General features: G+C 70.9%; 50 protein-coding genes and 1 riboswitch (1 of these 51 running past the window's edge). Of the genes, 29 read left to right on the top strand and 21 right to left on the bottom strand.

Going from position 1 to position 54,028, the window contains the following annotated elements:
* Positions 1-315 precede the first annotated feature (315 nt).
* Together F0415_RS10030 and F0415_RS10025 are read left to right on the top strand one after the other, a co-directional pair.
* Positions 316-762 (top strand): DUF192 domain-containing protein, encoded by a 447-nt coding sequence (locus tag F0415_RS10030; RefSeq protein ID WP_149861083.1) that lies wholly within the window; start codon positions 316-318, stop codon positions 760-762.
* Between the two features lie 43 nt (positions 763-805).
* Positions 806-1,651, top strand: a complete 846-nt coding sequence (locus tag F0415_RS10025) for a SirB1 family protein (RefSeq protein ID WP_149861082.1) — start codon at positions 806-808, stop codon at positions 1,649-1,651.
* 16 nt (positions 1,652-1,667) lie between these two features.
* On the opposite strand, the gene F0415_RS10020 is transcribed toward F0415_RS10025, so the two are convergent.
* Positions 1,668-1,862 (bottom strand): rubredoxin, encoded by a 195-nt coding sequence (locus F0415_RS10020; protein WP_149861081.1) that lies wholly within the window; start codon positions 1,860-1,862, stop codon positions 1,668-1,670.
* Between the two features lie 58 nt (positions 1,863-1,920).
* On the opposite strand from F0415_RS10020, the gene thiE reads away from it, so the two are divergent.
* From thiE to F0415_RS09995, 5 genes are read left to right on the top strand one after another with little or no spacing between them, the layout of a single operon-like run.
* Positions 1,921-2,574, top strand: a complete 654-nt coding sequence (thiE, locus tag F0415_RS10015; protein WP_149861080.1) for a thiamine phosphate synthase — start codon at positions 1,921-1,923, stop codon at positions 2,572-2,574.
* Positions 2,571-3,863, top strand: coding sequence for a glutamate-1-semialdehyde 2,1-aminomutase (hemL, locus tag F0415_RS10010; RefSeq protein WP_149861079.1), 1,293 nt, complete (start codon positions 2,571-2,573; stop codon positions 3,861-3,863). The genes thiE and hemL overlap by 4 nt, the downstream gene beginning before the upstream one ends.
* The gene (locus F0415_RS10005) at positions 3,860-4,483 is read left to right on the top strand and encodes an HAD-IA family hydrolase (RefSeq protein WP_149861078.1); all 624 of its coding nucleotides are present in this window, start codon (positions 3,860-3,862) and stop codon (positions 4,481-4,483) included. The genes hemL and F0415_RS10005 overlap by 4 nt, the downstream gene beginning before the upstream one ends.
* On the top strand, positions 4,480-5,607 hold the full coding sequence (locus F0415_RS10000) for a trans-sulfuration enzyme family protein (protein ID WP_149861077.1): 1,128 nt from the start codon (positions 4,480-4,482) through the stop codon (positions 5,605-5,607). Before F0415_RS10005 ends, F0415_RS10000 begins: the two co-directional genes overlap by 4 nt.
* Entirely contained in the window at positions 5,604-6,458 is an 855-nt protein-coding gene (locus F0415_RS09995) for an ion transporter (RefSeq protein WP_149861076.1), read from the top strand. Before F0415_RS10000 ends, F0415_RS09995 begins: the two co-directional genes overlap by 4 nt.
* 4 nt (positions 6,459-6,462) lie before the next feature.
* Here the strand turns inward: F0415_RS09995 and F0415_RS09990 are convergent, their stop codons facing one another.
* A complete protein-coding gene (locus tag F0415_RS09990; RefSeq protein ID WP_149861075.1) occupies positions 6,463-6,882 on the bottom strand; it encodes a VOC family protein in 420 nt (139 codons plus the stop codon).
* Entirely contained in the window at positions 6,879-7,727 is an 849-nt protein-coding gene (locus tag F0415_RS09985; protein ID WP_149861074.1) for an SDR family oxidoreductase, read from the bottom strand. Before F0415_RS09985 ends, F0415_RS09990 begins: the two co-directional genes overlap by 4 nt.
* Positions 7,728-7,800: 73 nt before the next feature.
* Here F0415_RS09985 and F0415_RS09980 point away from each other — a divergent pair, with 73 nt between their 5' ends.
* A complete protein-coding gene (locus F0415_RS09980; protein ID WP_188310357.1) occupies positions 7,801-9,801 on the top strand; it encodes a bifunctional DedA family/phosphatase PAP2 family protein in 2,001 nt (666 codons plus the stop codon).
* A gap of 3 nt (positions 9,802-9,804) precedes the next feature.
* Here the strand turns inward: F0415_RS09980 and F0415_RS09975 are convergent, their stop codons facing one another.
* Genes F0415_RS09975 through F0415_RS09965 form a run of 3 tightly spaced genes read right to left on the bottom strand, consistent with a single transcriptional unit; the run spans position 9,805 to position 12,392 of the window.
* Positions 9,805-10,398 (bottom strand): LON peptidase substrate-binding domain-containing protein, encoded by a 594-nt coding sequence (locus tag F0415_RS09975; RefSeq protein ID WP_149861072.1) that lies wholly within the window; start codon positions 10,396-10,398, stop codon positions 9,805-9,807.
* A gap of 5 nt (positions 10,399-10,403) precedes the next feature.
* Positions 10,404-11,762: a UDP-N-acetylmuramate:L-alanyl-gamma-D-glutamyl-meso-diaminopimelate ligase gene (gene mpl / locus F0415_RS09970; RefSeq protein ID WP_149861071.1), complete on the bottom strand. Its 1,359-nt coding sequence runs from the start codon at positions 11,760-11,762 to the stop codon at positions 10,404-10,406.
* A gap of 57 nt (positions 11,763-11,819) precedes the next feature.
* Positions 11,820-12,392 (bottom strand): adenylate kinase, encoded by a 573-nt coding sequence (locus F0415_RS09965; RefSeq protein WP_149861070.1) that lies wholly within the window; start codon positions 12,390-12,392, stop codon positions 11,820-11,822.
* Between the two features lie 139 nt (positions 12,393-12,531).
* Between F0415_RS09965 and F0415_RS09960 the strand changes: the two genes are divergently transcribed.
* The 3 genes from F0415_RS09960 (at position 12,532) to F0415_RS09950 (ending at position 16,649) form a co-directional block, all read left to right on the top strand.
* Positions 12,532-13,788 carry a 6-phosphofructokinase gene (locus F0415_RS09960; RefSeq protein WP_149861069.1) on the top strand — a complete coding sequence of 419 codons (1,257 nt, stop codon included), beginning with the start codon at positions 12,532-12,534 and terminating at the stop codon, positions 13,786-13,788.
* Between the two features lie 98 nt (positions 13,789-13,886).
* Complete coding sequence (locus tag F0415_RS09955; RefSeq protein ID WP_149861068.1) at positions 13,887-14,426, top strand: DUF2846 domain-containing protein; 540 nt, start codon at positions 13,887-13,889, stop codon at positions 14,424-14,426.
* A 177-nt stretch (positions 14,427-14,603) separates the two neighbouring features.
* The gene (locus F0415_RS09950; RefSeq protein ID WP_149861067.1) at positions 14,604-16,649 is read left to right on the top strand and encodes a sodium-translocating pyrophosphatase; all 2,046 of its coding nucleotides are present in this window, start codon (positions 14,604-14,606) and stop codon (positions 16,647-16,649) included.
* A 169-nt stretch (positions 16,650-16,818) separates the two neighbouring features.
* On the opposite strand, the gene ppa is transcribed toward F0415_RS09950, so the two are convergent.
* Positions 16,819-17,367 (bottom strand): inorganic diphosphatase, encoded by a 549-nt coding sequence (ppa, locus tag F0415_RS09945; RefSeq protein WP_149861066.1) that lies wholly within the window; start codon positions 17,365-17,367, stop codon positions 16,819-16,821.
* Between the two features lie 166 nt (positions 17,368-17,533).
* Between ppa and F0415_RS12615 the strand changes: the two genes are divergently transcribed.
* Complete coding sequence (locus F0415_RS12615) at positions 17,534-17,893, top strand: Hpt domain-containing protein (RefSeq protein ID WP_188310356.1); 360 nt, start codon at positions 17,534-17,536, stop codon at positions 17,891-17,893.
* An 82-nt stretch (positions 17,894-17,975) separates the two neighbouring features.
* Here F0415_RS12615 and F0415_RS09935 read toward each other — a convergent pair whose 3' ends face one another.
* The 4 genes from F0415_RS09935 to F0415_RS09920 form a co-directional block, all read right to left on the bottom strand.
* Positions 17,976-18,536 (bottom strand): DUF4136 domain-containing protein, encoded by a 561-nt coding sequence (locus F0415_RS09935; RefSeq protein ID WP_149861064.1) that lies wholly within the window; start codon positions 18,534-18,536, stop codon positions 17,976-17,978.
* Positions 18,537-18,621: 85 nt separating this feature from the next.
* Positions 18,622-20,505, bottom strand: coding sequence for a phosphomethylpyrimidine synthase ThiC (gene thiC, locus F0415_RS09930; RefSeq protein ID WP_149861063.1), 1,884 nt, complete (start codon positions 20,503-20,505; stop codon positions 18,622-18,624).
* A gap of 63 nt (positions 20,506-20,568) precedes the next feature.
* A riboswitch (TPP riboswitch) is annotated at positions 20,569-20,667 on the bottom strand.
* Positions 20,668-20,724: 57 nt separating this feature from the next.
* Positions 20,725-23,775, bottom strand: coding sequence for an efflux RND transporter permease subunit (locus F0415_RS09925; protein WP_149861062.1), 3,051 nt, complete (start codon positions 23,773-23,775; stop codon positions 20,725-20,727).
* 9 nt (positions 23,776-23,784) lie between these two features.
* Positions 23,785-24,906 (bottom strand): efflux RND transporter periplasmic adaptor subunit, encoded by a 1,122-nt coding sequence (locus tag F0415_RS09920; RefSeq protein ID WP_149861061.1) that lies wholly within the window; start codon positions 24,904-24,906, stop codon positions 23,785-23,787.
* A 77-nt stretch (positions 24,907-24,983) separates the two neighbouring features.
* Between F0415_RS09920 and F0415_RS09915 the strand changes: the two genes are divergently transcribed.
* The 3 genes from F0415_RS09915 to F0415_RS09905 all read left to right on the top strand — a co-directional run bounded on the left by F0415_RS09915 (position 24,984) and on the right by F0415_RS09905 (position 27,941).
* The gene (locus F0415_RS09915) at positions 24,984-25,640 is read left to right on the top strand and encodes a TetR/AcrR family transcriptional regulator (protein WP_342780504.1); all 657 of its coding nucleotides are present in this window, start codon (positions 24,984-24,986) and stop codon (positions 25,638-25,640) included.
* Between the two features lie 210 nt (positions 25,641-25,850).
* The gene (locus tag F0415_RS09910; RefSeq protein WP_149861059.1) at positions 25,851-26,504 is read left to right on the top strand and encodes a protein-L-isoaspartate O-methyltransferase family protein; all 654 of its coding nucleotides are present in this window, start codon (positions 25,851-25,853) and stop codon (positions 26,502-26,504) included.
* Positions 26,505-26,525: 21 nt separating this feature from the next.
* On the top strand, positions 26,526-27,941 hold the full coding sequence (locus F0415_RS09905; protein ID WP_246149937.1) for a TolC family outer membrane protein: 1,416 nt from the start codon (positions 26,526-26,528) through the stop codon (positions 27,939-27,941).
* Between the two features lie 19 nt (positions 27,942-27,960).
* Here the strand turns inward: F0415_RS09905 and waaA are convergent, their stop codons facing one another.
* Complete coding sequence (gene waaA, locus F0415_RS09900) at positions 27,961-29,265, bottom strand: lipid IV(A) 3-deoxy-D-manno-octulosonic acid transferase (RefSeq protein WP_149861058.1); 1,305 nt, start codon at positions 29,263-29,265, stop codon at positions 27,961-27,963.
* 54 nt (positions 29,266-29,319) lie between these two features.
* Here waaA and lpxL point away from each other — a divergent pair, with 54 nt between their 5' ends.
* A complete protein-coding gene (lpxL, locus tag F0415_RS09895; protein ID WP_149861057.1) occupies positions 29,320-30,228 on the top strand; it encodes an LpxL/LpxP family Kdo(2)-lipid IV(A) lauroyl/palmitoleoyl acyltransferase in 909 nt (302 codons plus the stop codon).
* 826 nt (positions 30,229-31,054) lie between these two features.
* Here the strand turns inward: lpxL and F0415_RS09890 are convergent.
* From F0415_RS09890 to F0415_RS09870, 5 genes are read right to left on the bottom strand one after another with little or no spacing between them, the layout of a single operon-like run.
* On the bottom strand, positions 31,055-32,131 hold the full coding sequence (locus tag F0415_RS09890; protein ID WP_149861056.1) for an ERCC4 domain-containing protein: 1,077 nt from the start codon (positions 32,129-32,131) through the stop codon (positions 31,055-31,057).
* Entirely contained in the window at positions 32,131-33,009 is an 879-nt protein-coding gene (locus F0415_RS09885; protein WP_149861055.1) for a lysophospholipid acyltransferase family protein, read from the bottom strand. The genes F0415_RS09890 and F0415_RS09885 overlap by 1 nt, the downstream gene beginning before the upstream one ends.
* 4 nt (positions 33,010-33,013) lie before the next feature.
* Complete coding sequence (locus F0415_RS09880) at positions 33,014-34,285, bottom strand: O-antigen ligase family protein (RefSeq protein ID WP_149861054.1); 1,272 nt, start codon at positions 34,283-34,285, stop codon at positions 33,014-33,016.
* On the bottom strand, positions 34,263-35,369 hold the full coding sequence (locus F0415_RS09875) for a glycosyltransferase (RefSeq protein WP_149861053.1): 1,107 nt from the start codon (positions 35,367-35,369) through the stop codon (positions 34,263-34,265). Before F0415_RS09875 ends, F0415_RS09880 begins: the two co-directional genes overlap by 23 nt.
* Positions 35,370-35,381: 12 nt before the next feature.
* On the bottom strand, positions 35,382-35,585 hold the full coding sequence (locus F0415_RS09870; protein ID WP_149861052.1) for a zinc-finger domain-containing protein: 204 nt from the start codon (positions 35,583-35,585) through the stop codon (positions 35,382-35,384).
* A gap of 259 nt (positions 35,586-35,844) precedes the next feature.
* Between F0415_RS09870 and F0415_RS09865 the strand changes: the two genes are divergently transcribed.
* Both F0415_RS09865 and F0415_RS09860 read left to right on the top strand, forming a co-directional pair.
* Complete coding sequence (locus F0415_RS09865) at positions 35,845-36,546, top strand: hypothetical protein (RefSeq protein WP_149861051.1); 702 nt, start codon at positions 35,845-35,847, stop codon at positions 36,544-36,546.
* A gap of 62 nt (positions 36,547-36,608) precedes the next feature.
* Positions 36,609-37,559 (top strand): mitochondrial fission ELM1 family protein, encoded by a 951-nt coding sequence (locus tag F0415_RS09860; protein ID WP_149861050.1) that lies wholly within the window; start codon positions 36,609-36,611, stop codon positions 37,557-37,559.
* Here the strand turns inward: F0415_RS09860 and glnE are convergent.
* The 4 genes from glnE to groES all read right to left on the bottom strand — a co-directional run bounded on the left by glnE (position 37,554) and on the right by groES (position 44,152).
* Positions 37,554-40,364: a bifunctional [glutamate--ammonia ligase]-adenylyl-L-tyrosine phosphorylase/[glutamate--ammonia-ligase] adenylyltransferase gene (glnE, locus tag F0415_RS09855; RefSeq protein WP_149861049.1), complete on the bottom strand. Its 2,811-nt coding sequence runs from the start codon at positions 40,362-40,364 to the stop codon at positions 37,554-37,556. The two genes, F0415_RS09860 and glnE, sit on opposite strands and share 6 nt — an antisense overlap.
* Positions 40,365-40,653: 289 nt before the next feature.
* Positions 40,654-41,868: a magnesium transporter gene (locus F0415_RS09850; protein ID WP_246149936.1), complete on the bottom strand. Its 1,215-nt coding sequence runs from the start codon at positions 41,866-41,868 to the stop codon at positions 40,654-40,656.
* 292 nt (positions 41,869-42,160) lie between these two features.
* Positions 42,161-43,798 (bottom strand): chaperonin GroEL, encoded by a 1,638-nt coding sequence (gene groL, locus F0415_RS09845; protein WP_149861048.1) that lies wholly within the window; start codon positions 43,796-43,798, stop codon positions 42,161-42,163.
* Between the two features lie 66 nt (positions 43,799-43,864).
* A complete protein-coding gene (groES, locus tag F0415_RS09840; RefSeq protein ID WP_149861047.1) occupies positions 43,865-44,152 on the bottom strand; it encodes a co-chaperone GroES in 288 nt (95 codons plus the stop codon).
* 557 nt (positions 44,153-44,709) lie between these two features.
* On the opposite strand from groES, the gene F0415_RS09835 reads away from it, so the two are divergent.
* The 11 genes from F0415_RS09835 to purH form a co-directional block, all read left to right on the top strand.
* The gene (locus F0415_RS09835; protein WP_149861046.1) at positions 44,710-45,081 is read left to right on the top strand and encodes a helix-turn-helix domain-containing protein; all 372 of its coding nucleotides are present in this window, start codon (positions 44,710-44,712) and stop codon (positions 45,079-45,081) included.
* A gap of 94 nt (positions 45,082-45,175) precedes the next feature.
* Positions 45,176-47,380 carry a protein-disulfide reductase DsbD family protein gene (locus F0415_RS09830; protein ID WP_149861045.1) on the top strand — a complete coding sequence of 735 codons (2,205 nt, stop codon included), beginning with the start codon at positions 45,176-45,178 and terminating at the stop codon, positions 47,378-47,380.
* Positions 47,377-47,931: a TlpA disulfide reductase family protein gene (locus F0415_RS09825; protein ID WP_246149935.1), complete on the top strand. Its 555-nt coding sequence runs from the start codon at positions 47,377-47,379 to the stop codon at positions 47,929-47,931. Before F0415_RS09830 ends, F0415_RS09825 begins: the two co-directional genes overlap by 4 nt.
* 111 nt (positions 47,932-48,042) lie before the next feature.
* Positions 48,043-48,510 (top strand): type II 3-dehydroquinate dehydratase, encoded by a 468-nt coding sequence (gene aroQ, locus F0415_RS09820; protein WP_149861044.1) that lies wholly within the window; start codon positions 48,043-48,045, stop codon positions 48,508-48,510.
* Between the two features lie 36 nt (positions 48,511-48,546).
* The gene (accB, locus tag F0415_RS09815) at positions 48,547-49,059 is read left to right on the top strand and encodes an acetyl-CoA carboxylase biotin carboxyl carrier protein (protein ID WP_149861043.1); all 513 of its coding nucleotides are present in this window, start codon (positions 48,547-48,549) and stop codon (positions 49,057-49,059) included.
* Between the two features lie 10 nt (positions 49,060-49,069).
* A complete protein-coding gene (gene accC, locus F0415_RS09810; protein WP_149861042.1) occupies positions 49,070-50,437 on the top strand; it encodes an acetyl-CoA carboxylase biotin carboxylase subunit in 1,368 nt (455 codons plus the stop codon).
* Between the two features lie 19 nt (positions 50,438-50,456).
* Positions 50,457-50,798 (top strand): hypothetical protein, encoded by a 342-nt coding sequence (locus F0415_RS09805; RefSeq protein WP_149861041.1) that lies wholly within the window; start codon positions 50,457-50,459, stop codon positions 50,796-50,798.
* A complete protein-coding gene (gene prmA / locus F0415_RS09800) occupies positions 50,780-51,679 on the top strand; it encodes a 50S ribosomal protein L11 methyltransferase (protein ID WP_149861040.1) in 900 nt (299 codons plus the stop codon). The genes F0415_RS09805 and prmA overlap by 19 nt, the downstream gene beginning before the upstream one ends.
* 31 nt (positions 51,680-51,710) lie before the next feature.
* Entirely contained in the window at positions 51,711-52,226 is a 516-nt protein-coding gene (locus tag F0415_RS09795) for a DUF3426 domain-containing protein (RefSeq protein WP_149861039.1), read from the top strand.
* Between the two features lie 113 nt (positions 52,227-52,339).
* Positions 52,340-52,618 (top strand): DNA-binding transcriptional regulator Fis, encoded by a 279-nt coding sequence (gene fis / locus F0415_RS09790; RefSeq protein ID WP_149861038.1) that lies wholly within the window; start codon positions 52,340-52,342, stop codon positions 52,616-52,618.
* A 72-nt stretch (positions 52,619-52,690) separates the two neighbouring features.
* Positions 52,691-54,028, top strand: the 5' portion of a protein-coding gene (gene purH / locus F0415_RS09785) for a bifunctional phosphoribosylaminoimidazolecarboxamide formyltransferase/IMP cyclohydrolase (protein ID WP_149861037.1). Its footprint extends 231 nt past the window's final position; the window shows 1,338 of its 1,569 coding nt (coding positions 1-1,338); the start codon lies at positions 52,691-52,693; the stop codon falls past the right edge of the window.

The raw sequence follows: 54,028 nt of genomic DNA, 5'->3' as shown, positions 1-54,028 counted from the left end.
CAGGCGCCCGCACAAATTTCCTGCGCACACTGTCAAAGATCCAACCCGCCAGGCCTTCGCCCACGGCCCGGGCATTTCGCCCGAGGGAGCCGCACATTATACGGCGCTTTCCAGAACCGTCAACACCCTTCTCGAGCGCCCCGGTTCCACCGATCACCCCGGCGGGGCCTCCCGGCAGCGGGGCTGCCGGCTCGGCCGGCGCCCCGAAGGGCCGCGCAGGATAACGGCGGTTTGCGGAAATTGGAAGCCTTCCGCCTTGACATGTCGCCCGCGCATCCCGGAACGTCGCCGGATCCGACGCGCCACACCGACGCCATGCGCCTCTTCCTCCTGCTCGCCCTGTCCCTGCTTTCGGCCGGCTGCGCCTCCCGCGGCCAAGCCTGGGTCGAGCTCGGCGGCGAGCGCTTCAGCGTCGAAATCGCCGACGAGCCCGATGAGCGCGCCCGCGGCCTGATGTTCCGCGACCGGCTGGCGGCCGATGCCGGTATGTTGTTCGTGCACGCGGAGGAGCAACCGCTGGCCTACTGGATGAAGAACACCCGCATCCCGCTGGACATCCTCTATTTCGACGCCCGGCGACGCCTGGTGTCGGTGAGCCGGGCCTCGCCGTGCTCGCTGGGCGATCGCTGCCCGCCCTATCCCAGCGCCGGACCGGCGCTGTACGTGCTGGAGCTCAATGCCGGCACGGCCGGACGCCTGGGCGTCGAGCGCGGCGACGAGATCCGCTTCTCTCCGGACATCCCGGAACGCGGCGCCCCCTGAGCCCGTGCTTGATTCCCGGGCCCATGGCCGCCACATTGGCGGCATGGCCAGCCATCGCCCCCTGCCCGACTGGAACGCGCTGGCGCGGCTCGGCGACGACGAACTGCCTTTGCTCGACATCGCCCTGCTGATCGCCCGCGACGAATACCCCGGTCTCGACGCCGCCGCCTATGCCGCCCAGCTCGCGGCCTGGGCCGAGACGCTGCGCCTGCGGGTGGACGCCGCCGCCGACCTGCCGACCCGCCTGACCGAGGTCAACCGGTACCTGTTCGAAGAGCTGGGCTTCGCCGGCAATACCAACGATTACGACGACCCGCGCAACAGCTACCTCAACGAGGTCGTGGACCGGAAACTCGGCATTCCCATCTCCCTGGCCCTGGTGCAGATGGAGGTGACCCGCCGGCTCGGCCTGCCGCTGCAGGGCGTGTCCTTCCCCGGCCATTTCCTGGTCAGGCTGCCGGTTGACGACGGCATCCTGGTGCTCGACCCGTTCAACAAGGGCCGCCCGGTCAGCGCCGAGGAGCTGCGGGTGCGGGCCGTGCCGCACCTGGGCGGGCAGGCCCCGGACGATGGCATGCTGCTGAAGATCCTCGCCCCGGCCTCGAACCGGGTGATGCTGGTGCGCATGTTGCGCAACCTGAAGGGACTGTACCGGGACCGTGGCGACTGGGAGCGGGTGGCGCGCTGCGCCGACCGCCTGCTCAAGCTCGCCCCGGACCTGGCCGAAGCCTGGCGCGACCGCGGCCTGGCCTACCTGGAGCTGGGACACGTCCGCGGTGCCCGCGAGGACCTGGGCCGCTACCTGCAGCTGCTGCCCGAAGCGGAAGACGCCGACGCGGTGCGCGAGGCTCTGGTGATGCTGGCCGGCCAGCCGGCCCGCCTGAACTGAGTGCGGCGGCGCCGGCTCAGGCCACCGGCACCATTTCGAAATCTTCCTTGGTGACGCCGCAATCCGGGCACACCCAGTCGTCCGGGATGTCTTCCCAGCGCGTGCCCGGAGCGATGCCCTCTTCCGGCAGGCCAGCCGCCTCGTCGTAGGTGAACCCGCAAACCACGCACATCCAGGTGCGGTAGGCGGTGGCGGTGTCGGTACTGCTCATTGCGGCCTCGATCATGCGATCAGGGCTAACATTCTCGCATCTTGCCGGCGGCTCCGTGATGAACACCCGCTTCTGGCCGCGCCGCGGCCTCTACCTGCTGACCCCTGACGAGCCGGATACCGGCCGCCTCCTGTCCCGGCTGACACCGGTGCTGGCGGCCGGTCCCGCCCTGGTCCAGTACCGGAACAAGCGGGTCTCGTCCGACCGCTATCGCGAACAGGCCGAAGCGGTGCTGGCGGCCTGCCGGGCCGCCGGCATCCCCATGCTGGTGAACGACGACTGGCGGCTGGCCGGCGAGATCGGCGCCGACGGGGCCCACCTGGGCGAACACGACGGCGCCCTGGCCGAGGCCCGCGCCGCGCTCGGCCCGGCCGCCATCCTCGGCGCCTCCTGCTACGACAGCCTGGCCCGGGCCGAGGCCGCCGCCGCGGCCGGCGCCAGCTACCTCGCCTTCGGCGCCTTCTTCCCCTCCGGCACCAAACCGCAGGCCCGTCGCGCCACGCCGGCCTTGCTGCGCGACAGCGCCCGCTTCGGGCTGCCGCGGGTGGCGATCGGCGGGCTCACGCCCGACAATGCCGCGGCAATCGTCGCCGCCGGCGCCGACCTGCTGGCGGTGATCGGTGCCGTCTTCGATGCCCCCGAACCGGCCGCCGCCACCCGCGCCTTCCGCCGCCTCTTCGAACCAAACCCGCACGAGCAAGCGACACGATGAACACCGACCGCAGCCACGCCCTCTTCACCCGCGCCCAGGAGCTGATGCCGGGAGGCGTGAACTCGCCGGTGCGCGCCTTCCGTTCGGTCGGTGGCGAGCCCTTCTTCGCCGCCCGCGCCGAGGGCGCGTACATCGAGGACGTGGACGGCAATCGCTACCTGGACTACGTCGGCAGCTGGGGGCCGATGATCGCCGGCCACGCTCATCCGGCCGTGCTGGAGGCGGTGGCGAAGGTGATGCGCGATGGCCTGAGTTTCGGCGTGCCCAACGCGCTCGAGGTCGAGATGGCCGAGGAAGTACGGCGCCTGGTGCCCTCGATGGAAATGCTGCGAATGGTGAACTCGGGCACCGAGGCCACGCTGTCGGCCATCCGTCTGGCGCGCGGCGCCACCGGCCGCAGCCGCATCGTCAAGTTCGAGGGCTGTTACCACGGCCACGGCGACAGCTTCCTGGTAAAGGCCGGCTCTGGCGCGCTCACCTTCGGCGTGCCCAACTCGCCTGGCGTGCCCAAGGCCCTGGCCGATCTCACCCTCACCCTGCCCTACAACGACTTCGAAGCGGCGACACGACTGTTCCAGGAGCAAGGCGCCGACATCGCCGGCGTCATCGTCGAGCCGATCGTCGGCAACGCCAACTGCATCCTGCCGCGCGAGGGCTACCTGCAGCATCTGCGGGCCCTGTGCACGAAACACGGCAGCGTGCTGATCTTCGACGAGGTGATGACCGGCTTCCGGGTCGCGCTCGGTGGCGCCCAGGCGCGTTACGGCGTCACGCCCGACCTGAGCACCTTCGGCAAGATCATCGGCGGCGGCATGCCGGTCGGCGCCTACGGCGGCAAGGCCGAACTGATGCGCCAGGTCGCGCCCAGCGGTCCGATCTACCAGGCCGGCACCCTGAGCGGAAACCCGGTGGCCATGGCCGCCGGCCTGGCCACGCTGAAGCTGATCCAGGAGCCCGGCTTCCACGAGACGCTGGAGACGCGCACGCACCGGCTCTGCGACGGCCTGGAAGCCGCCGCCGCCGAAGCCGGCGTGGCGGTCACCACGAACCGCAGCTGCGCCATGTTCGGCCTGTTCTTCAGCCGCGAGAAGGTCGAAACCTTCGCCCAGGCCGTGGCCTGCGACACCGCCGCCTACGGCCGCTTCTTCCATGGCCTGCTCCGGCGCGGGGTCTACTTCGCGCCCTCCGCCTTCGAGGCCGGCTTCCTGTCCAGCGCACACGGCGACGCCGAGATCGACCGGACGCTCGAAGCCGCGCGCGCGGCCTTCCGCGAGGTCCGGGCCGGATGAACCGCCCGGCGCTGGTTCTGTTCGACCTGGATGAGGTGCTGGCCGAATACCGGCACGCGTCCCGGGTCGCCCGCCTGGCCCGCGACACCGGCACCACGCCCGAGGCGGTGCACGCCGCCCTGTTCGACTCCGGCCTGGAAGCCGCCGCCGACCGCGGCGAGCTGGACGGGCCACAAACCCTGGCGGAACTTTCGCGCCGCCTCGGCGCCGAGGTGCGGCTGGAGCACTGGATCGCCGCCCGGCGCGCCGCCATGGCTGCGCACGAACCGGCCCTGGCCCTGGCCCGGGCGGCTGCCCGCCGGGCCCGCGTCGCCATCCTGAGCAACAACGGCCTGCTGCTGCGCGAGCATCTGCCGGCGATGTGCCCGCCGTTGTTTCCGCTGTTCGAGAACGCGGTATTCGTCTCGGCGCAGTTCCGCCGCGGCAAGCCCGATCCGCAGGTCTATCTCGACTGCCTGGCCGAACTCGGGGTGGCACCGAACGAAGCACTGTTCGTGGACGACAAGGCCGCCAATGCCGACGGCGCCCGCGCCGCCGGCCTGCACGCCCACCATTTCACCGGCGCGGACGGCCTGGCGGCCGCGCTGAGCGCGCATCATCTTCTGGAGCCTTCACCATGAAGCACCTGGAAACCCTGGCCGTGCACGCCGGCGGCGAGCCGGACGCCGAAACCGGTGCCATTGCCCCGCCCATCCACCTCAGCACGACCTTCGAACACGGCCCGGCCTGCGAACGCCGCGCCGGCTTCGAATACCAGCGCGAAACCAATCCCACCCAGGTCAGGCTGGAGGCCGCGCTGGCGGCGCTCGAGGGCGGCGAAGCAGCCCTGGCCTACGCATCGGGCATGGCGGCCATGCATGGCCTGCTGGACACGTTGCCGCCGGGCTCGCACTTCCTCTACCCGCGCGACTGCTACACCGGCCTGCGCAGCCTGGCCCAGGAGTTCCTGCCCGAACGCGGCGTTTCCGGCACCGCGCTGGACCTCGCCGACCTGGCCGCCGTGCGCGCGGCGCTGCGGCCGGAAACGCGGCTGATCTGGGTGGAAACGCCTTCCAATCCGCTGCTGGAGATCGCCGACATCGCCGCCCTGGCGGAGATCGCACACGACCACGGCGCCCGCCTGGCCTGTGACAACACCTTCGCCACGCCACTGCTGCAACGGCCGCTGTCGCTGGGCGCCGACCTGGTGATGCATTCCAGCAGCAAGTACATGGGCGGGCACAGCGACACGCTCGGCGGCGCCCTGGTCTTCGCCCGCCGCGACGAGTGGTTCGAACGCGCGGCGCACCGCCGCCACGTCACCGGCCCGGTGGCTTCGCCCTTTGCTTCCTGGCTGGTGCTGCGCGGTCTGCGTTCGTTGCCGGCGCGGATGGCCTGGCATTGCCGGAACGCGCGCGCACTGGCAGAACGGCTGGCCACGCACCCGGCCGTGGCCTCGGTGGCCTGGCCGGGCCTGGCCGCGCATCCAGGCCATGAGATCGCCGCCAGACAGATGCGCGACTTCGGCGCCATGCTCAGCTTCCGCCTGCGTGGCGGCCGCGATGCCGCCCTGAAGGTGGCCGGCGCGCTGCGGCTGGCGCGCAACGCCACATCCCTTGGCGGCCCGGAAACCCTGGTCGAACACCGCGCCTCGGTCGAGGGCAGCATGCGCCAAAGCCCCGAGGACCTTCTGCGGGTTTCGGTCGGCCTGGAGCATCCGGACGACCTGCTCGCCGATTTCGAGCAGGCGCTGGCGCGGGCATGAGCGCCTCCGGCGACCTGCTCGACCTCGGCCCGGCCCGGTCCGAAGGCTGGCGCGCGCGCTGGTTCCGCATCATCTTCCGGCACGACCCGGGCGCGCCCCGTCGCTTCGACCTGCTGCTGATCGCAGCCATCATCGCCAGCGTGGCGGTGGTGATCCTGGACAGCGAAACGGCGCTGCACGCGCGTTACGGCCGCTGGTTCTATGCCCTGGAATGGGGTTTCACCCTGCTGTTCACCGCCGAATACCTGGCGCGTCTGCTGGTGGTGGACCGACCCTGGCGGTATGCGCGCAGCTTCTTCGGCATCATCGACCTGCTGTCGGTGCTGCCCACCTATCTGTCCTTGCTGCTGCCGGGCAGCCAGGCCCTGCTGGTGGTGCGGGTGCTGCGCATCCTGCGGGTGTTCCGCGTGCTGAAACTGGTGGAGTACACCGCGGCGGGCGGGGTGCTGGTCGGCGCACTGTACCGGTCACGACGCAAGATCCTGGTATTCCTGGCCGGCGTGTTGACGGTAGTGGTGATTTTCGCCGCAGCCATGTACGTGATCGAGGGCCCGCGACATGGCTTCACCAGCATCCCGGTGGCGATGTACTGGGCCATCGTCACCATGGCCACGGTCGGCTTCGGCGACATCACGCCGGCGACGCCGCTGGGCCAGTTCGTCACCTCGATATTGATCCTTATCGGTTACGGCGTGATCGCGGTGCCGACCGGCATCTACACCGCCGAACTGGCGCAGGGCCTGCGCGGTGCCCGCCGGCAGGCGACCTGTCCCGGCTGCGGCCTGGCCGACCACGAGGCCGACGCCCGGCATTGCCGGCGTTGCGGCGTCGCGCTGCCGCCGGCGGAGTGAGCCTTTACCAGCTCCCGGTGTTCGGCATCGAGACCCAGGGCTCGCGCGGCGGCAGCGGTTCGCCCTTCTGCAGCAACTCGACGGATATGTGGTCGGGCGAACGCACGAAGGCCATGCGGCCGTCGCGCGGCGGCCGGTTGATCGTCACGCCGAAGGACTGCAGCCGCTCGCAGGTGGCATAGATGTCATCCACGGCGAAAGCCAGGTGGCCGAAGTTGCGGGCGCCGCCATAGTCCTCGTCGTCGTAGTTCCAGGTCAGCTCGACCTCGACCTCCGGGTTCTCCGGCGCAGCCAGGTAGACGAGAGTGAAACGGCCTTCCGGGTAGTCCTTGCGCCGCGTCTCCACCAGGCCCAGGGCGTCGCGGTAGAAGCGCAGCGAGGCATCCAGATCGCGGACGCGCAGCATGGCGTGCAGGTATTTCATCGGCTCCAGCCTCCGCCCAGTTCGGGATCGTCGAGGAACAGGTCGGGCAGCAGCCGCTTGCCCGGGTCCACCGCGTAGTGGCTGAAATCGTCAACGCCGCGCTCGCGCAAAACCGCCTCGTCGATGAGGAAGCGGCCGGTGAGTTCGCGCGCCGGCGTGGTCAGCACCGCGTGCGCGGCCTCGGCCATGATCTCCGGCCGGCGGCAGCGGGCCGGGTCAACGCCGGGAATCATGTTCAGCGCATCGGTGGCGATCACCGTGCGCGGCCACAGCGCGTTCACCGCCACCCCGCGCGGGCCGAACTCCGCCGCCAGGCCCAGGGTCACGAAGCTCATGCCCATCTTGGCCAGGGTGTAGCCCAGGTGCGGGCCCCACCATCTCGGATCGAGGCTGGGCGGCGGCGCCAAGGTCAGGATGTGCGGGTTGTCCGACTTCAACAGGTGCGGCAAGGCCTGCTGCGCGCACAGGAAGCTGCCACGGGCATTGACCTGCTGCATCAGGTCGAAGCGCTTGATCGGCGTGTCGAGGGTGCCGCGCAGCCAGATCGCGCTGGCGTTGTTGACCAGGATGTCCAGGCCGCCGAAACGCTCCACCGTCGCCGCCACCGCCGCCTGTACCTGTTCTTCTTCGCGGATGTCGCAGCGGATGGCCAAGGCCTGACCGCCGGCCGCCTGCACGGCCTCGGCCGCCGAGTGGATGGTGCCCGGCAGCTTCGGATTCGGCACCGCCGATTTGGCGGCAATGGCCACGTTGGCGCCGTCGCGGGCGGCACGCAGGGCGATCGCCAGGCCGATGCCGCGCGAGGCGCCGGTGATCAGCAGGGTCTTGCCGCCCAGGTTCGCCATGACCGTTTCCTTTGCGGAACCGCCGCGGATTCTACCCCGGAGCGGCGGCCTCCCCGCCTATAATCCCGGCCCTATGGATTCGGCCCGCCTCGACGCCCTTGTCAGCTGGATCGGCCAACACCCGATCGCGGCGGGCCTGGTCATCTTCCTGATCGCCTTCGGCGACGCCCTCGTGATCGTGGGCGTGGCCATCCCGGCGGTGCCGCTGCTGTTTGCGGTCGGCACCCTGGTGGGGCTGGGCCACGTGGAAGGCGCCTACGCCCTGGCCTGCGCCAGCCTGGGCGCCTTCGCCGGCGACGGCGTCAGCTATTGGGTCGGCCGGCGCTACGGCCATCAGCTGCGCCAGCGCTGGCCCTTCACCCGACACCCGGAATGGCTGGAGCGTGGTGAACTGACTTTCCGTCGGCACGGCATGAAGTCCATCGTCATGGCCCGCTACATCGGTGCCATCCGACCGTTCGTGCCGGCGATCGCCGGCATGCTCGGCATGCGCCTGCGCCAGTACGTGCCGGCCAGCCTGGTCGCCGCGGCGCTGTGGTCGGCGACCTTCCTGGCACCGGGCTGGTTGTTTGGCGCCTCGCTGGAACTGGTCTCCGCGGTGGCCGGGCCGCTGGCCATCGTCCTGACCGTGGTGCTGATGCTGGTGGCCGGCATCTGGGCGCTGGTGGTCTACGCCTGGCGCTGGCTGGGCGGCCACGCCACCGGCCTGCTCGAACGCGCCCTCGCCTGGTCGCACCGGCATCCGGTGCTGGGTCGCTACACCGAGGCGCTCATCGATCCGACCCGGCCGGAATCGGCCTCCCTGCTGGTGCTGGGCCTGGTGATCGTGTTCGCCGGCTGGGCCTTCTTCACCGTGCTGGGTTCCGTGGGCGGCGGCAGTGCCCCGTCGGCACTCGACCTGATGGTGCACCACGCCATGTTCGGGCTGCGCAATCCGCTGGCGGACACGCCCATGGCTTTCCTGGCCACGCTCGGCGATGCCGTGGTGCTGGCGCCGGCCGTGCTGCTGGTGTTCGCCTGGCTGTGGTGGCGCAAACGCTACGCTGCCGCCTGGCACTGGCTGGCGGCGCCGGCCTTCGCCCTGGTACTGACGACCGTACTGGGCTATTCGCTGGACATGCCCAAACCGCCGGCGGCCACGGCGGTGGCCGGCTTCGGCTTTCCCTCGGTGACCGTAACGCTGGCGACGGTGGTGTACGGCTTCTTCGCCGTGCTGATCGCCCGCGAACTGCCCGGGCGGCAGCGGGTCTGGCCCTACGTGGTGGCGGCCCTGGTGGTGGGCCTGCTGGCGTTCTCGCGCCTGTACCTGGGTGCGCACTGGCTGAGCGACGTGCTGGCCGGCGTCTGCCTGGGCCTGCTGTGGATCGCCGCCCTGGGCATTGCCTATCGCCGCCGCGTGGACCGCTCGTTCTGGGTGCGGCCCCTGGCCACCGTATTTTTCGTCAGCGTGGCCGTGGCGGCCGGCTGGCACGGCAGCCGCACCGCCGAAGCCACCCGCGAACGCTTCGATCCGCCCCTGGCCCACCTGCCGCTGGACGCGGATTCCTGGTGGACCCAGGACTGGCGCCATGCCCTGCCGGCCCGTCGCAACGACATGCACGGCGGCAACGCCTGGCCCCTGAACCTGCAGATAGCCGGCCCGCTGGACGGCATCCGCGCCCGGCTGCTGCTGGCCGGCTGGGAAGAGCTGGAAACCGGCGGCTGGCACGGCCTGCTGCAGACCCTCGACAAGGACATCGGCCCCGACCGGCTAGCGGTGCTGCCGGCCACCCACCAGGGCCGGGCGGAGGCGCTGGTGATGGTCCGCCGCACCGGCCGTGCCGGCGAGCTGCGGGTGCTGCGCCTGTGGGAAGCGCCCTGGCATCTGCAACCGGGCGACCAGCCGCTGTGGATGGGCACGGTGCACACGCTGCGCTTCACCCGGCGCCTCGACTTCTTCAGCTACTGGCAGGCGCAGGCGGACGGCGATGTCCTGCTCGAAGGCTTGCGCGCGGACCTGCATGGCATGGAGTCCGGGCTGGAAGAGCGGGAACCGGGCATCAGGGTGCTGCGCCTGCGCCCACCGGGTGCCTGAGGATCACTCGGTCTGGAAGTCTGGCAGCCGCTCGACCAGCCGCTGCAGGCGCGCATGCGGATCGTCTTCCTGCAGCAGGTGCTGGCGTTCGGCCTGGCTCAGCGGCAACCATTCCGCCAGTCGCCAGCCAACCCACTCGGCCTCGGCCAGCCGGCCCTTGCCCACGCCCTCGTGCTCGATGCCGGCCTTGTCCAGGATGCGCGCCAGCAGCACCGACAACAGCGCGTGCTCGTCGCGCAGGCGTTCGCCCGACCCGAGGGCGGGCAACCAGGCCACGTCGCCCAGTACCAGGCCGTCGTCGCGCACCCGGGTGCGGATCACCCGGAACCGGCGCCGCCCCTCGACCGTGATGCCCAGCAGCCCGTCCTCGGTCTGATTGAAATCGACGATCATGGCCTCGGTGCCCAGCGCCGCCGGCAAGGCCGGCTCGCCGACCTCGCGCCCGGCCAGGATCAGGCAGACGCCGAAGCGTTCGCCGTTGCGGCCGCAGCGTTTCACCAGGTCGAGATAACGCGGCTCGAAGATCCGCAGCGCCAGGCTGCCGCCCGGAAACAGCACCGAGGACAGCGGGAACAGGGGCAGCTCGACCGTGGCCATCTCACTCAACCCGCCAGCACCGCCAGACTGCGGCGCGGCGCATCCTCGAAGCCGCCATTGGACATGAAGACCAGGTGGTCGCCCGGCCGGGCCAGCTCGCGCAGCCGCCCGAGCATGGCATCCACCGTGGGCACCGCCTCGCCCTGCCCGCGCAGGGCCGCGATCACCTTGCCCGCGTCCCAGGGCAGCTCCGGCCGCTGCAGGAAGACCACCGCGTCTGCCAGGTCCAGCGCCGGGGCGATCTGCTCGGCATGTGCGCCCAGGCGCATCGAGTTGCTGCGCGGTTCCATCGCCACCAGGATGCGGGCGGCACCGACCCGGGCGCGCAAGCCCTCCAGGGTGGTACGGATCGCAGTCGGATGGTGCGCGAAGTCGTCGTAGACGGTGACGCCGCCGGCCTCCCCCAGCCTCTCCAGCCGGCGCTTGACGCTGACGAAGTCGGCCAGCGCCGGAATCGCCCTCGCCAGGTCGGCTCCCACCGCATGCGCCGCGGCGATGGCGGCCAGGCCGTTCATCACGTTGTGCCGGCCGACCAGCGGCCAGCGCACCGTGCCCACCATCGCCCCCTTGTGCAGCACGTCGAAGTGGCTGCCGTCGGCGGCATGCAGCCGGGCGCTCCAATCGAAGTCGCCGTCCAGGCCGAAGCGTTCCACCGGCGTCCAGCACCCCATGGCCAACACCTCGGCCAGGGCCCGGTCCTCGCCGTTGACGACCAGCCGGCCGCGCCCAGGCACCGTGCGCAGCAGGTGGTGGAACTGGCGCTGGATCGCCGCCAGGTCGGGAAAGATGTCGGCGTGGTCGTATTCGAGGTTGTTGAGGATGGCCACGGTCGGCCGGTAGTGCACGAACTTGCTGCGCTTGTCGAAGAAGGCCGTGTCGTATTCGTCGGCCTCGAGCACGAACTCGCGGCCGGATCCCAGCCGCGCGGACAGGCCGAAGTTCTCCGGCACGCCGCCGACCAGGAAACCGGGATCGCGGCCGGCGGCTTCCAGCAGCCAGGCGAGGATGGAGGTGGTCGTGGTCTTGCCGTGGGTGCCGGCCACCGCCAGCACCTCGCGCCCGGGCAGCACCCGCTCGCCCAGCCATTGCGCGCCTGAGACGTAGCGCAGGCCGGCATCCAGCACGTATTCCACCGCCGGGTTGCCACGCGAGAGCGCATTGCCCACCACCACCTCGTCCACGTCGGCGGACAGGTGTTCCGGCAGGTAGCCGCTGCGCAGGGCGATGTCCAGCTTCTCGAGCTGGGTGGACATGGGCGGATAGACGTTCCGGTCGCTGCCCTCGACCTCGTGGCCGAGTTCGCGCGCCAGCGCCGCGACACCGCCCATGAAAGTGCCGCAGATGCCGAGGATGTGCAGTTTCATGCCGCCAGCATCGCAGGAACCGGTGCCGGCGGGAACCTCTGCCGGGGGGCGATGACGTCAGACGGCGACGCGGCCCAGGGCGGCAAGGATGCGCTGGAACACCTCGTCCACGCTACCCACACCGTCCACGCGGGCCAGGCGGCCGGCCCGGGCGTAGAAATCCACGACCGGCGCGGTGGCCTCTTCGTAAACGTCCAGGCGCTTGCGCACGGCCTCGGGACTGTCGTCGGCGCGGCCCTCCGCCTGGGCCCGGCCGGCCAGACGCTGGATCAGCAAATCGTTGCCCACGTCCAGCTGCACGGCGATGTCCACCGGTTGGCCCAGGCGGGCCAGCAGCGCCTCCAGGGCATTGGCCTGGGCCAGGTTGCGCGGGTAGCCGTCGAGGATGAAACCCTTGCCGGTGTCGCCGGCGGTCAGGCGTTCCTCCAGCATGCCCAGGACGATCTCGTCCGAGACCAACTGCCCGGCTTCCATCACCGCCTTGGCCTGCCGGCCCAGCGGCGTGCCCGCCTTGACCGCGGCGCGCAGCAGCTCGCCGGTGGAGATGTGCGGGACATCGAGGTGCTCGCGCAGGCGGGCCGCCTGGGTGCCCTTGCCCGAACCGGGCGCGCCGAGAAGTACCAGTCGCATGCTTGCTAGACCTTTAGAAACAAGGACGCACGGCACCGTCTTCACCCCGTTTGGCTATAGTGGGGCCGCCGACTGGCCGTGCGGACGTGGCAACGGTACGGGCCGGGACGGCCCAAGTCAAACGAAAGGCAGCAAGACGATGGGCAAGGGAACGCTCCTTTACGCGCAATCCGGCGGGGTCACCGCCGTCATCAACGCCACCGCCTCGGCGGTGATCCAGGCCGCCCGCGCCCGCAAGGTCAAGGTGTTGGCGGCCCGCAACGGCATCCTCGGCGCCTTGCGCGAGGAGCTTCTGGACACCTCCCGGGAGTCCGCCGCCGACATCCGCGCCCTGGCCCACACGCCGGGCGGCGCCTTCGGTTCCTGTCGCTACAAGCTCAAGTCGCTGGAAGAGGACGGAGCCAGGTACCGGCGCCTGCTGGAGGTGCTCGAGGCGCACGATGTGCGCTGGTTCCTCTACAACGGCGGCAACGATTCGGCCGACACGGCGCTCAAGCTCTCGCGGCTGGCCGAGGCTGCCGGTTACCCGCTGACCTGCGTCGGCGTGCCCAAGACGGTGGACAACGATCTGGTGGCGACCGACAACTGCCCCGGTTTCGGCTCGGCGGCCAAGTACACGGCGGTATCGGTGGCGGAAGCGGCCCTGGACGTGGCGGCAATGGCCGACACCTCCACGAAGGTGTTCGTGTACGAAGCCATGGGCCGGCATGCCGGCTGGCTGGCTGCCGCCGCCGGGCTGGCCGGCCGGGGGCCGGACGAGGCACCGCAGCTGATCCTGTTCCCGGAGCGGCCTTACGACGAAGACGATTTCCTCCGGCGGGTGCGGCAGGTCGTCGAACGGGTCGGCTGGTGCCTGGTGGTGGCCAGCGAGGGAATCCGCACGCCCGAGGGCCGCTTCGTCGCCGACGCCGGTGGCGGCAAGGACGCCTTCGGCCACACCCAGCTGGGCGGCGTCGCACCCTACCTGGCGGCGCGGGTGAAGGACGCGCTGGGCCTGAAGGTGCACTGGACCCTGCCCGACTATCTGCAGCGGTCGGCCAGGCACCTGGCCTCCAAGACCGACCTCGAGCAGGCCCAGGCGGTGGGCCGCAAGGCCGTCGAGTACGCGCTGGCCGGCATGAACGGCGTGATGCCGGTGATCGTCCGCCGCTCGCAGGCGCCCTACCGCTGGACCGTGCAACCGGCCCCGCTGGCGAAGATCGCCAACCACGAAAAGAAGATGCCGGCCGGCTTCATCCGCCGCGATGGCTACGGCATCACCGCCGCCGCCCGACGTTATCTGGAGCCGCTGATCCGCGGCGAGGCGCCGCCGCCCTACGGCCGCGACGGCCTGCCCCGGTACGTGCGCCTGAAGAACCGGCAAGTGCCCAAACGCCTGCCTGCCTGGGAAGCTTGAGCCATGACCGAGCGCCCCGGCTTGTCCTGGCCGCCACTTTCGGGAATGCTTGCCGCCGCGCGAGAACGCGCGACATTCCAAATCAGGGGATCCTTTTGATGACGACCACCATCCTTCGCGCCGGCCTGCTGGGGCTGGCGCTGGCCCTGTTCGTTCTGCCTGCGGCCGCCAGCCCGGCGAACGACGAAACCTCGACTGCCGACGAGGCCTCGGCAGGCGGCACCGCCGCCAGCGAAGCCGCGGCGAGCGAAACGGCCGGCCCCCAGACGCCTGGTGCCGACGCCGCCGGCGCGCCGGCCACCGGCCGGATCATCTTCTTCAGGCCGAAGAAGATGCTGGGCGCCGCCCTGGTGTTCAAGGTCCGTGAGGGCGAGCAGGTGATCGGCATGCTCAAGAGCGGCACCTACTTCGTCGCCGATGTCACCCCGGGTGCGCATACCTACGCCATGCGCTCGGAAACCAAGGATGAACTGACCGTCGAGGTCGAGGCTGGAGGAACCCACTACGTCATGGCCAGCGTGCAGATGGGCGCACTGGCCGGCCGGCCGAATCTTTCGCTGTCGGACCAGGCCGCCTTCGACGAGGCAAACAAGAAGAAGCTCAAGGACATGACCGGCCAGAAGGGCAAGTCCAGGTAATCCCGATCGCGCGGCACCCGGGCGGCCGTCCCTGTCCTGCAGGGGCGGCCGCCCGCGTTTTCGTCCCCTGCGAAACCCTTGTGGCGCGTCAGGGGCCCCTTTGCCATACTCGGCCCGGGCGGCCTGACGGCCGCTTACCTTTGTACGTTCATTGCAGCAACTCTGGGGAGGGTTCGCATGTTCGAGCAGTACGGGTTCCATATCGCGCTGGTCTGCGCTGCCCTGGCCATCGTCTACGGCCTGGTGGTCGCCCGCTGGATCGTCGGGCGCGCCGCCGGCAACGAGAAGATGCAGCGCATCGCCGCCGCCGTGCAGGAAGGCGCCGGCGCCTACCTGCGCCGCCAGTACATGACCATTGCCGTGGTCGGCGTGGTGCTGTTCCTGGTGATCGGCTTCCTGCCGGCCCTGGGCTGGCCGACTGCGATCGGCTTCGCCATCGGCGCCATCCTGTCGGGCCTGGCCGGTTTCATCGGCATGTTCGTCTCGGTGCGCGCCAACGTGCGCACGGCGCAGGCGGCCACGGTCGGCCTGAACGAGGCGCTCGACGTCAGCTTCAAGGGCGGCGCCATCACCGGCATGCTGGTGGTCGGCCTGGGCCTGTTGGGCGTGGCCGGCTACTTCCTGTTCGTTTCCGGCGGCGATGTCGCCGACGGCGAAGCGGTCAATGCCGCCCTGCAACCGATGATCGGCCTGGCCTTCGGCAGTTCGCTGATCTCGATCTTCGCGCGCCTGGGCGGCGGCATCTTCACCAAGGGCGCCGACGTCGGCGCCGACCTGGTGGGCAAGGTCGAAGCCGGCATTCCCGAGGACGACCCGCGCAACCCGGCGGTGATCGCCGACAACGTCGGCGACAACGTCGGCGATTGCGCCGGCATGGCCGCCGACCTGTTCGAGACCTACGCGGTGACGGTGATCGCGGCCATGCTGATCGCCGGCATCCAGTTCGCCGACTACGGCGCCGGCGGCGTGCTGTTCCCGATGGTGCTGGGCGCGGCCTCGATCGTCGCTTCGATCATCGGCACCTTCTTCGTCAAGGTAGGCGCCGGCGGCAAGATCATGAACGCCCTGTACCGCGGCCTGGCGGTATCCGGCGTGCTGGCTGCCGTGGCGTTCTGGTTCATCGCCCATCACCTATTCGACGGTGCGATGGCCGTGCCGCTGTTCTGGTGCGCCCTGATCGGCCTGGGCCTGACCGCCGCCATGGTGATCATCACCGAGTACTACACCGCCACCGAGTACGCGCCGGTCCGGCAGGTGGCCAAGGCCTCGGAAACCGGGCACGGCACCAACGTGATTGCCGGCCTGGCAGTGAGCATGAAGTCCACCGCGGCGCCGGTGCTGGCCGTGGCGCTGGCGATTTGGGGCTGCTACCAGTTGGCCGGCCTGTACGGCATCGCCATTGCCGCCACCTCCATGTTGTCCATGGCCGGCATGATCGTGGCCCTGGACGCCTACGGCCCGATCACCGACAACGCCGGCGGCATCGCCGAGATGTCCGGCATGGACCCGGAGATCCGCAAGACCACCGATGCCCTGGACGCGGTCGGCAATACCACCAAGGCGGTGACCAAGGGTTACGCGATCGGATCGGCCGGCCTGGCGGCGCTGGTGCTGTTTGCCGATTACGCGCACAAGCTGAGCGAGAAGACCGCCGCCACCGGCGATGCCGTCAATTTCTCCATCGACCGCCCGGACGTGCTGATCGGCCTGCTGATCGGCGGCCTGATTCCCTATCTGTTCGGCGCCTATGCCATGCAGGCGGTGGGCCGCGCCGCCGGCGCGGTGGTCGAAGAGGTGCGGCGGCAGTTCCGCGAGATCAAGGGCATCATGGAAGGCACCGGCAAACCGGAGTACGACAAGGCCGTGGACCTGCTGACCAAGGCGGCCATCCGCGAGATGATCCTGCCCTCGCTGTTGCCGCTGGCGGTACCGGTCCTGGTCGGCTTGGTGCTGGGCCCGGCGGCGCTGGGCGGCCTGCTGATGGGCACCATCGTCACCGGCCTGTTCGTCGCCATCTCGATGTGCACCGGCGGCGGCGCCTGGGACAACGCCAAGAAGTACATCGAGGAAGGCCACCATGGCGGCAAGGGCAGCGAGGCCCACAAGGCCGCGGTCACCGGCGACACCGTCGGCGATCCGTACAAGGACACGGCCGGTCCGGCCGTGAACCCGCTGATCAAGGTCACCAACATCGTGGCCCTGCTGCTGATTCCGCTGCTGTAAGCGGGCCGTTTCCGACAGCCCGCCGGCTCGGACATGCGGCGACCCGAACGAAGAAGCCCCGGCCTGGCCGGGGCTTCTTCGTTTCCGCGGGATTCGGTCTGACCGACGGCACCGGCGACCACCCCGGGGCCCGTTCTGCCGGCCGGCCGCTGCCGCGGACGGGCGGCACTCAGTAGTTGAGCTTCTCGGGACTGGCCTCGAACCGCTCCACCGATTCCAGGATCTCGCGGCGGGCCGCCTCGGCGCCCTCCCAGCCCTCGAGCTTCACCCACTTGCCCTTCTCCAGGTCCTTGTAGTGCTCGAAGAAGTGGCCGATGCGGTCCAGCCAGTGCTGGCTGACCTGGCCGATGTCCTGGATATGGGCGTAACCCGAGAACACCTTGTCCACCGGCACCGCCACCAGCTTGGTGTCCTCGCCGGCCTCGTCCCTCATCTTCAGCAGGCCGACCGGCCGGCAGCGGATCACCGCGCCCGGCAGCAGCTGCAGCGGCAAGATCACCAGCACGTCCACCGGGTCGCCGTCGCCGCACAGGGTATGCGGCACGTAGCCGTAGTTGCAGGGATAGCGCATGGGCGTGGACAGGATGCGGTCCACGAAGATGGCGCCGGTGGCCTTGTCCACCTCGTACTTGACCGGTTCGGCGTCCTTGGGGATCTCGATGACGACGTTGATCTCGTTCGGCACGTCGCGGCCGGTGGGAACCAGGTCCAGTCCCATGGGGTACTCCTTGGCTAGCTTGCCCGGGGGAGGGCGTATCGCGGAAAAGGGGCGAAAGGATACGGGAAAGGCCTGGAGCCCGCACTCGGAACCCGTCGCCGGACGGGCTAGGCAGGCGCCCGCCAAAGCTCCAGAATTGCACCGTCACCGACCCGGAGCCCCCGCCATGGCCGATGCCCAGCTCGATCCCAAGGCCCTCGAACTGCTGCGCATGCTGGACCGCGACCGGCCGGGGGCCTTCAGCGAATTCGTGCGCATGTTCGTGCACGAGGCGCCGGAACTGGTCAAGAAGATGGAGCAGGCCCAGGCCGCCGGCGACCCGGACGCCCTGGGCAAGTCGGCGCACTACCTGCGTTCGGCGGCGCTGGCCATGGGCGCCACCGGGCTGGTGGATGTCTGCCACAGCCTGGAGCACCTGGATGCCGCCCAGCTGTCAGGCCCGGACATGCCGGTCCGGATGGACGAGCTGCGCCGTCGCACCCGCGACGCCCTGATCCTGTTGCTGCAGGAAGTGCCGCAGATTTAGCGGGCGCCCAGGGACAGGCACCCGCCTCCGTCCTCCCCCGCCTGCGGGGAAACGCGGAACGGCCCGCGCGCTGCCGGTCGGCTCAGGGCGCGCGATAGGGAAACTGCTGGAAGATGCGTGCCATGGTCTCGTCTATGCGGGCCAGGCGGTCCGCCTCCTTGCGCGGCGCGCGGCCGGTGGCCACGCCTTCCCAGACCAGACGCTTGCGGGCCACGTCCACCAGGTCCACGTTCATCGTGCCCTCGCGGTACTCGCTGACCAGGGTGCGCTCGCTGTAGAAGGGCACCGCCACGTAGCCGTGCCGGTAGCTGTAGTAGTAGGCCCAGTCCACCGTCGGCATGCTGGACACGTTGGTGCGCTCGACCAGGTAGGCATTGATGTTCACCCATAGGTCCGGCGATTCCGGATCGTAGCGATAGCCGCGGGCCTCGAGCTCGCGGCGGGCCACGGCGCGGGCACGCTCGCTCGCCGGCGTGGCATAGCCACCGCGTTCCATGGCCAGCGGTTCGTAGAAGGCGAAGCTGCGGTAGCGGTCGAAATCGGCGTCGGCCGACTCGGTGGAACTGACCTGCGGGCCGGTGGCGCAGGCGGCCAGCAGCAGCAACAGCAGGGGGGCGACGGAACGGAGGGCGGACAGGCGCATGGCGGCAAGCTCCCGGAATGAACCGCTTCGAAGCTAGCACGCAGGCCCGGAAGGCGGAACACGGCCGGTTCCGCCCCGTTTCCGATCATTCAGGACGGTAAACCTGGCCGCCCTCGGCGCGGAACTCTGCCGCCTTCTCGGCCATGCCCTTCTCCAGCGCCTCGGCCTCCGCCGCCACGCCCTCCCGGGCGGCGTAGTCGCGCACGTCCTGGGTGATCTTCATGGAACAGAAGTGCGGGCCGCACATCGAGCAGAAGTGCGCCACCTTGTGCGCCTCCTTTGGCAGGGTCTCGTCGTGGTAGTCGCGGGCCCGTTCCGGGTCCAGGCCCAGGTTGAACTGGTCTTCCCAGCGGAACTCGAACCTGGCCTTGCTCAGGGCATTGTCCCGGGCCTGGGCGCCGGGGTGGCCCTTGGCCAGGTCGGCGGCGTGGGCGGCGATGCGGTAGGCCATCAGGCCCTCGCGCACGTCATCGCGGTTGGGCAGGCCCAGGTGCTCCTTGGGCGTGACGTAGCAGAGCATGGCAGTGCCGAACCAGCCGATCATGGCCGCGCCGATTGCGCTGGTGATGTGGTCGTAGCCGGGGGCGATGTCCGTGGTCAGCGGGCCGAGCGTGTAGAACGGCGCTTCGCCGCATTCGCGCAGTTGCTTGTCCATGTTTTCCTTGATCAGTTGCATCGGCACGTGGCCGGGCCCCTCGATCATGGTCTGCACGTCATGCTTCCAGGCGATCTGCGTCAACTCGCCCAGGGTCTCGAGTTCGCCGAACTGGGCGGCGTCGTTGGCGTCGGCGATGCAGCCCGGGCGCAGGCCGTCGCCGAGCGAAAAGGCCACATCGTAGGCCTTCATGATTTCGCAGATTTCCTCGAAATGGGTGTAGAGGAAATTCTCCTTGTGGTGGGCCAGGCACCACTTGGCCATGATCGAGCCGCCGCGGCTGACGATGCCGGTTACCCGCCTGGCGGTCAGCGGCACGTAGCGCAGCAGCACGCCGGCATGGATGGTGAAGTAATCCACGCCTTGCTCGGCCTGTTCGATCAGGGTGTCGCGGAAGATCTCCCAGCTCAGCTCCTCGGCCTTGCCGTCCACCTTCTCCAGCGCCTGGTAGATCGGCACCGTGCCGATGGGCACCGGCGAGTTGCGGACGATCCATTCGCGGGTCTCGTGGATGTGCTTGCCGGTGCTGAGGTCCATCACCGTATCGGCACCCCAGCGGATCGCCCAGACCAGCTTCTCCACTTCCTCGGCGATACCGGAGGAAACAGCGCTGTTGCCGATGTTGGCGTTCACCTTGGTGAGGAAGTTGCGGCCGATGATCATCGGCTCGCTTTCCGGATGGTTGATGTTGCAGGGGATGATGGCGCGGCCGCGGGCGACTTCGGCGCGAACGAATTCCGGAGTGATCCGGGCCGGAATGGCCGCGCCGAAGCTTTCGCCCGGATGCTGCCGCAGCAGGTGCGCCTCGCGCACGGCGTCCAGGCGCTGGTTCTCGCGGATGGCGATGAACTCCATCTCCGGCGTGACGATGCCGCGGCGGGCGTAGTGCATCTGGGTGACGTTGGCGCCGGCGCGGGCGCGGCGCGGCGGCCGGGTGGCGGGGAAGCGCACCGCGTCCAGCTTCGGGTCTACGGCGCGGGCGCGGCCGAAAGCCGAACTCAGGCGGGGCAGCTCCTCGCTGTCGCCACGCTCGGCAATCCAGCCTGCGCGCAGGGCCGGCAGCCCGGCGGCCAGGTCGATGCGGGCGGCGGGGTCGGTGTAGGGCCCGGAGGTGTCGTAGACGGTGAAGGGCGCATTGACCTCGGCCGGGCCGCGCAGGCGCGGCGTTGGCGAGAGGGCGATCTCCCGCATCGGTACGCGCAGGTCCGGGCGCGAGCCTTCGACGTGGATCTTGCGCGAGCCCGGAATCGGCCGGGTGAGGTCCTGGGAAAGTTGCCGGGCCTGGCGCAGCAGTTCGGTGGGCAGGGCGTTCATTCGCTTCATCCTCCTGGGCCCCGACGGGGGCGGGCATGAAGCGGCGGCACCGGGGCGCCGGCGGACCGGCACCGCGAAGCTTCCCTACGCCGGTGCGAGCCGGATCAGGTTCGAAGGGTCTGTCTCAGCCCAGGCTGCGCCCGGGCACCCCCGCTTCGGCCGGCATTCTCCCACACAAGCGCCGCAACATCCCGCGCCGGCCGGCCGCCGTTCCGGCCCTCAGGCCTTGACCCGGAACCAGGTGGCGTACAGGGCCGGCAGGAACAGCAGGGTCAGCGCTGTCGCCACCACCAGCCCGCCCATGATCGCCACCGCCATCGGCCCGAAGAACACGCTCCTGACCAGCGGGATCATCGCCAGGATGGCCGTGAGCGCCGTCAACACGATCGGGCGGAAGCGGCGCACGGTGGCCTCGATGACCGCATGGCGCGGCGTACTGCCTGCGGCGATGTCCTGTTCGATCTGGTCCACCAGGATCACCGCGTTACGCATGATCATGCCGCTGAGGGCGATCGTGCCCAGCATGGCGACGAAACCGAACGGCACCTGGAACACCAGCAGGAACAGCACCACGCCGATCAGCCCGAGCGGGGCGGTCAGCAGCACCATCAGCGCGCGCGGGAAGCTGCGCAGTTGCAGCATCAGCAGGGTCAGCACCACGCCAAGCAGCAACGGCACCCCGGCCGCCACCGACTTCGATCCCCTGGCCGAATCCTCGACCGTGCCGCCGGTTTCCAGCAGGTAACCCGGCGGCAATTGCGCCCGCACGTCCTCCAGGGTCGGCAGGATCTGCGCCGTCACCGTCGGCGGGGTGATGTCGCCGTAGATGTCGGCGCGCACCGTCACCGTGGGCAGGCGGTTGCGCCGCCAGACGATGCCTTCCTCGAAGCCGTAGTCGAGGGTGGCGACCTGCGACAGCGGCACGCTGCCGCCGTTCGCGGTCGGCACTGCCAGACTGCCCAGGTGCGACAGCCGTTCGCGCTCCTCGGCCGGCCCGCGCAGCAGGATCTCGATCAGCTCGTTGCCCTCGCGGTAGGTGCTGACCAGGGTGCCGGACAGGGAACCGCGCAGGAAAGCCGCCAGATGCGCCGAACTGACGCCCAGCACCCGCGCCCGCTCCTGGTCCACGCGCAACCGCACCACCTTGCTGGGTTCGTCCCAGTCCAGGTTCACGTTGCTGACATGGGGATTGGCGCGCACCCGGTCGGCCACCAGCTGCGCCAGCCGGCGGACTTCCGGAATGTGCTCGCCGGAGACGCGGAACTGGATCGGGAAACCGACCGGCGGGCCGTTCTCAAGACGGGCAACACGCGCCTGCAGGTCGGCGAACTCGGTTTCGAACAGTCCGATCAGCCATTCCCGCACCCGCTCGCGCGACTCGATGTCCGGCATCAGCAGCACGAACTGGGCGAAGTTGGCCTGCGGCAGCTTCTGGTCCAGCGGCAGGTAGAAACGCGGCGAACCGCTGCCAACGTAGGCAACGAAGTTCTCGATGTCCTCGCGCTGGGCCAGCTTCTCCTCGAGCCGGCGCGCGGCCGCCTCGGTGGCGCGCAAGGAGGCGCCCTCGGCCAGTTCCATGTCCACCATCAGCTCGAGCCGGGTGGAATCCGGGAAGAACTGTTGCGGCACGAAGCGGAACAGGGCCAGCGAGGCCAGGAAGGCCAGCGCGGTGGCGACGATCACCGTCCTGCGCCAGCGCAGGCACCACTCCAGCCAGCGCCGGAAGCGGCGGTAGAACGGCGTGGCGTAGGGGTCGTGCGCCGTCCTGCCGCCGCCCACCGGGCGCGGGTCGGGCAGCAGCTTGTCGCCCAGGTAGGGAATGAAGACCACCGCCGCAACCCAGCTCAGGATCAGCGCGATCACCACCACCTGGAAGAGCGAACGCGTGTACTCGCCCGTGCTGGAGGCAGCGGTGGCGATCGGCAGGAAGCCGGCCGCGGTCACCAGGGTGCCGGTGAGCATCGGGAAGGCGGTCGAGGTCCAGGCGAAGGCGGCCGCGCGCAGGCGGTCCATGCCCTGTTCCATCTTCACCGCCATCATCTCCACCGCGATGATGGCGTCGTCCACCAGCAGGCCGAGCGCCACCACCAGCGCGCCCAGCGATATCTTGTGCAAGCCGATGCCGAAGTAGTGCATGGCCGCGAAGGTCATGGCCAGCACCAGCGGGATGGACAGCGCCACCACCAGGCCGGTGCGGAAGCCGAGGGAAAAGAAGCTGACCAGCAGCACGATGAACACGGCCTCGGCCAGTACGCGCACGAAGTCGTTCACCGAGGCGCGCACCGCCCTCGGCTGGTCGGAAACTTTCTCCAGGCGCATGCCAACCGGCAGCGTTTCCTGCAGGCGGGCGAACTCGGCGTCGAGGCGCTCGCCGAGGCGCAGGATGTCACCGCCCTCGCGCATGGATACGGCGATGCCGATGGCGTCGCGGCCCATGAAGCGCATGCGCGGCTCGGCCGGATCGGCGAACCCGCGCCGCACTTCGGCGACGTCGCCCAGGCGGAAACTGCGATCGCCGACCCGGATGGGGAAATCGCGGATGGCCTGCACGCTGTCGAAACGCCCGTCCACCCGCAGCTGCACCCGATCACTGGCGGTCTCGAAGAAACTGGCCGGCGCCACCGCATTCTGTTCGTCTATCGCCCGCTGCACGGCGTCCAGCGGCAGTCCCAGGGTGGCAAGCTTGGTGTTGGACAGCTCGATCCAGATCTTCTCGTCCTGCAGGCCGACCAGCTCGATCTTGCCGACGTCCGGCACCCGCAGCAGCTCCAGCTCCAGCCGCTCGGCGTAATCCTTCATCGTCGCGTAATCGAAGCCGTCGCTGGTGAGTGCGTAGATGTTGCCGAAGACGTCGCCGAATTCGTCGTTGAAGTAGGGCCCGACCACTCCGTCCGGCAAGGTGTGGCGGATGTCGCCGATCTTCTTGCGCACGTCGTACCAGAGCGCCGGCAGTTCCCGGGACGCCATCGAATCGCGCGACATCAGCATCACCAGCGATTCGCCGGCGCGCGAGTAGCTGCGCACGAACTCGTAGCGGCCTGTCTCCATGATTTCCTTCTCGATCCGGTCGGTGACCTGCAGCGCCATCTCCTCGGCGGTGGCGCCAGGCCAGAACGTGCGCACCACCATGATCTTGAAGGTGAAGGGCGGATCCTCGGACTGGCCCAGGCGCTGGTAGCTGAAGATGCCCAGCGCCCCCAGCACGATCATCGCGTACAGCACCAGCGAGCGGTTGCGCAGCGCCCAGGCGGAGAGGTTGAAGGCGGACATGGGCGGGCCTCAGTCGGCGGCAGCGGCGACAGCGGGCGCCATCAGCGGGCGGTTCTGCCGGTCCACCGGCATGACCCGCTGGCCTTCCCGCAGCAGGTGGACGCCGGCCGCCACCACCCAGTCGCCGGCCTGCAGCCCGGCCAGTACCGGCACCGCCTCCTCGCCGTAGGCCCCGATCTCTACCGGCCGCAGCGACACCGCGCCGCTGGCCTTGTCCACCACCCACACCGCCGGCCGCTCGTCCAGGCGGTGCAGGGCCGACAGCGGCACGCTCAGGGTTTGCCGGCCGTTGCCCGAGGCGTACACACGCGCGCTCTGGCCCAGCTCGACCGGCGCGTCCCCGGGCTCGAACGACACCCGCGCGGCAAAGGTGCGGGCCTGCGGGTCGGCCGCCGGCGACACCTCGCGCAGCAGGCCCGGAAACCGTTTGCCCGGCAGGGACCACAGCTCGACCAGCAGTTCGCGCCCGGGCGCGAAATCGGCCGCCACCTGCTCGGGCAGGCTGATCGCCACCTCGCGCTCGCCGTCCTCGGCCAGCACGTAGACGGGCTGGCCGGCCGCCACCACCTGGCCGGCCTCGGCCAGGCGCCGGGTGATCACGCCGTCGGCCGGCGCCCGCAACACCGCGTATTCGGCCTGGTTGCCGGACACCGCCGCCTGGGCCCGGGCCTGCCGGACCCGGGCCTGGGCCGCATCGAACTGCGCCTGCCGGGTTTCCAGCAGGGACTGGCTGACCAACTGCCGCTCGTACAGGCGCCGGTGCCGCTCCAGTTCCGCGTTCGCCAGCGCCAGGTCGGCCTCGGCCGAGGCCAGGGCGGCGCGGGCGGCCTCCAGCTGCAGCGCCACGTCGGCGGCGTCGAGCTCGGCCAGGGCCTGGCCGGCCCGGACCCGATCACCGACCTCGGCATGGCGCTTGGCCAGCTTGCCGCCGATCCGGAAGGAGAGTTCCGGCTCGTGGCGGGCCCGGACCTCGCCGGCGAAGCTGGCGACGCCGGCGCCGCCAGGCCGCACCTCCACCACCAGGGCCGGGCGGACGGAAGCGTCGTGGTCGCCATTGCCGGAGCAAGCAGCCGTCAGGGCCAACATCCCTGACAGCAGGAAGAGGCGGATAACCAGGGTCTTGGCGCGCATGCGGGCGGTACCGGGATTTATTGAACCGCCGGTATGCTAACTTTACTCAACCGCAGAGTTCAATAATAATGACGGCCATGCCACGCGCCGCCCGACCCCCCACCCCGCCCGGTCGCCCCAAGGACCTGGAGAAACGCGCCGCCATCCTGGAGGCCGCCAAACTCCTGTTCCCGGAACGCGGCTACGAAGGCACCAGCATGGACGCCATCGCCCAGGCCGCCGGCGTCTCCAAGCTCACCGTCTACAGCCACTTCCAGGACAAGGACACCCTGTTCGTCGAGGCGGTCAAGGCCAAGTGCGAGGACCTGCTGCCGTCCGACCTGTTCCTCAAGCGCACCGCCGAGCCCTGGGAACGGCAGCTGCACCGCATCGCCCAGGCGTTCTTCCGGTTGATCAACAGCGACGAAGCCATCGCGGTGGCGCGGGTGCTGGCCCGGCAGATGTCCGAGGACGCGCACCTGCCACGGCTGTTCTGGGAGGCCGGCCCGAAACGGACCCAGGAGGCCCTGGCCGGCTTCCTGCGCGCCGGCGTGCAGTCCGGCGCGGTGGACATCCCCGATTGCGACCTGGCCGCGTCCCAGTTGTGCGCCCTGCTCAAGGGCGAGCACCATGCCCGGCTGATGTGCGGTTGCCAGGAGCGCCTGGATGCCGAACAGGAGCGCCGGCACATCGAGGCGACGGTGGACCTGTTCCTGCGCGCCTACGGCCGTCGAACGGCGCCCGCCCATGCCTGAACGGCGTCCCCACCTGCCGACCGTCCCGGTGACCAATGGCACTACGGACGCGTCCCGACCAGCCAGCATCCTGCCCGCGCGCCCCAGGGCGCCACGTGGGTCAACCGGTTTGCCGCGTCCCCGTTCCAGTCTCCCGGCGGCCTTCGCCTTCCGCCCGGACCGGACCGGGGCGTAGAATCACGGCCCTTGCGATTCAAGGATTTGGCCGAAATGTCCATTGATTTCCAGCAGGCCCGCTTTGCCATGGTCGAGCAGCAGGTGCGTCCCTGGGACGTGCTCGATCCGCGCGTGCTCGAGACCCTGATGACCGTGCCGCGCGAGGACTACGTGCCGCCGCGCCACCGCAAGCTGGCCTTCGCCGACCTGGCGCTGCCGCTGGAACACGGCGAGTCCATGATGAAACCGGTGATCGAGGGCCGCATGCTGCAGGCCCTGGCGCTGCAGCCCGAGGACCAGGTGCTGGAGATCGGCACCGGCTCCGGCTTCGTCACCGCCTGCCTGGCGCGCCTGGCCCATGAGGTCACCAGCGTGGACATCCATGCCGATTTCGTCGAACGCGCCCAGGCCCGGCTTGTCGCCGACGGCCACCTCAACGTGCGCCTGGAAACCGCGGATGCCCTGGCCTGGGAACCGGGCCGGCTGTTCGACGCCATCGCCGTCACCGGCGCCGTGGCCGACCGGCCGGAACGTTTCGCGGCCTGGTTGCGTCCCGGTGGCCGCCTGTTCGTCGTGCACGGCCACTCGCCGGTGCAGGAAGCCTTGCTGCTGACCCGCGAAGGCGAGGGCCTGCTGCGCGAAAGCCTGTTCGAAACCGACATCCCCTATCTGCGCGGCGCCGAACCGGCGCCCCGTTTCATTCTCTAGAACAGATACCAGGACTTTCCCATGCGCCTGAGCCTCCGTCCGCTGAGTTTCGCCATCCTGCTGGCCGGCATTGCCGGCACGGCCCATGCCGCCGACCTGATGCAGGCCTACGAACTGGCCCGCCAGAGCGATCCGCAGCTGTCCGCCGCCGAATCCCGCAGCCTGGCCCAGGGCGAGGGCGTGGTGCAAAGCCGCGCGGCGCTGCTGCCGCAACTGGACGGCGAGGTGAGCTGGAGCCGCACCGAGACCGATTCCAGCGGCTCGCAGGCCTTCGGCACGGTGGTGCAGCCGCCGTCGGAGTCCAGCAGCGAGAGCACCTCCCGCGGCTGGGGCCTCAGCCTGCGCCAGAGCCTCTACGACCATCGCAACTACACCCGCCTCAGCGCCGCCCGGGCGCGGGCCGCGCAATCCGAAGCCGAATACAAGGCGGCCCAGGACGCGCTGATCGTCCGGGTCGCCGACGCCTACTTCAACGTGCTGACCGCGATCGAGACACTGGCCTCCTCGCGCGCCGAGGAACGCGCGGTGAAGCGCCAGCTCGACCAGGCGGAGAAGCGCCTGGAAGTCGGCCTGGCGCCGATCACCGACGTGCACGAAGCCCGGGCCCGCTACGACACCGCCCGCGCCAACACCATCGCCGCCGCCAATGCGCTGGACGACGCCCGCGAAGCCCTGGCCGAGATCACCGGCCAGCCGATGGGCGCGCTGCAGGGCCTGCCTTCCGACTACAAGCCGGAGGACCCGGGCGAACTGCTGTCGCAGGACTGGGTGGCCGTGGCCATGGAAAACAACCCCAGCCTGCTGGCCCGCGAACTGGCCCTGACCGCGGCCGAGAAGGACGTGTCCACCGCCCGCGCCGGCCACCTGCCCAGCCTGGGCCTGAGCGCCAGCTATTCCGACGGCAACGGCTACGGCCGCACCGACATCTTCGCGCCGACGCCGGGCACCACGTCGTTCGACAACGAAAGCGAGCGCACCACGGTCGGCGTCACCCTGAGCGTGCCGATCTTTGCCGGCGGCGCCACCCAGTCGGGCGTGCGTCAGGCCGTGCACCTGCGCGATGCCGTCGCCGACGATCTGGAGGCCGAACGCCGCTCGGTGGTGCGCAACACCCGCAACGCGGTGCGCTCGCTGGCCGCCGGCGCCGCCGAGGTCGAGGCCCGCCGCCAGTCGGTGGTGTCGGCCCGCGCCGCCTACGAGGCCAGCGAGGCGGGCCTGGAGGTCGGCACCCGCACCATCGTGGACGTGCTGATCAGCCAGCAGCAGCTGTTCCAGGCCCAGCGTGAATACGCCCGCGCCCGGCATGCCTTCCTGGTCAACACCCTGCGCCTGAAGCAGGCGGCCGGCACCATCTCGCTGGAAGACCTGCAGGCGGTGAACCGCGTGCTGGTGGCCGACGCCGAAGCCGCCCTGGACGCCGATACCGGCACCGAGTGAGACGCCGGACCCGCGCGGCTCAGCGGCCGCCCGGATCCAGCAGAACGCCGGCCAGGTCGAGGGTGCGCGCCAGCGCCCCGGCCAGCGATTGCATTTCCGCCCGTGCCGCCAGGCCCATGGCCCGGCGGCGCGGCGCGTCCTCCAGCAGGTCGAGCAGGGCGGTGCCGACGCTGTCGGCGTCGGCGGCCTGCACCAGCCCTTCCGCCGCCTTCAGCCGTCGCGTCGCTTCGGCGAAATTGAACGTATGCGGACCCACGACGGAGGGCAGGCCCAGCGCCGCCGGCTCCAGCACGTTGTGCCCGCCGACATCGCACAGGCTGCCGCCGACGAAGGCGACGTCGGCAGCGGCGTAGAAGGCCAGCAGCTCGCCCATCGTGTTCACCACGAAGGCCTGGCAGTCCGGACCCGGCAACCCGTCCGGCACGCGCGCCGCCACCCGCCAGCCGGCGGCGCGGGCCTGCGCCAGCACCGGGCCGAACCGTTCCGGGTGGCGCGGCGCCCACAGCAGCAGCGCGTCCGGATGTTTCGCCAGCACCCGCGCGTGGATCCGCACTACCGCCTCCTCTTCCGGCGGATGGGTACTGGCGGCGATCCACACCGGTCGTGCCGGACCCCAGGCCTGGCGCCACCGGGCGGCCTGCGCCGGCAAGCCTTCGGGCACGTCCAGGTCGTATTTGAGGTTGCCGGTGACCACGACCCGGCCGGGGTCCGCGCCCAGCCGCATCAGGCGCTCGGCGTCGGCCCGCGACTGCGCCGCGACCAGGGTCACCGCCTCCAGGGCCAGGGCCGCCAGGGGCCGGATCGCCAGGTAGCCGCGCAGCGAACGCGGCGACAGACGGGCATTCACCATCATCAGCGGAATGCCGCGACGACCGCATTCGACGTACAGGTTCGGCCAGATCTCGGTCTCGACGATCACGGCCAGCGCCGGCCGGGCCCGATCGAGGAAACGCCGCACCATGTGAGTCAGGTCGTAGGGCAGATAGACGTGGGTGACCCGGTCGCCCCAGAGCGCCCGCACCCGCTCCGAGCCGGTGGGCGTGATGGTGGTGACCAGCACGGGCCGGTCCGGATGCCGCGCCAGCAGGCCCTCCACCAAGGGCCGGGCCGCCAGCACCTCGCCCACCGAAACGGCATGCACCCAGAGGGAGCCGCGCAGGTCCAGCCTGTCGCCCAGCCAGGCGTAGCGCTCCGACCAGCGCAGCAGATAGGCGCGCTGGCGCATGCCGCGCCAGACCAGGTGGTAGAGGGTGACGGGGAAGACGAGATGCAGGACCAGGGAATACAGGCCCAGCACGACGCGCTGCCCGAAGGAGAGTCGCATCGCGCAAGGATAGCCGCTCGGCCCGCGGGCGGGCGCGGCTAGAATGAACCGCCCATGGCCGAGCCCGCCGACCGCCCGCCCCTGTCTCCCCGCCATTGGCCCGCCTGGCTGGCGATCGCCTTCGGCTGGACCCTGGCGCGCTGGCCCTGGCGGCTGCAGCGGACGGTCGGCCCCTGGCTGGGCCGGGCCCTCGCCCTGCTGCTGCGCGCGCGGCGCCGGGCGGCGGCGACCAACCTGGCCCTGTGTTTCCCGGAGCTGGACCAGGCCGCGCGCGAGCGCCTGCTGAGGGCCAATTTCGACGCCCTCGGCATCGGCGTGTTCGAGTTCCTGCGCGCCTGGTGGGGGCCGCTGGCGCCGGTGGACCGCGGCCTGGAGCTGAGCGGCCTGGAGCACCTGGAGGCCGCCCATGCCGGCGGCCGCGGCGTGATCCTGGTCTCTGCCCACTTCACCACCCTGGAAGCCAGCCTGCGCCTGCTGTGCGGGCATGTCGCCCTGGCCGCCATGTACCGGCCGCACGAACAGCCGGCGCTGGAGTGGGCGGTGAAACGCGGCCGCCTGCGCCACGCCGTGGCCATGTTCGCCCGCGACGAACTGCGGCCGGCGGTGCGGCACCTCAAGCAGGGCGGCCTGCTGTGGTTCGCGCCGGACCAGGAAACGAGGCGCGGCGACAGCGTGTTCGTGCCCTTCTTCGGCCAGCCGGCCTGGAGCCTGACCTCGACCCACCAGCTGGCCCGGCTGAGCGGCGCGGCCGTGCTGCCGCTGTTCCACGAGCGCCTGGACGACGGCCGCTACCGCATCGAAATCCTGCCGCCGCTACAGGACTTTCCCAGCCGCGACCCGGTGGCCGACACCGCCCGGGTGATGGCTACCCTGGAACACCTGATCCGCCGCCGCCCCGACCAGTACCTCTGGCTGCACCAGCGCTTCAAGCGGCAGCCCGACGGAAGCCGGCGCCGGTACTGAGCCACCTGTAGCGACCGAAGGCCGGGGAGGCCGGCCATGAAAGCAGCCGGCGCGCCGCCCCGCGCCGGCTCCCCCGGACGCAGGCTCGGCGGCCGTGGCGGCGGCCTCTCGTCCGATGCAGCGGAATGGACTAACGTGGTGCGGGCCGTTAAGGAGCGCACGGAGCCATGACCACCCGCCGAAATAGAATCCCTGAGTCGCGACGGCGTGCACAACGAATAGTCAAGCCGCCCTCCGAGTTGACCCCCGCCGAGATCGAATCCTTGAGGCGCGACGCGGAGGAGGCGCTTGCCCAGATGAAGGAACTCTTCGCCCGCAACCCGCTGCCGCCGGAGTACCTGGAGGCCGGCCGGAGAGCCCAACCCCCGACCCCGCATCCTGAGCCTGGTGAATCGGCCATCGCCCAGCATGATCCCGGGGCGTCCAGGAAATGAACATCAACCAGGGCAGGGACGGGGCTTTGGCCATTCGCCGCGGATCACGCCAGGCGCCGCAGTGCTTCCTGCCCAACGGCAAGCTGCTTCAATGAGGCCGCGGCTATTCGCCGCGGATCACGTTGCTCGAACTTGTCGAATCGTTCCCGCATCCCCAGCACGGCGCATAGTGTTGACGAAGGCAAAGCCCAGGCGATTATCACCCCCGCATGACTGCTTGATGATCACCTCATGCAGCTCTTGATCAGCTGCTGTCCAGTCGTTTTGGTAATTCACTGGCTTTGGCGCTTCGAGGCGCGTCGCGTCGAGGTCGATTGTTTGAAAACCCGCGCACCGGCTCGCAAGGCGCGGGCCGCATGAGGCAACCGACCGCCTGGTCGCGGCCGGCCGGCTTAAGCCACCCCGCCCCGCCACCACCGCGCCCCGCGCCCGTGACCCTCGCGGCGCAACCTTCCCTCGCGGCGCAGTTGCTCCATCACGCGGGTCAAGCGGGCGGGCGGCAGGTCCGGAAAGAGGCGGCGCAGGCTGGCGACGGCGAAGCCGTCGGGCAGTTCGTTGAGTATCGCCAGGCGGATCCGGGTGTCGACGCCGCCGTCGGCCGGCGATGCCCGGTAGCGGGCCAGGGGTTCGCGCACGCTGTCGGGCGCGGGCCTGGCCAGGCTGGCGGCGATCGCGGCGAACCAACGCTGGGTCCACAGGTTGGCCAGCTTGCGATTGCCGGCGAACACCAGCTGCACCCGCGGAAACAGCACCGGCAGCTCCGCCAGCACGCGCTGCACGTGCGCGGCCGGCCAGTGGCCCAGCCGGTCCGGATCGCCGAAGTCGCGATACGGCGCCTCCAGCACCAGGGCGGCGTGCGGGTAGGCGGAAAGCTCAGCCAGTTGCTGCTGTAGCCCTTTCAGCTCGGCCAGGTCGGCGAGGAAGTTGTCGCGGGTCTTGCGCTCCACCACCGCCACCGGGCGTTCCTCGTGGGCCAGCGCGTAGTCCCCCACCGGCAGTCGGCGCCGCCCGACCCGCGCCCCCGGGAATCGCCACGGATAGCGCTCGCCGCTGTCCACCACCACGTCCAAAACGGCATTCGCCGCCAGTTCGGTGCGCTTGCCGGAGCGGTGGCCGCGCACCGCGGCCTCGGTGCGGAAGAAGATCTGCTCGTACGGGGTTCCGTCCTTGCGTCGCTTCTCGAGCTTGAGGAACTCGCAGCGCTTGCGCCGCGGCCGGTCCAGCGTCACCGACAACTTGCGGCCGAGCCGCGCCAGGTGCGCCACCGGCACCCGCTCGTGCGGCACCAGCGGTTCGCTCGGGTCGTGCTCGCGTTCGCGCAGGCAGAACACCTGCATGCCGGCGCCCGGCCAGGCGTGGCCGGCGCGCACCGCCAGCAGGATCCTGCCGTCCTGTTCGATACGGATGCGCCAGGGGAAGCGGGCATCGCCGGTGGCTTCGACGATCCAGTAGGCGGCGGACGCAGCCATCAGTACACCGGCGGCTCCCCCGCCGGCCGCGTCTTGAAGCGCCGGTGCGCCCACAGGTACTGCTCGGGGCATTCGCGCACCACGGTTTCCAGTTCGGCCATGTAACGGGCGGCGTCGGCAGCCGGGTCGCCGCTGGGCCAGCCCGGCCAGGGCTCCTCGATGCGGATGCGGTAGCGGCCGTCGGGCTCGCGCCGGTACCAGAACGGCAGCAGCACGGCGCCGGCGCGGCGGACGATGTCGGGCGTGGCGGTCAGGGTCGCCGCCGGCACGCCGAAGAAGGGCACGAAGGCGTTCTGGTAAGTGAAGTTCTGGTCGGCCGAATACACCACCGGCTGGCCGGCCATCAGGTTGCGCAGCAGGCCGCGCACGTCCTTCTTGCCGATGGTCGGGCCGTACACGGCCTGGCGGGCGCGGTCGAACCAGGCCTCCAGGCAGGCATGGTTGTGCCGGCGCACCACCACCCGCACCGGCCGGCCCAGCGCTTCCGACAGCAGCCGCACCGCCAGTTCGGTGTGGGTGAAGTGGCCGCACATCAGCAGCACGCCCTGGCCGGCGTCCAGGCGGACGCGCAGGCGCTCAAGTCCTTCGATCTCCGCCAGGCCACGCAGCCGCGCCGCGGGTGCGTGCCAGGCGCGGGCCAGCTCCAGCGCGCCGATCACCGTGTTGACGACACTGGCGTCGGCCAGTTTCCGCCGCGCCCGCGGATCCAGCTCCGGGAAACAGAGATCCACGTTGATCCTGGCGATGCGCCGTCGTTCGCCCAGCAACGGCCAGGCCAGCCAGGCCAGGCCGCGACCCAGGCGCAGCAACCAGGCCTGAGGCAGCCGCGCGCAGATCTTCGCCAGACCCTCCAGCAGACGGACACCGGGGCAAGGCATGGGCTCAGCCCTGTCCGTCGTCGCCCGTACGCGCCAACGCGCCGTCGCCCGCCAGCAGGCTGCCGGCGTACAGCGCCGCCAGCAGCAGGGTCAGCCCGCCCCAGAAGGTCGAATAGAAAGCCAGGTGCGTATTGAGCGGGAACAGGGTCGCCACCAGGGCCAGGGCCGGCGGGCAGGCGCGCGCCCGCGCCTCGGGCGGGGCGAAACGCCAGGCCCGCCAGGCGATGGCCACACCACCCAGCCAGAAAAACAGGCCGAGAAAGCCGGTTTCGCTGAGCACTTCGAGCACGATCTGGTGGGCGTGGTAGCCGGCGCCGTGGTCCCTGTCGGCCAGCCAGGGATCGTCCGGGTCGGCGTAATCGGCATAGGCATTGCGGAAGCCGCGCACGCCAACCCCGTTGACCGGATGCGCCAGCGCCATGCGCCAGGCGGTGGACCAGATCGGCAGGCGCCCGGACAGGGCGTGGTCCAGGCTCTCGGCATTGCCTTCGAGCATGGCCTCGGTGCGCTGCAGCCGCTCCTGCAGGGTGTCCGAACAGGCGTACAGCAGCGTGGCGACGGCGAGGGCGCCGGCCCCCAGCAGGAGCAGCGCGCGACGGCTGCCGAACTGCATCCAGGCGCTCACCGCCAGCACCAGGCCCAGGGTGACCCAGGCGGCGCGAGCCCCGGCCAGAAGCACCACTACCACCAGGCCGGCCGCCATCAGCACCCAGCCGGCCAGTCCCAGGCGACGCGCCGACCACTCCAGCGGGAACGGCGCCAGGCTGGCCAGCACCAGGCCCAGCTTGAGATTGTCGGCGCCGAAGATGCCGCTCAGGCGGTCGGCGCTCATCGGGCCGCCCAGGCTGAAGCCGGTCAGGGCCTGCACCAAGCCGTCCAGCAGCCACAGGCTGGCGATCACCGCCAGGCCGGCGAAGGTGAGCCGGCGGCCGCGCTCGCCGGCCACGGCGATCGCCACCAGCCAGAGGAACGGCAGATAGCGCAGATCGAGCAAGGCTTCGCGAAGGGCGCGCGGCCGGTCGTAGGCATCCAGCGAGGAGATCAGCTCGGGCAGCCAGTAACTCATGAACAACACGGTGGTCAGGGCCCAGGCCTCGTGGCTGAGCAGGCGGATGCCGCCGCGGAACCGGTGTACGGCCAACACGGCCAGGGCCACCACGGCGCCGAGCGACAGCACCGCTTCGGCCGGTCCGGGCAGCGGCCACAGGGCGACGAAGCCCAGCACCCACCACGGGGCCCATTGCAGCCTGGTTTCAGTCGGCGAGGAGTTCGTCATGGACGCGCAGGGTGGCCGCCTGCATCGCGGCGAGAGTCTGGGGGATGGTAACCGGCATCGGCGCGGGTGCGGCCAGCAGGCGTCGGGCGGCGGCGGTCAGGCCGTCCATGTCGTGCAGCGGCACGGCGCCGGCCGGATACAGCGCCTGCAGCAGTTCGCCGACGCCGCCATGGTCCCAGCCCAGCACCGGCCGGCCCACCGACAGCGCTTCCAGCACGGTGCGGCCGAAGGCTTCCGGCTTGCCCGAGAGCTGCAGCACCAGATCGGCCGCGGCATAGGCTTCGCGCACGTCGTCGCGGGGAGCGCTGATGGCCAGGGCCGAGCGCACGCCGAGTTGCCACGCCAGTCGCTCGATCTCCGCCAGGTAAGGCCTGCGGCCGGGTTCGTCCGCGCCCAGCAGCCACAGGCGTGCGTCCTCGCCGGCGGCGCGCAGCGCGGCCAGCAGGCGCACCGCGTCGGCATGGCCCTTGAGCCGGGTACCACGACCGGGCAGCAGCAGCAGGCGACCGCCGCGCAGCTCCGGGTGTTCGCCGTGCAGGCGCCGAAGCCAGGCCTCCGAAGCCTGGTGGCCGCGCGGAAACTGCGAGGGATCGATGCCGCGTTCGATCACCCGCAACCGGTCCGGATCGGTGGCCGGCCAATGCCGCAGCACGTGCGCGCGCACGGTCTGCGACACGCAGATGATGCGTTCGGCCCGGGTCATGATGCCGCTGTAGCGGCCGGGCGAGTTCAGGCCGTGCACGGTGCTGACCACGGGCGGCGGCGATTCCAGCCCGCGCAGGGCCAGGCGCAGGCACCAGGCCGGCAGGCGCGAGCGCACGTGCACCAGGTCGGGTTTCAGCTCGGCCAGCGTCCGCCGCAGGCGGCTGGCCGTGGCGACGATGCGCAGCGACTTGACGCCGACCGGCAGGGCGATGTGTTCGCTGCCCTCGCGCTCCAGCAGGGGCACCAGCCGGCCACCGGCGGAGATGACGATGCTGCGATGCCCCGCCGCCACCAGGGCGGCGGCGATCTCGAGGGTGGAGCGTTCGACGCCGCCGCTGTGCAGCGCCGGCAGCAACTGGACGATGGTGCGGCGAGGCAAGGCGGAGCGCCGTCAGTCCTTCAGGACGAAGTGGGCGCCGCAGTAGGGGCAGGTGGCCTCGCCGGTCGCCTCGATCGGCAGGTACACGCGCGGATGCGAGTTCCACAGCGCCATCGCCGGGGTCGGACAGCACAGCGGCAGCTCGGCCCGGCCGACCTCGTAACGGCGCTGGGCATTGGCGGGCACGCGGGGGGTGGCGGTGTCAGTGCGCAGCATCGTGGGCGGTCCCGTGAAATCCGGCCGGGCATTCTACACCGGACCGGCCGGCCGCCGTTTCGGCCCGCGCCCGCCGGGCATGTCCGGAGGTTCCGGGGCCGGCCTGGTCGCCGGCGTGGCCGGCACGCCCGCCGGCATCCGTTCGCCGCCGGTCCTCCCGCGGCGGCCTTCTTTCCCCCGCAAGCGCGTAAGTGGAAATGGGCGAGACGCCCCCCACGCTCCCCGGCAACACCCCCGAACCTCCCTGGAGACCTTTGCCATGCGCATGCATCCCCTGTTCCTGTCCCTGCTGTTGCCCCTGCTGGCCGGGCCCGCCCTGGCCGCGCCCACCCCGGAAGAAGTCGGCGATGCCGATTCCTTCGGCCGGAACCTCAAGTGGCTGGGCCTGATGGACGGCTCCGTCACCCTCGAGCCGGACTGCACCGGCGACCCGACCGGCACCTGCGTGACGCTCAACCCGGCGCCGGCGCCGACCAGCTTCCGCGTCAACGACGTCGGCAGCATCGCCCTGCCCAGGCGCAGCACACGCTCGCTGCTCTGCCACTGGCAGACGCCGATCGTCTTCTACACCGCCGGCAACACCACCGGTGCGACCCAGGACATGCAGTTCCGGGCCTACCCGATCTACCGCATCCAGAGCCCGGTGCTGGACGATCCGACCCTGATCAATCCGATTACGGGGCTGCCCTTCGGCGGCGAGCTCGAACTGCCGCTGAGCTCGTTCGCCAAGTTCGCCTCGATTCCGGACGGCAGTTACGAATCGGAGCAACTGACCTTCACCCGCGCCTGCATCGCCGGCCTGCTCAGCCGCCGTTCGCTCGAGCTCAGCTACGGCCTGAGCCCGGCCCAGGCCCGCGACTTCTTCCGCGAGCCGATCACCATCCACATGGACATCGCCGGCACCGCCCGGATGATCGAGTCGGCCAGCGTGTACTTCGGCACCCGCTTCACCGGCGACTGATCCGGCTCCGACGCGCCGGCCGCCCTCGCGCGGCCGGCGCCTTTGCGGCTAGGCTGCGCGCCATGGCCGCCCCCGTTTCCTGCTGGGCCCTGCATGACGGCGTCGCCGGCCACCGCCGGCAGGCGCTGGCGCTGGCCGGCGCCCTGTTCGCCGACTGCCGCGAGATCGAACTGCGCGCGCGCGCGCCCTGGTCCTGGCTGGCGCCGCGCCGGCTGCCCGGCGCCGGACGCGCCTTCGGCGAGGAGTTCGCGCGGATGCTGCGGGCGCCGCCGCGCCTGGGCATCGGCTGCGCCCGCCGCGCCGCCCTGGCCACCCGCCTGCTGCGCGAACGCGGCGCCGCGGTGGTTCAGGTACTGGATCCGCGCATCCCGCCGCGCCATTGGGATCTGCTGGTGGCGCCCGAGCACGATGGCCTGGACGGCCCCAACGTGCTCACGCTGTGCGGCAGCCTGAATCCCGTGGACGATCTGTGGCTGGCCGAGGCGCGCCGGAACCGGCCCGGGCCGGGAACCCTGCCCGGCCCGCGCACCGCGGTCTTGCTGGGCGGACCGACCCGGGCCGTGCCCCTCGGCGCCGGCGCGGTCGCGCAGATGTTCCGGCAACTGTCCGCCTGGCGGCGCGCCGAAGGCGGCAGCCTGTTGCTGGTCGGCTCCCGGCGCACGCCGCCGGTCCTGGGCGCCGCCGCGCGCGAACTGGCCGAACCCGGCCCCGGCCTGTGCTGGCTCGGTCCTGGAGACGGGGACAATCCCTACGCGGCCGCGCTGGCCTGGGCCGACCGCATCGTCTGCACACCCGATTCGGTGAACATGGTCTCCGAGGCCTGCGCCACCCTCGTCCCGGTATTCGTCGCCCGCCCCGACCTGGCCACCGGCCGCGTCCGCCGTTTCCTCGACGGCTTGGCCGCGCGCGGGCGGATCCGGCCGCTCGGCGAGCGGCCCGAGCATTTCGTCGCCGAACCGCTGCGCGAAACCGCCCGGATCGCCGCCCTGGTGCGCCAGCGTCTGGGCCTATGAGCCGGCCGCTTCCGCCGCCGTGAAGGCCAGGCCGGCACGCGCGCAGGCGGCCATTACCCTCGCCCGCGCCTGCTCCAGGGCCTGATCGGGCGACACCAGCCGCGGTCGCCGGTCGAGGGTGCATTCCAGGCCCAGACCGACCAGCAGCGCGTGCGCCTGCGCCAGGGCTTCGGCCTCTGGCAACAGCCCCGCCGCAGCGAGTTCGCGCAGCAGCGAGGGCGTGTCGCCGGGCACCCGCCAGTCCGGCCGCGCCGGCGCATGCTCCAGCACCAGGGCCTGCAGCAGGAACTCCAGATCCACCAGCCCGCCCTCGCCCTGTTTGAGATCGAAGCGGCCGGGACGGCTGCGATCGAGCTCGGCGCGCATGCGCCGGCGCATCGCCTGCACCTCCTCGCGCAGGGTCTGCCGCTCGCGCGGCGTGGCCAGGGTTTCGGCCCGGATCCGGTCGAAGGCGGCGCACACCGCCGGCGCGCCGGCGATGGCGCGGGCCCGCACCAGGGCCTGGCGCTCCCAGGTCCAGGCGCGCTCGCGCTGGTAGGCGGCGAAGCTGTCCAGGCTGGACACCAGCATGCCCTTGGCGCCGTCCGGACGCAGGCGCACATCCACGTCGTAGAGCTTGCCGGCGGCGGTGACCGTGCCCAGCAGGCTGACCAGGCGCTGCGCCAGGCGGGCGAACCAGCGGCCGGCGTCCAGCGGGCGCGCGCCATCGGAGTGCGCCTCGGCCGGCGCGTCGTGCAGGAAGACCAGATCGAGATCGGAACCGAAGCCGAGCTCGCGCCCGCCCAGGCTGCCGTAGCCGATCACCGCCAGGCCGGCGCCGGGCACGCGGCCGTGCTGGGCGCTCACGTCGGCCTCGGCCAGGCGCAAGGCTTCCGCCAGCACGGCTTCCGCCAGCGCGGCCAGGCGGCGCGCCGCCTCCGCCGGCGCCAGGCGTTCGCCCAGCAAGGCCAGGGCCAGGCGGAAGGCGATGGCCTGACGCTGTTCGTTGAGCGCCTGCAGCACCGCCTCGGGGTCGCCATCCGGCGCGCCCGCGACCGCCTGGGCGACCAGGGTCGGCATGTCCGCCTCATCGGGGATCGGCCCGGCGGCGCGCGCGTCCAGCAGTTCGTCCAGCAGCAACGGGTGTTCGGCGAGGCGTTCGGAGAGCAGGGCGCTGCGTGCCGACACGTCCACCAGGCGGGCCAGGGCCGCCGGCTGTTCCTCCAGCAGCGCGAGATAGGCGGTGCGACGGGTGATGGCCTGCAGCAGGGCCAGCGCGCGCGGCACCGCGGCATCGGGCGCGGGGCCGCGGGCGGCGGTGCCGAGCAGGTCCGGAAGCACTTGGTCCAGACGCTTGCGGCCGCGCTCCGACAGCGTGCGCACCGCCGGCGAGGCGGCGAAATCGCGCAAGGCCTGGTCCAGCCCCTCGGCATCGTCGAAGCCGGCCTCGGCCAGCACCCGCGGATCGCCGCCCTCGGGCAGAGCGCGCCAGTACTGCGCCAGGGCGCCGGTTTCGCCGCGGCGGCGGCGGCGCGCTTCCAGCAGGCCGGCGAATTCCCCGGCCACCACGGCGCGATGGCCGTCGAGTTCGGACTGCATCGCCGCCGTGTCCGGATAGCCGAGACCACGGGCGATGCGCAGGCGGGCCAGCGGATCCTCCGGCAGCGCATGCACCTGCTGGTCGGCCAGCATCTGCACGCGGTTCTCCAGCCGGCGCAGGTAGCGGTAGGCCTCGGCCAGGCGCGTGGCGGTGGCCGCGGCGATGTGGCCGGCCTGCGCCAGCGCCGACAAGGCTGGCAGCAGCGCGCGTTGCCGCAAGGCCGGTTCGCGGCCGCCACGGATCAGTTGCAGGCACTGCACCAGGAACTCGATTTCGCGGATGCCGCCCGGGCCCAGCTTGAGGTCGTCGGCCAGCTCGCGCTTCTGCACTTCGGCGGCGATCAGCGCCTTCATCTCGCGCAGGCCATCGATCGCGTTGTAATCGAGGTAGCGGCGATAGACGAAGGGTCGCAGGGTGCGCAGCAGTTCCTCGCCGGCCTCGATGTCGCCGGCCACCGGCCGCGCCTTGATCCAGGCGTAACGTTCCCAGTCGCGGCCCTCGCGCTGGAAGTACTGCTCCATGGCATTGAAGCTCAGGGCCAGCCGGCCCGAACCGCCGAAAGGCCGCAAGCGCAGGTCCACGCGGTGGCAGAAACCGTCGGCGGTGGTATCGCCCAACAGTTGCGCCAGGCGCTGTCCCAGCCGGGTGAACCAGGCCTCGGCGTCCAGCGGCCGGGCGCCGTCGCTCTGCCCCGGCTCGCGATAGGCGTAGACCAGGTCCACGTCGGAGCTGAAGTTCAGTTCGCCGCCACCGAGCTTGCCCAGGCCGAACACGATCAGCCGCTGTTCGCGGCCGGCGCCGTCGCGGACCCGGCCGTGGCGTTCGGCCATTTGCGCCGACAGTGCCGACACGCCGGCCTGCAGCGCCTGTTCTGCGATACGGCTGCTGCCGGCCAGGGTGGCGTCCACCTGGTCCAGGCCGTGCAGGTCGCGCCAGATCAGGCGGGTGGATTCGGCGGCGCGCCAGCGACGCAGGCGGGCGGGCCAGTCGCCCTCTTCGCCGGGCGCCAGCGATGGTGGTGACTGCGCCGGCTCGTCCAGACGCGCCGCCAGGCCGGGCTGGCGGCAGAGCGTGTCCAGGGCGAAGTCGCTGCAGGTGGCCAGGCGGGCAAGACGTTCGGCGCGGGCCGGTTCGGCCAGGGCCTCGGCATCGCGCTCGGCCAGCCGGGCCAGGGCACGCTCGATCAGGGCCGACAGGGCGGCCTCGGGATCCTGTGGTGGCGACATGCGGCGATTCTTGCACGGCCGTAGCGCGCTGCATCGAGCGGCCGGCTTGCCCTCCCCCGCTCCGGCGTGTGCCTGCGCTTGCGGGGGCTATCGCCGGTGGAAGCCGAGCGCAGGGCTCGCGCGGCGGGCGAGATTGCCAGGGCGGAGGCGACCGCAGGCAGGCCGGAAAAGAAAAGCCCGCAGCGCTACAGCAGCTGCGGGCCTTCCGCTCCCTCCCCCACGTCGGAAGCGCTGGCATCCTGCGCCGCCCCGCCGCGGGGATGCACGTTGCAGTGCAGCATCGGATGCATCAGAGCAGCCACCAGGTCACCAGGCCAAGGAAGCTGCCCATGCTCACGACGTCCGTCAGCGTGGTCAGGAAGATGCTGGAGGCGGTGGCGGGATCGGCACCCAGGCGCTTGAGCAGCAAGGGGATCGTGCATCCCGCCAGGCCCGCCACCATGCAACTCAGCGCCATCGCCGCCAGGGTGATCAGGCCCAGGGCGAGGGCATCGCCGCCGCCGTCGCGGGCCACCACCCAGTACATCGCGGCACCCGCCAGGGCGCCGGTGACGGCCCCGTTGAGCAGGCCCAGCATGGATTCCTTGACGACGATGCCGGCGATCCGGGTCATCTTCAGCTCGCCCAGGGTCATGCCGCGCAGCATCACCGCCAGCGACTGCGCGCCCAGGTTGCCGCTCTGCCCGCCCAGCACCGGCAGGAACACCGCCAGGACCACCACCCGGTTGATCGTGTCCTCGAAGTAGCCGACCACGGCCGCCGCGACGAACACCGTCAGCAGGTTCAGCAGCAGCCACGGATTGCGGAACTTGAAGCTGCGCCACAAGGGCGTGGCCAGGCGCTCCTCCTTCTCGACGCCGACCATGGCGCCGGCCTGGGCCGAAATCTCGAAGGCCTGCTGTTCGAACAGCACCTGCCCGCGCACCTGGCCGACCAGGCGGCCGTCGTCCTCGCAGACCGGGTAGACCGGGTAGTGCCGGGTCACCACCTCGCGCATGGCCTCGACCAGCGGCATGGCGGGTCGCAGGAAAAACGGCGAGGCGATCATCACCTCGTCCAGACGGCGCTCGCGCCCGGCGTAAAGCAGCTCGCGAAAGGCGACCACACCCCGCAACCGCTGCCCTTCGTCCACCACCCACAGGTAGGTGACCATGCGGGTCTTGAGCACTTCGCGCAGGGCGTCCACCGCCTCGCCGACCCGGATGTCGCCGGTGAACACCGCCGGCGGATCCTCGAGCAGGCGGCCGACGCTGCCTTCCGGATAACGCTGGGCATCGGCCCAGTCGGTGCCGGCCGGGGCTGCGGCCATGACCGCCTCGCGACGGGCCGCCGGCATGGCCGACAGCAGATCGTTGGCGCGGGCCGGCGGCAGGCTGGCGAGCGCGCGGGCCGCCTCGCCGGCATCGGCGTTCTCCAGCCGGGCCAGGGCGGACGGGGTGTCCAGCGCGGCGATGCGCGCCGCCAGGGTCTGGGCGGCATCGGCCGCCGGCTGGGGTCCGGTCACTGCAGTGCTCCCTCGTGAGCCCCGGTATACGCGCAAAGCCTAGCGGAACGGACAGCCGGACCACCATGTCCGCGGCCGCGTTTCGGTCACCGGTGACGATTCCTTGACCGATGGCGACGGCTCGGGGGCGGCATGCGGGACACCGGGAAAACAAAGGCCCCGCCGGAGCGGGGCCTTTGCGGAGTGCGGGGTTTCCGCTCTCCCCAAGCCCTCTCCCGCAAGGGGAGAGGGCTTTGCCTTTCCTCCCCTCTTCCCGTCGCGGGAGAGCGGCCGGGGAGAGGGCGTGGACCTCTTAGAAGTCCATGCCGCCCATGCCGCCCATGCCGGCGGCACCGGCAGCCGGCTCTTCCTTCTTCGGCGCCTCCGCCACCATGGCCTCGGTGGTGATCATCAGGCCGGCGATGGACGCGGCGTTCTGCAGCGCGGTGCGGGTGACCTTGGTCGGATCGAGGATGCCGAACTCGACCATGTCGCCGTACTCGCCGTTGGCGGCGTTGTAGCCGAAGTTGCCCTTGCCGTCCTTGACCTTGGCGACGATCACCGACGGCTCCTCGCCGGCATTGGTGACGATCTCGCGCAACGGCGCCTCCATGGCGCGCAGGGCGATGGCGATGCCGTGGTTCTGGTCCTCGTTGGCGCCCTTGAGGTTCTCGATGGCGGCCTTGGCGCGCAGCAGGGCCACGCCGCCGCCCGGGACGATGCCCTCCTCGACCGCGGCGCGGGTGGCGTGCAGGGCGTCCTCGACGCGGGCCTTCTTCTCCTTCATCTCGACCTCGGTGGCCGCGCCGACCTTGATCACCGCCACGCCGCCGGCCAGCTTGGCCACGCGCTCCTGCAGCTTCTCGCGGTCGTAGTCGGAGGTGGTCTCCTCGATCTGGGCCTTGATCTGCTTGATCCGGGCCTGGATGGCATCGGCCGAGCCGGCGCCGTCAATGATGGTGGTGTTCTCCTTGGTCACCTGCACCTTCTTGGCGCGGCCCAGGTCCTTGATGGTGGCCTTCTCGAGCTGCAGGCCCACTTCCTCGGAGATCACCGTGCCGCCGGTCAGGATGGCCATGTCCTCCAGCATCGCCTTGCGGCGGTCGCCGAAGCCCGGAGCCTTCACCGCGCAGACCTTGACGATGCCGCGGATGGTGTTCACCACCAGGGTGGCCAGGGCCTCGCCCTCGACTTCCTCGGCGACGATCAGCAGCGGCTTGCCGGCCTTGGCCACGCCCTCGAGCACGGGCAGCAGCTCACGCACGTTGGAGATCTTCTTGTCGTACAGCAGGACGTACGGATCCTCCAGCTCGGCCGACATGGACTGCTGGTTGTTGATGAAGTACGGGCTGAGGTAGCCGCGGTCGAACTGCATGCCCTCGACCACGTCCAGCTCGTTCTCCAGGCCCGAGCCTTCCTCGACGGTGATCACGCCTTCCTTGCCGACCTTGTCCATGGCCTTGGCGATCAGCTCGCCGATGTCGGTGTCGGAGTTGGCCGAGATCGAGCCGACCTGGGCGATTTCCTTGCTGGTCGAGCAGGGCTTGCTGATCTTCTTCAGCTCATCGACGGCGGCGGTCACGGCCTTGTCGATGCCGCGCTTGAGGTCCATCGGGTTCATGCCGGCGGCCACGGCCTTCATGCCCTCGCGGATCAGGGCCTGGGCCAGCACGGTGGCGGTGGTGGTGCCGTCGCCGGCGTTGTCGGAGGTCTTGGACGCGACCTCCTTCACCATCTGCGCGCCCATGTTCTCGAACTTGTCGGCCAGCTCGATCTCCTTGGCGACGGACACGCCGTCCTTGGTGATCGTGGGGGCGCCGAAGCTCTTGTCGAGCACGACGTTGCGGCCCTTCGGGCCGAGGGTCGCCTTGACGGCGTTGGCGAGGATGTTCACGCCCTTCACCATGCGGGCGCGGGCGTCTTCACCGAAACGGATTTCCTTGGCAGCCATATTGCTTGCTCCGAATTCTCAAACGTGTGTGGGTGCCGGCCGCGCACGGCGCGGCCCGGCGTGAACTCAGCCGAAGATGGCCAGGATGTCGTCTTCCTTGACCACCAGGTACTCGGTGCCGTCGATCTTCACTTCGGTACCGGCGTACTTGCCGAACAGCACCTTGTCGCCCTTCTTGACCTTCGGCGCGCGCACGCTGCCGTTGTCCAGGGCCTTGCCCTCACCGACGGCGACCACTTCGCCCTTGATCGGCTTTTCGGCCGCGGTGTCGGGGATGACGATGCCGCCGGCGGAGACCTTCTCCTCTTCCATACGCTTGATGACCACGCGGTCGTAGAGCGGCTTGATGTTCATCGGTTTCCTCGTTTTCCCTTTTTGTTCAATGACATGGGCCGCGTGTGTTAGCACTCGGCCCCAGTGAGTGCCAATGATACGCGCGGCCGGAGCCCCGGGCCAGCGCGGTCGGCCGGGCAGATGGGGTGGGCTCGGGACGGTTTCAAGGGTCACCCTGTCGGGTCCGTCGGGTCCGTCGGGTCCGTCGGGTCCGTCGGGTCCGTCGGGTCCGTCGGGGTCGCGAGGGTCGCGAGGGTCGCGAGGGTCGCGAGGGTCGCGGGGCCGTCCGGCCCGACGGCCCGACGGCGCCGCGCCGGCCGACGCATTCCCGAGTTTCCAGGCGCGAGCGGACGGAAGGCCCGCCGCCGCGGACGTCAGCCGCGGATCGCCTCAGGCGGGGGACCGGCAGGCACCGGCACGCGCTTGCCGCGCCATGCCGTCATGAGCCTAAAATCGTGACCGGCGTCCCGGATTCCGGGGCCCGCCGCGCCTGCATCATCGGGCGCACAGGCAAGGATGCCCGCGTCAGACGGGCCCTGCCGGCCAGGGGGTTGCAGGACCACTCTTCGGGGAAAAACATGACGCAGTTGTTCAGCCGCATCCGCCAGGCCCGGCTGGGAGCTTCGATGTCCCAGTCGGAACTGGCCTTCGCCGTGGGTGTCGCCCGCAGCGCCGTAGCCCAGTGGGAACGGCGGGACGGGGCCTGCCCGACCACCGAGCACCTGGCCAGGATCGCCCTGGCCACCTCGGTCAGCTTCGAATGGCTGGCCACCGGCCGGGGCCAACGCTGGCTGGGCGGGGATCCATCGGAGGACACCCCGGCCGTGATCCTGAACTTCTATGCCCAGTGCGGTCTGGAAGAGCGCCTGCTGCTGGCCTTCCGCTCCCTGCCCAACCCCAAGCAGGAGCCGCTGGTGGACTTCGTCGAGGCCCTGACCGCCCGCGCCTGAGCCCACAGCGTTCCGCCCGGGACGGAACCGGCGCGGCTATCCTGTGGTCCGAAGGCGGGCCCCGGCGGCCCGCCCCACCCGCACGAGACCCCGCATGACCCCTTGGCTGACGGCCCCGCTGGCCCTCCTGATGCTCGCTCTGGCACCCGCGGCCGGGGCGGTGGACGAATCCGACCTGCTGCCCATAGACGAGGCCTTCGCCCTGAGCGCGGTGGCCAGCGAGCGCGGCCGCATCGAGTTCACCTGGAAGATCGCCGACGGCTATTACCTGTACCGGCACCGGATGGGCGTGGAACTGGTGGAGGGCGGCTTCAAGCTCAATCCGCTGGAGCTGCCCGAGGGCATCGCCCACACCGACGAATTCTTCGGCGACGTCCAGACCTACCGGAACCAGGTGACCGCGGTGCTGACCGGCGCCGCCGCCGACGACGCGCGCACGCTCGGCTTCCGGGTGAAGTACCAGGGCTGCGCCGACATCGGCATCTGCTATCCGCCGCACAGCCAGGTGGTCAGCGTGACCCTGCCGCCGGCCGGCACCGTGCTGGATGCGGCGCCGAGCGGCGACCGGGCCGACCAGGCCCTGGCCGGCCTGGACGCGCTGACCGGCGGTCGCGGCGGCACCGTCCCGGGCCTGGACCTGGAGCCGGCCGGCGGGGCCGGCTTGCCGCTGCCGCCAGAGCAGGCCTTCGGCTTCGAGGCCGTGGTGGCCGGCCCGGAGATGCTGATGCTGCGCTTCGCGCCGGCGCCGGGCTACTACCTGTACCGCGACCGCAACAGCTTCTCGTTGACCGGCGAGGGCGTCGCCCTGGCGGCGCCACAGTGGCCGGCCGCCCGCGCCTATCGCGACGAGCATTTCGGCGAGGTGATGGTCTATTTCGAGCCGGTGGACGTGCCGCTACCGCTGCAGCGCCTGCGCGCCGAGGCCACCGACGTCAGCCTGCGCGTCACCTTCCAGGGCTGCCAGGACAACGGCATCTGCTACCCGCCGATGACCCGAGAAGTGCGCCTGGCGCTGCCGCCGGCCGCGGCCGCGGCCGGGCAGGACGCCCCGCCTTCCGGCACCGGCGCCGACATGCCCGCTCGCGCCGGCACGCCGCTCTGGCTGGCCCTGCTGCTGGCCCTGGGCGGCGGCCTGATCCTCAACCTGATGCCCTGCGTCCTGCCGGTGCTGTCCCTCAAGGCCCTGTCCCTGGCCCAGGGCGGCGGCGACCGCCGCCAGGCCCGGCGCTCTGCCACCTGGTACACCCTGGGCGTGCTGCTGAGCTTCGCCGCGGTCGGCGCGGTCGCCCTGGCGCTGCGCCAGGCCGGCCTGGCCCTGGGCTGGGGCTTCCAGCTGCAGCAGCCGGGCGTGGTGGCGGCCCTGGCCCTGGTGATGGTGGCGATCGGCCTGGCCCTGTCGGGAGTGTTCAGTCTCGGCGCCGGCCTGGCCGGCATGGGCCAGTCGCTGACGCAGAAGTCCGGCCCGGCCGGCGACTTCTTCACCGGCGTGCTGGCGGTGGTGGTGGCAAGCCCCTGCACCGCGCCCTTCATGGGCAGCGCCCTGGCCTTCGCCTTCACCGCCTCGCCGGCGCTGGCCATCGCCGTGTTCCTCGCCCTGGGCCTGGGCCTGGCCCTGCCCTTCCTGCTGATCGGCTGGGTGCCGGCGCTGGCGGCGATGCTGCCGCGGCCGGGCGCCTGGATGGAGACGCTCAAGCAGGTGCTGGCCTTCCCGATGTACCTGACCGCGGTGTGGCTGCTGTGGGTGCTGGCCAAGCAGCGCGGCGCCGACGCCATTGGCCTGGTGCTGGCCGGCGCCGTGGTCATGGCCTTGGGCCTGTGGTGGTGGGAGAAGGCGCGCTGGGCCGGCAGGCGCACGCGCTGGCTGGCCCTGGCCCTGGCCCTGGTCGCGCTGTGGCCGGTCTGGGCGGTGCAGGCGCTGCCGGCGCCCGAGCGCGTCAGCGCGGCCAGCGCCGACGGCGCCGTGCCCTATTCGGCCGAAGCCCTGGCCCGCTACCGCGCCGAGGGCCGGGTGGTGTTCGTGAACATGACCGCCGACTGGTGTGTCAGCTGCAAGGCCAACGAGCGCACCGTGCTCGGGCGCGAGGGTTTCCGCGAGGCACTGGCCGCCGCCGATGCCGTCTACATGAAGGGCGACTGGACCGACGTGGACCCGGCCATCACCGCGTTCCTGGAATCCCACGGCGCGGTCGGCGTGCCGCTGTACGTGGTCTACCCGCGCCGCGGAGAGCCGCGGCGTCTGCCGACCCTGCTGACCCCCGAGATCGTGCGCGAGGCCCTGGCCGAGGCCGCCCGCCGATGACCCGGCGCGACTGGCTGGCCTGGAGCGGCATCGTCCTGCTGGGCGCGGTCTGCGCCGGCCTGGGTGGGTGGCTGGGCCAGCGCCTGCTGTGGCCGGCCGAGCAAGCGCCGCCGCCCGGCCTGCAGGTGGTGGCCCGGGGCGAACCGGTGCCGGCCGACCTGGTGCTGCCGACCCTTCGCGGTGAGGGCCGGCTGGCCCTGGGCGGCCCCGGCCGGCGCCGGCTGGTGAACTACTGGGCCAGCTGGTGCGGCCCCTGCCGCGAGGAAATGCCGGTGCTGGACGCCTACGCCGCCCTGCAGGGCCCGACCGGCGTGCAGGTGATCGGCGTGGCCCTGGACAGCGCCGCCGAAGCGGAGGCCTTCCTGCGCCAGGTGCCGGTGCGTTTCGACCTGGCCCTGGAAACCCCGGGCCCGCGCGACAGTTCGGTGCGCCTGGGCAATGCCCGTGGCATCCTGCCCTACAGCGTGCTGATCGGCGCCGACGGCCGGCTGCTGAAAACCCACTACGGCGCCTTCCCGGACGTGGAAGCGGTGCGCGCCTTTGCCGAATAGGCCCCGCGGCGACGGAAATTCAAACGCCCGTTAAAATCGCGCAACTGGCAGGGAACTTCTGGACAAGTGCTGGGTCTGCCCGCAGACTGTGCCACCCCGCGGGAGGCGAGCGTGGCGAAGATCCTGGTCCTGCATGGCCCCAACCTCAACCTGCTCGGCACGCGCGAGCCGGAGCTTTACGGCCGCGTCCGCCTGGACGAGATCGATGCCGCCCTGGCCCGTCAGGCGGGCGAAGCCGGTCACACGCTGGAGAGCTTCCAGTCCAATGCCGAACACGCCCTGGTGGACCGGGTGCAGGCCGCCGCCGGCGACGGCACCGACTTCATCCTGATCAATCCGGCCGCCTTCACCCACACCTCGGTGGCCCTGCGCGACGCGCTGGCGGCGGTGGCCCTGCCCTTCATCGAGGTGCACCTGTCCAACCCGCACGCGCGCGAGCCGTTCCGGCGCCAGAGCTATTTCTCCGACCTGGCCGTCGGCCTGGTCTGCGGCTTCGGCGCCGATGGCTACCGCTACGCCCTAGACGCCGCCCTGACCCGCCTGGCGGTGCCGGCCCGGGCCGCCGCGGCCGGGCGCTGACCCCCTTTCCCGAATCACCACAAGACGAGGCCATCCATGGACCTTCGCAAGATCAAGAAGCTGATCGACCTGCTCGAGGAATCGAATCTCGCCGAAATCGAAATCAAGGAGGGCGAGGAGAGCGTGCGCCTCTCGCGCGTGCCCGCCGGCGGCATCGCCCACGCGGCGCCGGTACCGGCAACGGCTCCGGCGGCGGCACCCGCGCCGGCCGCAGCCGCGGCGCCGGTGCCGGCCGCCCATGCCGACCCGGGCCGCGCCGGCGGCGCCGGCCTGTCGGCCGAGGCGGTCGGCAAGTCCACCAGGGACGTGCCGGACGGCCACATGGTGCGCTCGCCCATGGTCGGCACCTTCTATGCCTCGCCCAGCCCGGACAAGCCGCCTTTCGTGAAGCTCGGCCAGCAGGTCAAGGCCGGCGACACCCTGGGCATCATCGAGGCGATGAAGATGTTCAACCCGATCGAGGCCGAGGTCTCGGGCACGGTGCGCGCGATCCTGGTCGAGAACGGCCAGCCGGTCGAATTCGACGAACCCATGTTCGTGATCAGCTGAGGACCGGCCCATGCTGGAGAAGATCGTCATCGCCAACCGGGGCGAGATCGCGCTGCGGATCCTGCGCGCCTGTCACGCCCTCGGCATCAAGACCGTGGCGGTGCATTCCACGGTGGACCGCAACCTCAAGCACGTGGCGATGGCCGACGAATCGGTGTGCATCGGCCCGGCCCCGTCCGCCGAAAGCTACCTGAACATCCCGGCCATCATCGCCGCCGCCGAGCTGACCGATGCCCAGGGCATCCACCCGGGTTACGGCTTCCTGAGCGAAAACGCCGATTTCGCCGAGCGGGTGGAGAAGTCCGGCTTCGTGTTCATCGGCCCTACTCCGGACGTGATCCGGATGATGGGCGACAAGGTCGAGGCCATCCGCGCCATGAAGGAGGCCGGCGTGCCCTGCGTGCCGGGCAGCGATGGGCCGCTGCCGGACGATCCGAACGAGATCATCGCCCATGCCCGCAACATCGGTTATCCGGTGATCATCAAGGCCGCGGGCGGCGGCGGCGGCCGCGGCATGCGCGTGGTGCACAACGAAGGCTCGCTGATCAACGCCGTGGCGGCCACCCGCCAGGAGGCCAAGGCAGCCTTCGGCAACGACATGGTCTACATGGAGAAGTTCCTGGAGAACCCGCGCCACGTGGAGATCCAGGTGCTGGCCGACGGCCAGGGCAACGCCATCCACCTGGGCGAGCGCGACTGCTCGATGCAGCGCCGGCACCAGAAAGTGGTGGAAGAAGCGCCGGCGCCGGGCATCACCCCGGAGCTGCGCGAGAAGATCGGCCGCATCTGCACCGAGGCCTGCATCCGCATCGGCTACCGCGGCGCCGGCACCTTCGAGTTCCTGTACCAGGACGGGCAGTTCTACTTCATCGAGATGAACACCCGCATCCAGGTCGAGCACCCGGTGACGGAAATGATCACCGGCGTGGACCTGGTGCGCGAGCAGCTGCGCATCGCCAGCGGCGAGAAGCTGAGCCTGCGCCAGGAGGACATCCGGATCACCGGCCACGCCATCGAATGCCGCATCAACGCCGAGGACCCGGTCAGCTTCCTGCCCAGCCCGGGCCTGATCAAGCACTTCCACGCCCCCGGCGGCCCGGGCGTGCGCGTGGACAGCCACATCTACGAGGGCTACAGGGTGCCGCCCAACTACGATTCGATGATCGGCAAGCTGATCGTGCACGGCGCCGACCGCGCCCAGGCCATCGCCCGCATGCGGGTGGCGCTGAGCGAAATGGTCGTGGACGGCATCAAGACCAATGTGCCGCTGCAGCAGCGCATCATGGCCGACATCGGCTTCCAGCAGGGCGGCACCAACATCCACTACCTCGAGAAGCGGCTGGCCGAGCGCAAGGAAAAGGCGATCGGGTTGGGCTGACCGGACGGACGGGCCTGCGATGAGCCGAAAGAAGAGGGACGAGGACGACATCCGCGAGGAAGCGCTGGGCGCCCTGGGCATCTCCGGCGTGTCGGTGCTCTGGCTGATCTTCTGCATCGCGAACTCGGACACGGGGTGGTTGCTGGTCTTCTGGCTGCTGTATCCGCTGGCCCTGATGGCGCATGCGGGAATGGCACTCGGCCTTCCTGCTCCAGGACGGCGTGAGCCGGCCCGGCTCGGGGCGTGGCATGTATACGTTCCTGGCCGCCGTCTTCGCCGGTGCTTGCATGATCACGGCGCTGGCCCTGATCGGCCTTCCAAGCCGGCACTGACGTCCCAGCCGTGCCCTTCATCGAACTGAGCCTGCGCGTCCGCGCCGAAGACGAAGCCCGCGCCGAGCGCGCGCTGATGGACATCGGCGCGCTGTCGGTGACGCTGCTGGATGCCGATGCCGAGACGCCGAACGAGCGCGCCGTGCTCGAGCCCGGCGTGGGCGAGACGCCGCTGTGGCCGCAGATCACCCTGGTGGCGCTGTTCCCGGGCGATGCCGTGCCCGAGCTGGTGCTGCACACCCTGGAAGCCTTCGACGAAGGCCTGGACCTCTCGGACGCGCAGTTCCGCGAAGTCGCCGACCAGGACTGGGAACGCGCCTGGATGGACCAGTACGAGCCGCTGAAATTCGGCGCCCGCACCTGGATCGTGCCCTGGAACATGGAGGCCCCGGCCGAGGCCGAGGGCGGCGTGATCGTGCGCCTGGACCCGGGCCTGGCCTTCGGCAGCGGCACCCACCCCACCACCTCGCTCTGCCTGCAGTGGCTGGACGGCCTCGACCTGCGCGGCAAGGCGGTGCTGGATTACGGCTGCGGCAGCGGCATCCTCGCCCTGGCAGCGCTGAAGCTGGGCGCGGCGCGGGCGGTCGGCGTGGACAACGATCCGCAGGCCCTGGCGGCCAGCGCCGACAACGCGCAGCGCAACGGCGTCGGCGAACGCCTGGCCGTGTACGCGCCGGAGGATGAACCGGACGCCCGCTATCCGGTGGTGGTGGCCAACATCCTGGCCTCGGCCCTGGATGCCCTGGCGCCACGCTTGGCCGATCGCGTCGAAACCGGCGGGCTGATTGCCCTGTCCGGCATCCTGCAGGGCCAGGAGCAGGAACTGCTGCAACGCTACCGGCAGTGGTTCGAGGCGCTGGAAGTGGCGACCGAGGGCGACTGGGTGCGGATCAGCGGCCGCCGCCGCTAGCCTGCGCCGCCTTCGCGCTTATCATCGCCGCATGGCCCGCGCCCCCCGCTTCGCCACGCCAGCACGTCCCGCGCTGAAACCGTCCCGCCCCTGGGGCTGGTGGCTGGCGCTGGCCGCGCTGGCCATCGCCCTGCCGCTGCAACTGGCCCTGGCCGACCGTGCCCGGCTGGCCGCCGACCCCGGCTGGCGGCCGCGACTGGAGTGGTTGTGCGGCTGGCTGGGCTGCGCGCTGCCGCCCTGGCGCGAGCCGGGCGCGTTCCGGGTCACCAGCCGGGAAGTGCGCCCGCATCCGACCGCGCCGGGTGCGCTGCTGGTGACCACCAGTTTCCGCAACGATGCCCGCTGGCCGCAGCCCTGGCCGCAACTGGAGGTGGCCCTGCACGACATAGACGGCCGGGCCCTGGGCGTCCGCCGGTTCGCCCCCGAGGAGTATCTGGGCGCGCCCCCCGCCGCCGCCCTGATCGTGCCGGGACAATCGGTGCTCGCCACGCTGGAGATCCTGGACCCCGGCAAACGCGCGGTGGCCTTCACTTTCGATTTCCACTGAGACCGACCGGCGGGGTCATTAGCGGCCGTCCCGGCTTTGGCGTAGACTGCCCACCCCGCCGCAGACCGGCGGCGCCGCACGGAAGCGGACACAAGCCCCAGGAGTCCAGCCCTGTGAATGCCCTCCCCGCCGCGCGCGCGGACGCAAACACGACCCCGTCAGGCCACACGCCGCTGCGCGACCACGTCGCCCGTTCGGTGCGCCGCTACCTGCACGACCTGGACGGCTGCGACGCCAACGACCTGTACGAGCTGGTGCTGCGCGAGGTGGAAATTCCGCTGCTGCTGGAAGTGCTGCAGCACTGCGAGGGCAACCAGAGCCGCGCCGCCGCCTGCCTGGGCATCAACCGCGCCACCCTGCGCAGGAAACTCAAGGCCTACGGAATCGCCTGATTTCCCTGGCCTCCGGCCCCCGGCACGAAGCCCTGTTCCCGTATAATCGCCGCCTTTCCCCGGGGGTAGCGGATGGCTGCTGATCGTCGGCCCGTGCGGCGGGCATTGCTTTCGGTATCGGACAAGACCGGCGTGGTCGAACTGGCACGCGGCCTGCACGCGCTGGGCGTGGACCTGCTCAGCACCGGCGGCACCGCCCGCAGCCTGCGCGAAGCCGGCCTGCCGGTGCGCGACGTCAGCGAGGTGACGGACTTCCCCGAGATCATGGACGGCCGGGTCAAGACCCTGCATCCGAAGATCCACGGCGGCCTGCTCGGCCGCGAGGGCACCGACGACGCGGTGATGGCCGAGCACGGCATCGCCCCGATCGACCTGCTGGTGGTCAACCTCTATCCCTTCGCACAGACGGTGGCCAAGCCGGACTGCAGCTACGAGGACGCCATCGAGAACATCGACATCGGCGGCCCGGCCATGCTGCGCGCCGCCGCCAAGAACCACGCCCGCACCTCGGTGGTGGTGGACCCGGCCGATTACGAAGCCCTGCTCGAGGCGCTGAAGGCCGGCGGCAGCACCGCCGCGCAGCGCCGCGCCTGGGCCGCCAAGGCCTACGCCCACACCGCCGCCTACGACGGCCAGATCGCCATGTGGCTGTCGCCGCGGGCCGAGGATCCGGCCACGCCGGAGGCCTGGCCCAGGACCTTCCACGCCTCCCTGCAGCTGGCCTCGGCGCTGCGCTACGGCGAAAACCCGCACCAGCGCGGCGCCCTCTACGTGGAAGCCGGCGCCGGCGAGGGCATCGTCGCCAGCGCGCGTTTCCTGCAGGGCAAGGAGCTGAGCTACAACAACCTGGCCGACGCCGACGCCGCGCTCGAATGCGTCAAGGCCTTCGACGCGCCCGCCTGTGTCATCGTCAAGCATGCCAATCCCTGCGGCGTGGCAGTCGCGGGCAGCCTGATGGACGCTTACGACCGTGCCCACGCCGTCGACCCGACTTCGGCCTTCGGCGGCATCATCGCCTTCAACCGCGAACTCGACGCCGCCACCGCCGCCGAGATCCTCAAGCGCCAGTTCGTCGAGGTGGTGATCGCCCCGGCGATCGCCGCCGACGCCCTGCCGCACTTCGCGAAGAAGCCGAACGTGCGCGTGCTGGCCTGCGGCGCCCTGCGTCCGGCCGGCGGGCTGGAATACAAGCGCATCGCCGGTGGCCTGCTGGTACAGGACGCCGATACCGACACGCTCACCGCGGCCGACCTGAAGGTGGTGACGAAGCGGGCGCCGACAGAGGCGCAGTTGCGCGACCTGCTGTTCGCCTGGAAGGTGGCGATGTACGTGAAGTCCAACGCCATCGTCTACGCCAGGGATCTGCAGACGGTCGGCATCGGCGCCGGCCAGATGAGCCGGGTGGTCAGC

Origin of the sequence: Arenimonas fontis, assembly GCF_008386465.1 — a bacterium.
Lineage (GTDB): Bacteria > Pseudomonadota > Gammaproteobacteria > Xanthomonadales > Xanthomonadaceae > Arenimonas > Arenimonas fontis.
This window is presented reverse-complemented; position numbering and strand designations above follow the sequence as displayed.

Excerpts from the sequence above, each read along its gene's own strand:
- F0415_RS10030 (WP_149861083.1), top strand. The coding sequence starts at position 316 with ATGCGCCTCTTCCTCCTGCTCGCCCTGTCCCTGCTTTCGGCCGGCTGC.
- F0415_RS10025 (WP_149861082.1), top strand. The coding sequence starts at position 806 with ATGGCCAGCCATCGCCCCCTGCCCGACTGGAACGCGCTGGCGCGGCTC.
- F0415_RS10020 (WP_149861081.1), bottom strand. The coding sequence starts at position 1,862 with ATGAGCAGTACCGACACCGCCACCGCCTACCGCACCTGGATGTGCGTG.
- thiE (WP_149861080.1), top strand. The coding sequence starts at position 1,921 with ATGAACACCCGCTTCTGGCCGCGCCGCGGCCTCTACCTGCTGACCCCT.
- hemL (WP_149861079.1), top strand. The coding sequence starts at position 2,571 with ATGAACACCGACCGCAGCCACGCCCTCTTCACCCGCGCCCAGGAGCTG.
- F0415_RS10005 (WP_149861078.1), top strand. The coding sequence starts at position 3,860 with ATGAACCGCCCGGCGCTGGTTCTGTTCGACCTGGATGAGGTGCTGGCC.
- F0415_RS10000 (WP_149861077.1), top strand. The coding sequence starts at position 4,480 with ATGAAGCACCTGGAAACCCTGGCCGTGCACGCCGGCGGCGAGCCGGAC.
- F0415_RS09995 (WP_149861076.1), top strand. The coding sequence starts at position 5,604 with ATGAGCGCCTCCGGCGACCTGCTCGACCTCGGCCCGGCCCGGTCCGAA.
- F0415_RS09990 (WP_149861075.1), bottom strand. The coding sequence starts at position 6,882 with ATGAAATACCTGCACGCCATGCTGCGCGTCCGCGATCTGGATGCCTCG.
- F0415_RS09985 (WP_149861074.1), bottom strand. The coding sequence starts at position 7,727 with ATGGCGAACCTGGGCGGCAAGACCCTGCTGATCACCGGCGCCTCGCGC.
- F0415_RS09980 (WP_188310357.1), top strand. The coding sequence starts at position 7,801 with ATGGATTCGGCCCGCCTCGACGCCCTTGTCAGCTGGATCGGCCAACAC.
- F0415_RS09975 (WP_149861072.1), bottom strand. The coding sequence starts at position 10,398 with ATGGCCACGGTCGAGCTGCCCCTGTTCCCGCTGTCCTCGGTGCTGTTT.
- mpl (WP_149861071.1), bottom strand. The coding sequence starts at position 11,762 with ATGAAACTGCACATCCTCGGCATCTGCGGCACTTTCATGGGCGGTGTC.
- F0415_RS09965 (WP_149861070.1), bottom strand. The coding sequence starts at position 12,392 with ATGCGACTGGTACTTCTCGGCGCGCCCGGTTCGGGCAAGGGCACCCAG.
- F0415_RS09960 (WP_149861069.1), top strand. The coding sequence starts at position 12,532 with ATGGGCAAGGGAACGCTCCTTTACGCGCAATCCGGCGGGGTCACCGCC.
- F0415_RS09955 (WP_149861068.1), top strand. The coding sequence starts at position 13,887 with ATGACGACCACCATCCTTCGCGCCGGCCTGCTGGGGCTGGCGCTGGCC.
- F0415_RS09950 (WP_149861067.1), top strand. The coding sequence starts at position 14,604 with ATGTTCGAGCAGTACGGGTTCCATATCGCGCTGGTCTGCGCTGCCCTG.
- ppa (WP_149861066.1), bottom strand. The coding sequence starts at position 17,367 with ATGGGACTGGACCTGGTTCCCACCGGCCGCGACGTGCCGAACGAGATC.
- F0415_RS12615 (WP_188310356.1), top strand. The coding sequence starts at position 17,534 with ATGGCCGATGCCCAGCTCGATCCCAAGGCCCTCGAACTGCTGCGCATG.
- F0415_RS09935 (WP_149861064.1), bottom strand. The coding sequence starts at position 18,536 with ATGCGCCTGTCCGCCCTCCGTTCCGTCGCCCCCCTGCTGTTGCTGCTG.
- thiC (WP_149861063.1), bottom strand. The coding sequence starts at position 20,505 with ATGAACGCCCTGCCCACCGAACTGCTGCGCCAGGCCCGGCAACTTTCC.
- F0415_RS09925 (WP_149861062.1), bottom strand. The coding sequence starts at position 23,775 with ATGTCCGCCTTCAACCTCTCCGCCTGGGCGCTGCGCAACCGCTCGCTG.
- F0415_RS09920 (WP_149861061.1), bottom strand. The coding sequence starts at position 24,906 with ATGCGCGCCAAGACCCTGGTTATCCGCCTCTTCCTGCTGTCAGGGATG.
- F0415_RS09915 (WP_342780504.1), top strand. The coding sequence starts at position 24,984 with ATGCCACGCGCCGCCCGACCCCCCACCCCGCCCGGTCGCCCCAAGGAC.
- F0415_RS09910 (WP_149861059.1), top strand. The coding sequence starts at position 25,851 with ATGTCCATTGATTTCCAGCAGGCCCGCTTTGCCATGGTCGAGCAGCAG.
- F0415_RS09905 (WP_246149937.1), top strand. The coding sequence starts at position 26,526 with ATGCGCCTGAGCCTCCGTCCGCTGAGTTTCGCCATCCTGCTGGCCGGC.
- waaA (WP_149861058.1), bottom strand. The coding sequence starts at position 29,265 with ATGCGACTCTCCTTCGGGCAGCGCGTCGTGCTGGGCCTGTATTCCCTG.
- lpxL (WP_149861057.1), top strand. The coding sequence starts at position 29,320 with ATGGCCGAGCCCGCCGACCGCCCGCCCCTGTCTCCCCGCCATTGGCCC.
- F0415_RS09890 (WP_149861056.1), bottom strand. The coding sequence starts at position 32,131 with ATGGCTGCGTCCGCCGCCTACTGGATCGTCGAAGCCACCGGCGATGCC.
- F0415_RS09885 (WP_149861055.1), bottom strand. The coding sequence starts at position 33,009 with ATGCCTTGCCCCGGTGTCCGTCTGCTGGAGGGTCTGGCGAAGATCTGC.
- F0415_RS09880 (WP_149861054.1), bottom strand. The coding sequence starts at position 34,285 with ATGACGAACTCCTCGCCGACTGAAACCAGGCTGCAATGGGCCCCGTGG.
- F0415_RS09870 (WP_149861052.1), bottom strand. The coding sequence starts at position 35,585 with ATGCTGCGCACTGACACCGCCACCCCCCGCGTGCCCGCCAATGCCCAG.
- F0415_RS09865 (WP_149861051.1), top strand. The coding sequence starts at position 35,845 with ATGCGCATGCATCCCCTGTTCCTGTCCCTGCTGTTGCCCCTGCTGGCC.
- F0415_RS09860 (WP_149861050.1), top strand. The coding sequence starts at position 36,609 with ATGGCCGCCCCCGTTTCCTGCTGGGCCCTGCATGACGGCGTCGCCGGC.
- glnE (WP_149861049.1), bottom strand. The coding sequence starts at position 40,364 with ATGTCGCCACCACAGGATCCCGAGGCCGCCCTGTCGGCCCTGATCGAG.
- groL (WP_149861048.1), bottom strand. The coding sequence starts at position 43,798 with ATGGCTGCCAAGGAAATCCGTTTCGGTGAAGACGCCCGCGCCCGCATG.
- groES (WP_149861047.1), bottom strand. The coding sequence starts at position 44,152 with ATGAACATCAAGCCGCTCTACGACCGCGTGGTCATCAAGCGTATGGAA.
- F0415_RS09835 (WP_149861046.1), top strand. The coding sequence starts at position 44,710 with ATGACGCAGTTGTTCAGCCGCATCCGCCAGGCCCGGCTGGGAGCTTCG.
- F0415_RS09830 (WP_149861045.1), top strand. The coding sequence starts at position 45,176 with ATGACCCCTTGGCTGACGGCCCCGCTGGCCCTCCTGATGCTCGCTCTG.
- F0415_RS09825 (WP_246149935.1), top strand. The coding sequence starts at position 47,377 with ATGACCCGGCGCGACTGGCTGGCCTGGAGCGGCATCGTCCTGCTGGGC.
- accB (WP_149861043.1), top strand. The coding sequence starts at position 48,547 with ATGGACCTTCGCAAGATCAAGAAGCTGATCGACCTGCTCGAGGAATCG.
- accC (WP_149861042.1), top strand. The coding sequence starts at position 49,070 with ATGCTGGAGAAGATCGTCATCGCCAACCGGGGCGAGATCGCGCTGCGG.
- F0415_RS09805 (WP_149861041.1), top strand. The coding sequence starts at position 50,457 with ATGAGCCGAAAGAAGAGGGACGAGGACGACATCCGCGAGGAAGCGCTG.
- F0415_RS09795 (WP_149861039.1), top strand. The coding sequence starts at position 51,711 with ATGGCCCGCGCCCCCCGCTTCGCCACGCCAGCACGTCCCGCGCTGAAA.